Origin of the sequence: Roseibium salinum (genome assembly GCF_026240905.1) — a bacterium.
In the GTDB taxonomy this organism is placed as follows: Bacteria; Pseudomonadota; Alphaproteobacteria; order Rhizobiales; family Stappiaceae; genus Roseibium; species Roseibium salinum.
Genome location: NZ_JAPEVI010000003.1, coordinates 970,822 through 1,028,492, shown reverse-complemented (window position 1 = coordinate 1,028,492; position 57,671 = coordinate 970,822). Strand labels below are relative to the sequence as shown.

Genomic DNA, 57,671 nt, shown 5'->3' with positions numbered 1-57,671 from the left:
CGGGCGACCAGATCCACCTGATCGACCGCCGCAATCTGCCCGACGAACCGAGCGCTTTGGCGGACATCCTGACTGCTGACCTTGGCCACCGTCACGGAAGGCGGCGGCGCAACCGGCGCCGCGGCCTCGTCGGACCCGTCGGAACAACCGGCCAGAAAAACCGATGTCAGGGATGCAAGCACAAAGGAACGGGAAATAGTGGCAAGTCGCAAAAAAGGCATTCGTGAAACTCCGCAGTCTGGCCCGGCCGACCAAGGCGCATGATTGGAGTTCACTATAAGACGACTGGTTGATTCAACAAGAGAAGATTGCCCAGGCGTTGTGTTTGCGAAGGGACAATTTAATTCAACTTTGACGGCTCAAGAATTCGCAAGAAGCCGGTGCGGTGCCCCACGTTTCCTCGATCTTAGGAGACTGGGGAAAGAACCAGCGTGAGGCCGAACAAATCGCTCGCGGGAATGATTCTCGTCTCCTCAAGACCGGCACAACCGATCTCCAGGGCGGCGATTTGCGGCAGACTGCCTTGAACCGCATCCGCGGCCTCCTGCCCGACGAGCGAGCGATAGGCACGCGGGGTCAGGACCGAGATTTTCCCCCGCGGCGTTTCCAGCTCCAGCCCCAGGCTGGTGGCACGCATTTCTCTTTGGCCTGCAAAGCCTCCGAGGAACTCGTGATGATCGGAAGGGTCTCCGGCGAGCAGGTAAACGGCCTTCACACACTGCGCCCCGTTCTGGTGGGTCTGAAACGCCGGTTTCCAGAAATTCTCAGGATACCTGTTGCGACAGGTGAAATAGCCTATCTCGGGGGCAAGTGGATCGCGAACGAAGGTGAGGTCGAAGGCGACTTTCACGCTCGTTCCGTCGGCCAGGTTGGCCACCCGCTCGAAGGTAAACGGATCGAATACCTGCAGCCCGGCCTGTTCGAAGTCGGCGCGATCGCGGGCAGGGTCGCTGCTTTCCAGGACCAGCATGCTGGCCCCTTCCCTGGTTTCCAGAAAGTCCCTGTTGAAGGCCCCGAAGGAGAACGTGTTTTCCTTCGGCTCCGGAATCAGGCCGGGTTCGGCAATGCTCAGAAGTTCGATAAAGAAACCGTCGAGCTGTATCAGCCGGTTCGCGGTTCCCCAGGAGTGCCGGTTTTCCGGCGTCACGGTGAACCCGAGCCCTGCACAGGCCCGGGCCGCCGCCTCGTGATCCTTCACAGCAACGACGAGATGATCGAGACCGCGTACCATGACAGCTCCTTGAGACTGTTGAGAGATCTGCAAAACCGCCGATCATCGTGAGGATTCAATCACGGGCTTGATCAACCATCTGCTTTCCGTGATTTCACGACAGAGCAGGTTGCCTTAGACTAGGCGGCTCTGCTGCACCGCCGCGCCGATGAACGATGCGAACAGCGGATGAGGATCGAACGGCCTGGACTTCAGTTCGGGATGATATTGCACGCCGATGAACCAGGGATGGTCTGCGATCTCCACCGTTTCCGGCAGGATCCCGTCCGGTGAGGTCCCTGCAAAGATGAGACCGCACTTCTCCAGCTTCTCCCTGTAGCCGATATTCACCTCGTAACGATGGCGGTGACGCTCGGAAATGCTCGTGGCTCCATAGATCTCGGCGATCTTCGAGCCGGGCTTGAGAGTTGCAGGATAGGCCCCCAGACGCATCGTGCCGCCGAGGTCACCGCTTGCATCGCGGATCTCTTTCTCGTTGCCCTTGGTCCATTCGGTCATCAGGCCGACGACAGGTTCCTTGGCCGGGCCGAATTCGGTGGAATTGGCTTCCGCAATGCCCGCCAGGTTCCGCGCCGCCTCAAGAACCGCCATTTGCATGCCGAAGCAGATGCCGAAATACGGCGTCTCGCGTGTGCGGGCGTAATGTGCGGCGGCAATCTTGCCTTCCGCACCCCGCTCGCCGAAGCCGCCCGGAACCAGGATGCCGTGAACCCCTTCCAGGTAAGGGCCCGGATCTTCCTTTTCGAATATTTCCGATTCGATCCATTCCAGGTTGACCTTCACCCTGTTGGCGATGCCGCCATGAACGAGAGCCTCGATCAGGGATTTATAGGCGTCCTTCAGGACCGTGTATTTGCCGACGATCGCGATCTTCACTTCGCCTTCCGGATTGGCGACCGCGCTTGAAATGCCTTCCCACCGGTCGAGCACCGGTGCCGGGGCGTCCGTCAGGCCGAAGGCCGCAAGGACTTCATCATCCAGGCCTTCCGTGTGATAGGCAATCGGCACGTCATAGATCGACTTGACGTCATAGGCCGGGATGACCGCGCTTTCACGGACATTACAGAACAGCGACAGCTTGCGCTTTTCGGTTTCCGGGATCTCACGGTCGCAGCGGATCATAAGAATGTCGGGCTGGATGCCGATGGACCGCAGTTCCTTCACCGAGTGCTGTGTCGGCTTGGTTTTCATTTCGCCGGCACTGGGGATGTAGGGCATCAGGGTCAAATGGACGTAGACCGCCTCACCGCGCGGCAGATCGTTGCCAAGCTGCCGGATCGCCTCGAAGAACGGCAGGCCCTCGATGTCGCCAACGGTGCCGCCGATTTCCACCAGAACGAAATCGTAGTCTTCGTTTCCGGTCACGACGAAATTCTTGATCGCGTCGGTCACATGCGGAATCACCTGAACGGTGCCGCCGAGATAATCGCCCCGGCGTTCCTTCGCGATGATGTCCTGATAGATACGGCCGGTGGTGATGTTGTCCTGCTGGTTCGCAGGCCGGCCGGTGAAACGTTCGTAGTGGCCGAGGTCAAGGTCCGTTTCCGCCCCGTCATCGGTCACAAAACATTCGCCATGCTGATACGGGCTCATGGTGCCCGGATCCACGTTCAAATAGGGGTCAAGCTTGCGAAGACGGACCTTGTAACCCCGCGCCTGGAGCAATGCGCCCAGTGCCGCGGAAGCAAGACCTTTTCCAAGCGAGGAGACCACGCCGCCGGTGATGAAAATGTATCGCGCCATGGACCAATACCATATCCTTGCCGAGGGCCGTTTGACCACTCGGGAGTTGCGTTCTTAACACATAAAAATGCCCTGCGAGTTCAGCCGCAGGGCATATGTCGGGTGAAAGGGCCGAATGGCCGCCGCGGCCGCTTATTGAGCGGCCGGGACCTCGGGCCCTGAAGGCTGGTTCAACCTCTTGAGATCATCAAGGACACCGCCAGAACCACCTTCGGTTTCTCCATCCGCCGCGGAAGGCGCGCTTTCGCCTGCGACCGGAGATGCGTCCAGAATGGATGCCGGGCGATCCTCGTTCCTGGCGATCAGGCTGAGCGTCAGAGAGGTTGCAAAGAAGGCCACCGCCAGAACCGCAGTAGCACGTGTGAGCACGTTCGCCGTCCCGCGGCTCGACATCAGGCCGCCGCCTCCGCCGCCAATGCCGAGTGCCCCGCCTTCGGAGCGCTGCAGGAGGACAACAAGCACCAGGGCCAGTACGACCATCAGGTGGATGACGATGACTACGGTTTCCATCGAATACCATTCTGTATTGATTTCAAGATTTGCGGCCTTCTACACCAGACGCCGCCCGCTTTCCACCCTTCAATTGACCCTTTGCCAAAGAAGGTTCAAGGGCGGCCGTTCACGAATAGGCCGCAATAATCCCCAGAAAGTCGTCAGCCTTGAGGCTCGCGCCCCCGACCAGCGCGCCGTTGACATTGGCCACCGCCATCAGTTCGCCGGCATTGGCGGGCTTGACGGATCCGCCGTAGAGCAGCCGCATCGCGGAGCCCGCACCCGCGAAGCGATTCTCAAGATTGTCCCGCATGGCCTTGTGCATCTCTTCCACGTCGCCGGCGGTTGGCGTCAGCCCGGTTCCAATGGCCCAGACCGGCTCATAGGCGATCACGGTGTTTTCGGGAGTTGCGCCATCGGGAACGGAGCCGTTCAGCTGACGCTCGACGACTTCAACAGCTTGCCCGGCCTTGCGCTCGCTCTCGGTCTCACCGACACAGATAATGGCAGTGAGCCCCGCCCGCCAGGCGGCCCGGGCCTTGGCATTCACGTCCGCGTCGCTCTCGCCGTGGTCGCTTCGGCGTTCCGAGTGACCGACGATCACGGCACTTGCCCCGGCATCGCGCAGCATTTCCGCGGCGATATCCCCAGTGTGAGCTCCGGATTTTTCCGCGTGGCAGTCCTGGCCGCCCAGGGCAATCGCCCCGCCCTCGGCTTTTTCCGCAAGAACGGCGATCAGGGTGGCGGGCGCACAGATCATTACGTCCACATTGTCGGCCAGATCGTCCGAAATCCCGGCCCGCATCTTGTAGAACTCCGCCACGTTGGATTTCAGGCCGTTCATCTTCCAGTTTCCGGCCACCAGCGGTTTGATCGTCGCGCTCATGATTCTGCTTGCTCCTGCAGGCTGATTTTCTCTCGCCGTTTATAGAGCAGATGCGCCCGTGTGTTGCAATCTGTCAGCCGTGGCAAATATCCTTTTGGGCGCCGGTGTTTGTGGGGCAACTTTGTGTTCTGTCCGCCTTGCGGCAGCGACGCCACCTCATTATGATCCGCCCGCTCCGGCCAGGGCCGGTCCGCTTCAACCATCAGACAGGCTGATGGAAAACAAGAATCACGGGAGTCGTCATGCTTGACGCACTGCGCAGGGGCGCGGGCACTTGGATTGCCAAACTGTTCATCGCCCTGCTGATCTTAAGCTTCGGTATCTGGGGCATTACCGGTTTTTTCCAAGGCTATGGCCAGAACACGGCAGCGACGGTCGGCGACACCGAGGTCACGCTTCTCGATTTTGAACGGACCTACCGGCAGGACCTCAATCGGCTCTCGCAGCAATTCGGCCGCCCGCTCACGCCCGCCGAGGGCGCGGCTTTCGGTATACCGCAGCAGTCACTCGGCAAGCTGATTGCCGAAGCTGCAATGAACGATGCGGCGGAAAACCTGAAACTCGGCGTCACGGACGAGCGTCTTGCGACCATCATCCAGTCCGATCCGGCCTTCCAGGGTCCCGGCGGGCGGTATGACCGCAACCGCTTGCAACAGGTGCTGCGGGCAAACGGCTATTCCGAAGACGAGTACGTGCTCCAGCGCCGTAACATCGCGGAAAGAAGTCAGCTGGCCGAGGGCATTGCCGGCGGCATGAAGGCCCCTGTGAGCTATCTCGAAGCCCTGCATACCTATCAGCAGGAGACCCGCACAGCCGAGTACCTTCTCGTTACCCCTGAACATATCGGCGAGATCGAAGATCCGTCCGACGAAGTTCTGAGCGCCTATTTCGAAGAGAACAAGGCCGACTTCCACGCGCCCGAGTATCGCAAGATCCGGTACATCGCCCTCACCCCGGACACCCTCGCCCGTCCCGAAGAGGTCGCGGAAGAAGACGCCCGCGCCGAATATGAGCGCCGCAAGCAGGACTTCCACGAGCCGGAACGCAGGAAAGTCCGGCAACTGTCTTTCCCGTCTCAGGAAGCAGCCGAGGAAGCCGCTGCGAAACTCCAGGGCGACGCGACTTTTGAAGACCTGATGGCGGAGCGCAATCTCAGCGACAGCGACGTTACACTGGGCGTGATGGCCAAAGACGATTTCCTCGATGAGGCGCTTGGTGAGGCCGCCTTCTCGCTCGCCGAGGGCCAGAGCAGCGGCGCCGTCGAGGGCCGGTTTTCCACGGTCATTCTGAATGTCCAGGAAATCCAGCCGGAACACACGCAGCCCTTTGAAGAGGTCAAGGCCGGTATCGTTCAGGATCTTTCGAAGGAACAGGCCGAAAGGGAAATCCTGGATCTTCTGGATGAGGTCGAGGATGCCCGTGCCGGCGGTGCGCTGCTGGATGAAATCGGCGAACGCTTTTCGCTGCCCGTAGAGGCCCCGGAAGCATTTGACTCCTCCGGAAAATCCATAAGTGGCGGTGAGGCTGACCTGCCGGATGCCGAAGGCCTGATCGAGGGGGCATTTGACAGCGATATCGGCATCGAAAACGATATCCTGCAGTTCGGTGAGCGGGGCTACCTTTGGTACGACGTCGTTGAAGTGATCCCCTCGCGGGAGCGCACGCTGGACGAAGTCAGGGACGATGTGGTCGCCGCCTGGAAGCAGGATCAGCTCGCCAAGCGCCTGAATGACACGGCGGCCGAACTTCTCGCCAAGGCGGAGGGCGGAACACCGCTCGAGGACTTGGCAACCGAGGCCGGACTGGAAGTCAGAACCGCAACTGACTTGCAGCGCAACGCACCGTCCGAAGACCTCGGCCGGGAAGCGATCTCCGCTGTCTTCAGCGGCCCTGTCGGGACCGTTGCAACGGCGCCGGCCGCCGATCAGGGCCGTCTGGTCCTGAAGGTAACCGGTGCGACGGTTCCCGAATTCGACCTGTCCGCACCGGAAGTGGCGGCGATTGGCGATCAGGTGTCCCAGCAGCTCCAGGATACGCTGATAGGCCAGTTCGTCTCCGATCAGGAAGACAAGGCGGGCGTCGAAGTGAACAATGCCGCCATTGCCCGCATCGTCGGATTGGAACAGAACTGATTTTTAAACGGATGGATTGACCACATGACCACGTTCAAGGACTTCATTGCCAAGGTCGCCGATGGCCAAGCTTTGAGCTGGGAAGAAGCCCGGGAAGCCTTTGACGTGATCCTGTCCGGTTCGGCCACCCCGTCCCAGCTGGGCGGCTTTCTGATGTCCTTGCGCGTCCGCGGCGAAAGCATTGCCGAAGTGACGGGCGCCGTGACAGCCATGCGCGAGAAGATGATTCCGGTGAACGCCCCCGGCGGCGCCATCGATATCGTCGGCACCGGTGGCGACAACTCGGGCAGCTACAACATTTCGACATGTACCTCGATTGTCGTTGCTGCCTGTGGCGTGCCGGTGGCAAAGCATGGAAACCGGTCATTGTCATCCAAGTCCGGCGCCGCGGAAGCGCTGTCCGAACTTGGCGTCAATATCGACATCTCCCCGGAGAAGATTTCCGAATGCATTCACAAGGTCGGCATCGGTTTCATGTTTGCGCCGCTTCATCACGCGGCGATGAAACATGTCGGGCCGACCCGCGTGGAGCTTGGAACCAGAACGATCTTCAATCTGCTCGGCCCACTCTCCAATCCTGCCAGGGTCAAGCGCCAGATGGCGGGCGTCTTCGCCCGCAAATGGGTGGAGCCGCTTGCGCAGGCTCTGAAGGAACTCGGCTCTGAAAAGGCATGGGTGGTCCATGGCACTGACGGCATGGATGAGATCACCACCACCGGCCCGAGCTATGTAAGCGAGCTGAAGGACGGCAAGATCACATCCTTTGAAATATCTCCGGCCGAAGTCGGATTGCCGATTGTCCGTCCGGAAGACCTCAGGGGCGGCCTTCCGGCCGAAAACGCCAAGGCGCTGAGAAATGTCCTGGCCGGCGACAAGAACGCTTATCGCGACATCGTCCTGTTCAACTCCGCTGCTTCGTTGCTGGTGGCCGACAAGGTGACCAACCTGAAAGACGGGGTCGCGATGGCAGCCGATGCGATTGACAGCGGCTCGGCTTCCGACACTCTGGAAAAACTCGTCGCAGCGTCGAACGGATAGGAAAATGGCCGATATCCTCCAGAAAATTGAAGCCTATAAGCGCGATGAAATCGCTGCTGCCAAGGCCAGGGTTACGTTGCAGGATCTGAAGGCCCGGATCGAGGACGTATCGGCGCCCCGCGGGTTCCTGAAGTCCATCGAGGCCAAACATGCCGCTGGCGCATATGCCCTCATCGCCGAGATCAAGAAGGCGAGCCCGTCGAGGGGCTGATCCGGGAGGATTTCGATCCTTCGCAGCTTGCCAGGGCCTATGAGGACGGGGGTGCGGCCTGTCTGTCGGTGTTGACGGACACGCCGTCGTTCCAAGGCAAGCCGGATTTTCTGACCTCAGCCCGGGATGCCGTCTCTCTGCCGGCGCTCCGCAAGGATTTCCTTTATGACCCGTATCAGGTGTTCGAAGCACGGGCCTGGGGCGGTGACTGCATTCTAATCATCCTGGCAGCGGTCGATGATGACACGGCCAAGGCTCTGGAGGAGACCGCCTTCAGCCTCGGAATGGATGTCCTGCTGGAAGTTCATGATGCAGAAGAGCTCGAACGCGCGCTGAAGCTCTCCTCCCGGCTTCTTGGTATCAACAACCGCAATCTCAAGACCTTCGAAACCAGGCTGGAGACCAGTGAAGAGCTGTCGCCGCAGGTCCCTTCGGACCGGATCGTGGTCGGCGAATCCGGCCTGTTCACGCCGGCGGATCTCGAACGGATGAACAGGGTCGGCATCTCGACCTTTCTGATCGGCGAGAGCCTGATGCGGCAGGAGGATGTCACAGCGGCAACCAGAGCGCTCCTCGCCCGCCCCCATTCTCCGAAGCGGTTTAGACGGACATGGTCGGCAAGGACCCGAAACTCACACATCTTGATGAGACCGGCACCGCCGACATGGTGGACGTCTCGGCGAAGGACGTCACGCACCGGATAGCCGTCGCGCGCGGGTCCGTGACCATGCGGCCGGAGACCCTGGAGCTGATCCGCTCGGGCAATGCCAAGAAAGGCGACGTGATCGGGACAGCCCGCATTGCCGGCATCATGGCGGCAAAGAAGACCCACGAGTTGATCCCGCTCTGCCACCCCCTCATGCTGTCGAAAGTCTCCGTCGACATCGAGGCGGACGACGCGTTGCCGGGTCTGATTGTGACGGCCACGACAAAGGTCAGCGGCCAGACCGGTGTCGAGATGGAGGCCCTCACGGCCTGCTCCCTCGCCTGCCTGACCATCTACGACATGGCCAAGGCCGTCGACCGGGGCATGGTGATCGGAGATATCCGGCTGGTTGAAAAAGCCGGCGGCAAGTCCGGCCACTGGACGTTGGAAAAAGACGGAAGCGAAGGCGGCACCTGATGAGCCTGATGCCGGTTGCCGAAGCGCTCGAAAGACTTTTGGCAGGAATTTCTCCACTGGAAACGGAACATGTGCCGCTCGAGCGGGCGAACGGCCGCATGTTGGCCGAACCGCTCGCCTCGACCCGAACACAGCCGCCCTTCGCTGCATCGGCGATGGACGGTTACGCGATCCGGTCTACGGATCTTGGCGAAGGCCGCGCGACGCTGCAGGTGATTGGCGACGCCCCTGCGGGCCATGGCTATTCCGGCACAGTGGAACAGGGTCAGGCCGTGCGCATTTTCACCGGCGCTCCAATTCCCGATGGAACCGATACCATCCTCATCCAGGAAAACGCCGAGCGGTCCGGCGATCAGGTCACCGTTCTGGAAGCACCGGTTAAAGGTGCTCACGTCCGTCCGGCGGGCCTCGATTTTGCCAAAGGCGATGTGTTGCTCGCCCCGCCGCTCAAACTTGCCTACAGGCACCTGGCGCTGGCGGCGGCCATGAACCACGCCGACCTGCCGGTGATCCGCCGGCCGAAAGTCGCCATTCTTGCGACCGGAGATGAACTGGTGCGCCCAGGCACCGAGCCCGGCCCGGATCAGATCATCGCGTCCAACCACGCGGGCATCGCTGCTCTCGTCGAGGATTGCGGTGGCGAACCTTTGGACCTGGGAATATCGCCGGACGATTCGGTTGAACTGGCTTCCCATGTCCGCCGCGCCATCTCGGAGCACGCGGATATCCTCGTCACCCTTGGCGGCGCATCCGTCGGCGATCACGATCTGGTTCAGGAGGTCCTGGGACAGGAAGGCATGGACCTGTCCTTCTGGCGGATCGCCATGCGTCCAGGCAAGCCTTTGATGGCCGGACGCCTCGGCAATACCAAGGTTCTCGGCCTGCCGGGAAATCCCGTGTCCAGCCTGGTCTGCGGGTTGCTGTTTCTGAAGCCGCTCCTTCAGGCAATGCTCGGGCTCGAACCTCAGCAGAGCGCTCCCGCACAGGCCGTTCTGGCCGCGGATCTTCCGGCCAATGACCGCCGGCAGGACTATGTGCGTGCCACGCTCGAAGAAGACGCGGACGGCAAGCTGATCGTCACGCCATTTGCCAAACAGGACAGCTCCATGCTGGGATTGCTGGCAAGGTCCGGCGCGCTCATCGTCCGCCCGCCCCATGCACCGGCGCAACAGGCCGGAACTGCGGTGCCCGTTCTCGTTCTTTAGAGAGGGTTTTGCCCCCTGTTGGCGGAGCGACTGCAATTCTCTTTGAAATATACCTGCTTTGCAGCACCGTCGTTCGCGGCCAAACTCCTGAAAAGCAAAAAACAAACCCGGCCGGAATATCGGCCGGGTTTGTGAAACACGATTGCCGGATGATCAGCTCGCAGCCGCCACCGCACGCTTTGCCATGACCGTGACCAGATTGGCCCGATAAGCAGCGGAGCCGTGGATATCGGACAGAAGGCCGTCGGACGCCGGAGAAATTTTCGCCACCGCTTCCGGCGACCATTCCCTGGCAAGTGCCGTTTCCATTTCACCCATGCGGAAGACACCATCCTGCCCTGCCCCGGTCACGGCGACCCGGACCGATCCGTCAGCGGCCTTGGCCACGAACACGCCTGCCATGGCGTAACGGGATGCCGGGTTCGGGTATTTGGAATAGGCCGTTGCCGCCGCCCCCGGGAACTTGACGGAAACGATGATTTCGTCGTCCTCCAGCGCGGTTTCGAAAAGCCCGGTGAAGAAGTCTTCCGCCGGAAGCTCGCGATTGTTCGTCACCACCGTCGCTCCCAGGGCGACCAGCGCTGCCGGATAATCCGCCGCCGGGTCGTTGTTGGCGATCGAGCCCCCAAGTGTCCCCATGTGGCGCACCGCAGGATCTCCGATGCCGCCGGCAAGTGTGGCAAGACCGGGCAGCGTCTGCTTCACCAGATCGGATGCGGCCACTTCTGCATGGGTCGTGGCTGCACCGATCGACAGGCCGTCACCTTCTTCGCGGATACCCTTCAAGTCGCCGATCCTGGTGACATCCACCAGATCACTTGGTGCGGCCAGGCGTTGTTTCATGGTCGGCAGCAGGGTCTGCCCGCCGCCGAGAACCTTGCCGTCATCGGATTTGCCCATCAGATCGGCTGCCTCGGCAAGAGAACCGGCCCGGTGATATGTTGTTTCATACATTTCATGTCTCCCACAGGAATGGGTTTATCTTTGTCAATCTCTGGCCGGCCCGGAAACGAGCCCGGCGCCGGAACTGGCAACGTGGATCATGCCGGATCGGAGGTCCTCCCGGGGAAGTTCCCGGCATAACAGGACGCTCCAAGGCGCCATGATCCACCTCCACGTCAATCACTATTCGGCCGCCTCTCTTATCGAGGACCGGCACAGCGCCCAGACCTTTTCCGCCGATGCCGGCATGCTCAGGTCGTGGTTGCCGATCGCATCCACGATGGCATTGATCACCGCGGGCGGTGACCCGATCGCACCGGCCTCGCCGCAGCCCTTCATGCCGAGCGGATTACCCGGGCAAAGGGTTTCGTGCGTGGACAGGCTGAAGGACGGCACATCATCGGCGCGCGGCATGACATAATCCATGTAGGACGCCGTCAGAAGCTGGCCGTTCTCGTCATAGGACGCGTTTTCAAGCAGTGCCTGCCCGATACCCTGGACAAGCCCGCCATGGACCTGGCCTTCCACGATCATCGGATTGATGACCCTGCCGAAATCGTCCGCCGCAACGAACTGGACGATTTCGGTCTTGCCGGTTTCCGGGTCCACTTCCACTTCGCAGACATAGGTGCCCGCAGGGAAAGTGAAGTTGGTCGGGTCGTAAAACGCTCCCTCCTTCAGGCCCGGCTCCATGCCTTCGGGCAGGTTGTGGGCCGTATAGGCGGCAAGGGCCACTTCCGTGAAGGACAGCTTCTTGTCGGTTCCAGCGACCTTCAACTCGCCGCCCTCAATCTGGATGTCGCCTTCGGCAGCTTCCATCAGGTGGGCGGCGATCTTCTTGGCCTTTGCCTCGACCTTGTCGAGGGCCTTGACGATCGCCGACATACCGACGGCACCCGAACGGGAGCCATAGGTTCCCATTCCGAACTGAACCTTGTCCGTGTCGCCGTGAACGACGGCGACGTTGTTTGTATCAAGGCCGAAGCGTTCGCACACAAGCTGTGCAAAGGTCGTTTCATGGCCCTGGCCATGGCTGTGCGACCCGGTGAGGATTTCGACGGAGCCGACCGGATTGACGCGCACTTCGGCCGATTCCCAAAGTCCGACACCGGCGCCGAGAGAACCGACAGCCGCCGAAGGTGCGATGCCGCAGGCCTCAATGTAGCACGAGAGGCCGATGCCGCGCAGCTTGCCGCGTGAGGCGGCCTCGGCCTTGCGGGCCGCAAAGCCGTCATAGTCCGCCGCCTTGAGGGCTGCATCAAGCGTCACATCGTAGTCGCCGGCGTCGTAACACATGATGACCGGCGTCTGATGCGGGAATGACTTGATGAAGTTCTTCCGGCGGAAATCGGCCGGCGACAATCCGACCTCCCGGGCCGCCGTTTCGATGAGACGCTCCAGTAGATAGGTCGCCTCCGGGCGGCCTGCACCGCGATACGCGTCCACGGGTGTCGTGTTCGTATAGACCGTCTTCACATTGGCATGAATGGCCGGAATGTTGTACTGCCCGGAAAGCAGCGTCGCATAGAGATAGGTCGGCACGGCCGAAGAGAACAAGGACATGTAGGCGCCGAGATTGGCGACTGTCTTGACCCTCAGGCCGATGATCTTGTTTTCGGAATCAAGCGCCAGTTCGGCTTCCGAATGGTGGTCGCGGCCATGAGCGTCGGTGAGGAAGGCTTCCGTCCGGTCGCAAACCCACTTGACCGGCCGGCCAACCCGTTTCGAGGCCCACAGGCACACCATCTCTTCGGGATAGATATAGATCTTGGAGCCGAAACCGCCGCCGACATCCGGAGCAATCACCCGCAGCTTGTGCTCAGGAGCCACGTTGTAGAACGCCGACAGAACCAGCCGGGCCACATGCGGGTTCTGGGACGTAGTGTAGAGCGTATAATGCTCCTCGGCCGCGTTGTAGCTGGCCAGCGCGGCCCGGGGCTCCATCGGATTGGGCACGAGGCGGTTGTTCTGGATTTCCATGCGCGTGACATGCGCCGCCTTCTCGAATGCTGCGTTGACCGCGGCCTCGTCGCCGATTTCCCAATCGTAGATCAGATTGCCTTCGGCTTCCGGATGGATTTGCGGCGCACCGGGCTGAAGGGCAGCGACTGCATCGACCACGGCCGGAAGTTCTTCGTAATCGACAACGACCGCATCAGCCGCATCACGTGCCTGTGCCTGCGTATCGGCCACCACCACGGCAACCGCCTGGCCGACATGGCGCACGATTTCCGGTTCAAGAGCGCGCCAGCCGCCCATATTCATAGGCGAGCCGTCCTTGGAATGGATCATCCACCCGCAGATCAGGTTGCCGATGCCGTCGCCGATCAGCTGGTCGCCGGTCAGGACCGCATCGACGCCGGGCATCTCCAGAGCCGCGCTGGCATCTATTCCCTTCACCTTCGCATGCGCGTGCGGCGAACGCACAAAAGCCGCGTAGCCCATTCCCGGCATACTCACATCGTCCGTATACTGGCCCTTGCCTGTAATGAAGCGCTTGTCCTCCTTGCGCAGGGCGCGGGCGCCGATCCCCTCGATTGCCATCGTCTCTCTCCCTCATCAATTGTTCCGGCCCCGCCTTTTTCCGGAAAACCTCCTCTGACCGGACGTACCGGCTACCGCCCCCGGGCGGAATGTCTCTTCCAAGACCTGGCGGACAGCAGAGCCGCGCCCTTCTCCTCCTGGCAACGGTCACGCTGATTGGTCTTGCAGATTGTCTGCGCAGGAAGCCCCGCGCATGTCAGGAGTGCGGGCCGTTTACTCTGCGGCCTGGGCCAGACCGGCCATCTGATCGGAAGCGGCCTTTATGGCCTTTACGATGTTGTGGTAGCCGGTGCAGCGGCAGATATTTCCTTCCAGCTCGTGGCGGATGGTTTTCTCGTCGAGTTGCCCCGGACCGTGCCGCTTGATCATATCCACGGCAGTCATGATCATGCCCGGAGTGCAGAACCCGCACTGCAGGCCATGGTGCTCGCGGAATGCCGCCTGAACCGGATGCAGGCTGCCATCGGCCGCCAGACCTTCTATGGTCACGATGTCCGCGCCATCGGCCTGTGCGGCCAGCATCGAGCAGGACTTGACCGCCTTGCCGTCGACATGGACCACGCAGGCACCGCATTGCGAAGTGTCGCAACCCACATGCGTGCCGGTCAATCCGCGCACCTCGCGGATATACGCAACGAGCAGCGTCCGGTCTTCGACTTCCGCCGAAACCGTCTTGCCGTTCAAAACCATCGAGACTTTCGACATGAATTTCTCTCCCTCATAAAATTCTCTGAGCCAAGGCCCAAAAAGCATCCCGGCTTGTCGCCGTGTTTTCGGTTCTGTGGATTCTGGCGAAACGAAACGAGCGTCAGAACCTGATCATTTCAAAATTCGGCCCGGCGGGTCAACTCGCAAGAGCAAGAACGACGATCAAAGCCGCGAGAAGAGCGAGCCCCCAGACCATCGGGCCTCCGAAGGCATTTCGCCCCGCTGCCGCTTCCAGGTTTTCTTCCGCCTTGTGAAAACGTTCTTCTACCGCATGCTCGGCTTCTTCGAACGCATGCACGACGTCTTCCGAACTCTCTTCCAGGGCAATCCGCTTGGCTTCCTCTGCAACACCGGGATCAAGCTCGTCGTCGAAACCGGCTTCGGCCGTTACTTGCTCCGTGGGGCCGCCCACCTTCTCGGAAAACCTGGAGAAGAATTCCTCCGCCATTTTCTTCGCCGTGGAATCGATCAGCCGGCTCCCGAGTTGGGCAAGCTTGCCGCCCACCTGGGCCTTGGCCTCATAGGTCAGCAAGGTCTCATCGCCCTCTTCCGTCAGTTTGACGTCCGCAGTCCCTTTCGCAAATCCGGCAACGCCGCCCTTGCCTTCCCCGGAGATCGTATAGCTTTCCGGAGGATTCATGTTCAGAAGTGTCACAGCGCCTTTGAATTTCGCCTTGACCGGGCCGATTTTCGAGGTGACCTCGGCGGTCATTTCCGTGTCGGAAACCTTTTCCAGACTCTCACAGCCCGGGATGCAGTCTCTCAACACTTCCGGATCGTTCAAAGCCTCCCAGACTGTTTCCCGTTTGGCAGGTATCCGGTGGGAGCCGTTCATATCCATATAGTCTCTCCCCATGCCGCGCTTGGGCAATTATTGGCAATGTCTTAATCAGGGTCGCGCCCCACTCGGACTATGAGAGCGTGTTTTGTGCAAAATTTCAATCGCTTATCTGAGCCGGAATCCATAACCGGCCTGAGCCGGCGGTCAAATCACTTCGGCGGCAAGTCGTTCAGGTAAAGGCGGCAAATCGGCTGAGCCGGCCCCGCACTCTCCCGGGTGGTTCGCACCCGCGCCTGCACGTGCGTGCGGTGCGGGCCGCAACTCGTCCTGGCCAAGCCCCTGATCCGGTGAAACAAACGGAAATAACCGGCTAACTGAAGGCCACACCCGCTCCAGCGGCCTTTTGAATAAAGGACCCGACCTCCGAATTTGCCAGCGGCTTCGAATAAAGATAGCCCTGCAGGAAGTCGCAATGCAGTTCCTGCATGATCTTGCGCTGAGCGTCCGTTTCGACCCCCTCCGCGGTGACACTCAGATCAAGCGCCTGCGCAACCGCGATGATCGACTTGACGACTGCGAGCGCATCCCCGTCCTGGTCCATATTCATGATGAAACTCCGATCGATCTTGATGCCGTCGACCGGCAGCTTGCGCAGATAACTGAAGGACGAATACCCTGTCCCGAAATCGTCGATGACTACCTTCGCGCCCTTGTTGCGCAACCAGGTCAGCAAGGAAAGGGTCACCTGATCGTTGTTGAGGAACAAGCCCTCGGTGACTTCGAACACGAGACGGTGCAGGGGTAATTCCGCCGCGGACGAGGCATCCTCGATATCCTTGTAGATCCTGTTTGCCAGTACCTGGCGCGGTGACAGGTTTACATTCAAGCGCACCTGGTCCGACAGCGCGGACATCTTGCTGAACTCGGCAAAGGCGGATTTGAACATCCAGGCCCCGATTTCCGTAATGAGGCCGCTGGCCTCGGCGGCCTCGATCATGCGGGCCGTGTTCAGGAAATTTCCGGCAGGAGTACGAAACCGCATCAATGCCTCGAACGAGGCGATGCTCTCGTCGCGCGCCAACATGATCGGCTGGTAATGCAGGGAAAACTCTGTCTGATGGCTTCCCCCGGTGAGCAGTGAGGCAAGCCGCAACCGTTCGAAGGCGGCCTCCTGCATCAGGGGATGGAAGACGGCGTGATTGGTAAGCCCCTTTTGCCGGACGTCGTTGAGTGCAATCGATGCGAACCGCACCAATTGTTCCGCTTCGTGATTGTCATCGTCCGCGGCAGCAAAGCCAAGGCGCATCCTCAAGGTGATCTGGTTGTCGTCCTGCTCGATCGGTTCCTGAAAGGCCTGTTCGACCCGTGCGACAATGTCCTGAACCTTGTTCTCCTGACCGCCCTTCAAGAGAATGAGAAATTCATCTCTCTCCTTCCGTGCGATGGTCAACGCGTCCGGAAAGGTCTGCGACAGTCTGTGCCCGGCCTTCTTCAGAACGGCAACGGCCTTCTCGTCCCCGATGCCATCCACGATCACCCGGAAGCGCTGAATATCGCAGTGCACGACCAGCAGCGGCGTGTGTTCAGCGGCAAAGCGCTGAAAGGTCTCGATGAACCCGGAGAATGTCGACAGTCCGGTAATTCGGTCGACATAGGCAAGGTTGCGGATATGCTCCAGCAGGCCCGTCTTTTCGTAGCCGAGAGAAACGTTGGAAACGAAAAGCTGGATGACCTCAGGTCCGAGCAATTCCTCCAGCTGTTCCGCGGGCATGCCGAGATAGAGCGCTCCGGTCATGCCGTTCCGGGTCACGAGTGGAAGGGCCACCCCTTCAGCCGACGATCGCGCGGACCGGGTGTCGATGCAGTCCTGCACCAGCTTGCGGATTGCGTCCTCATCCAGAATATCGATGGGCAGGTCGATCCTGTCCGCAAATTTGCCTGTGGCCGCCAGTACCCTGCTGTTGGCCGTGTCGATTGTGCCGTACTCGGGAAGCGCATCAAGTCCGCAAAGGAGACAGTCCACGGGCTGTCCGACGAGGTCCGAAAAATGCCTGAGCACCGCCGAGGCAAAATCGCTGAGGGCGTTCTTATCGACAATCGCAGCGAAATGGGAATTCAACTGTTTGAGTTTCTGCCGGTTGAGGTCAAGCGACATGACCAGCTTGTACCCCCGCAGCGCGGTAACGAGTGCCGTGATGAGCTTTGTCCGGGACAGCTCGGCCTTTTCCGCGTAGCCGTCAATATCGAACCTCATGATCACGTCTGTCTGCGGCGCGTAACCCGGCTGCCCGGTCCGCAGGATCAGGCGCGTAAAGTGATTGCCGAGTTCGGAGCGGATCCATCTGACCAGGTCCAACCCGGCAGTGTCGCTTTCCATAACCACATCGACCAGCGCAACGGCGATGTTGTCATGATCCGAAAGTATCTGGCGCGCCTCCTGCGCGGAAAGCGCATGCAGGAGTTCGAACGGGCGACCTTCGAACTGGCATCCGGCAACGGCGATCCTGGTGACTTCATGGACATCCGGATCGTCATCAACGATCAGAATCTTCCATGGTGACTTGGTAATTTTTTTTACTTGCGGCTCGGAAGGCGCAAGAAAGTCCATCACCATTTTAGTGCACCTTTGTTCTTATTGGTGTCCTGGCCTCTTGCTCGGCGCTGACAGGTATTTCAATCGTGAATTCCGTACCCGATCCCACGGTCGAGGAAATGGAAATCGTTCCATTCAGAGCTTCTGTCACCAACTGATAACAGATCGCCATGCCGAGTCCCGAGCCTCCCTTGCCGAATTTCGTCGTAAAGAAAGGCTCAAAGACTCTTTTCAGATTCTTGTCCGGAATACCAACTCCGTAGTCCCTGCATTTCAGGACGATCGCCTTTCCCCGACCGCCGTTGCGGCCGTGCTCCTGCTGCGTCACGATCCGCGAAGATAGCTTGATCCTGCCTTCTTCGCGGCCCTCATAGCCGTGCTTGATGGCGTTTTCGATAAGATCTCGAAACAAGTTGGCTGACGGCACCGGGATAGCTGTCGACGACCTCGTCGGCATTCAGATCAAGTTCTATCGTGAATGGTGTCTTCTTGATGGTGGGCTGAAGCGTGGCCAGGGTTTCCCGGATGATATGATCGAAATTGAAGGTTCGCCTTCTCTCGCTCTGCCGGTCGACCGCGACCTGCCGGAAGTTGCCGACCAGTTCGCGGGCCCGCCCCAACGTCTTTTCGATAATGCTTGCGGTCTGGGAAATCCGCTCGACCTCGTTTTCGAGCCCCTCCTTGCTCAAGGTCTTCTGCTCGAGCTCTCGGTGGATAGATCCGGTCAGATCCTTGATGGTCGTCGCCGCCATCAGGGCATTGCCGAGCGGCGTGTTCAACTCATGCGAAACGCCGGCGACCAGTGCTCCCAGGGCCGCAAGATTGTCCGCCTGAATGAGTTCTTCCTGTACCAGCTTGAGCTGCTCCGTCCGGTGGGTCACCAATTCCTCCAGATTGGTCTGGTATTCCTGAATCTTCTGCAAATCCAGATGGCGTCGCTGGACCATCGATTGCAGGCTGCTGGCCAGAATGCCGATCTCGTCATTGCGGCCGGGCATCAATTCCGCACTTGGAGGATCCTCGATAAGCCGGGGTGTGGACAGGTAATTGACGATTGTCGACAAAGGGCGCCCAATCAGGCGGCGGAACACTGTCCTGATCACGATCGCCAGCAGTATCAGATAGAGAATGATCGCCGTTACGATGAAGCCGACCGTGGAGACGATTTCATACGAAATCGTGTTCCGGTCGATCAGAATGAATACCTTGCCGATCGCATCCTTGTGCAGGATCGTGCTCGGCGAGTTCAGCGTGTAGGTCAGCGCTTCAGCCTGGCGCGGCCCGGTCACAGGCTCGCCGAAATTTCCCGTATCCGGCGTTTCCACCCAGACGCTTTCGACCACGTCGAGACTTTCGAGCCCGCGAATGAGTTGAAGGGTTGCATCTGCATTGACGGTCCAGATCGCCCGCTCGAACGGTCGCTTGGTGGCCTGGAAAAACGCTTCCGTCACCCGAATGGCGCGCGCATGCGAGGCATCCCAGGTGATTTTTGTCAGGATGGCAATGAAGATGACGCCAAGTATCGCGAACAGGCCAAGCGTATAGAAAATGAAGGTGCGGGACAGGCTCGTGCGACCCATCTCGTCTGGGGTAAATGGCAACGACGTACTGCCACTGAGATTCAAGACGCCCACCTCAAACTGTCTGCCCGTCTCCGGCTATCGGAAACAGCGCAATTCCGCATTGCTGTGTTCGCCCCTGGGAGGGAAAATCCTCACGACAACCTCGGACAGGTCTATCAATAGTTGATTCACGGACACAACAACAATGCCCAGCAGCCTCATCAACATTTGACCTACAATTTCGCCGGGTTGATCAGGGTGTGGGATCATACGACATTTTGGGTAGGTTTTCTAAATTTTCCATAAAAATCAATTGTAAATTAGAACAGCCCTGTCGCTCAACGTGTGAAACGCATACGATTACTGCAACTCTTTCTGCCTTTACGATCACGAGCGGCTTTGCACCGCGCAATTATTTCCGGCAGCAAGTCATGCCGGTTCGCTCTCTGCGTTTAAGTATCAGGAAGTGATGTGATCAAGACGCTCGCTGTCTGCGATTTTCGTCGTGGACTCACGACAGTAACAATCTCACAAAGCATCACAACTGATGCAGAAGACGTCTCGCCTTATCCAAATCAAACGCTGCGGTACGGTTGCGCAAACCCACGCCTTCTCAAAAGAAGTAGAGAACGCTTTGCTTCTGGTACTCCGGCGAATTCCTCTGTAGAACAGAATAGAATTTCGATACCTGCCTGAAGTATTCCATCTGCGAACTTGAGGCCTACAGGGATGCCTCGATGAAAACGTCAGACCGCATTCTATTCGAACTACCGGACAGAATTCTCACGTCCCTGCCCACGGGCGCAGTGAAAGATACTGTCGAACATCTGGGCAGACGCATCGCCCGAGGCGACTACAAAGCGGGCGCAATCCTGCCAAAGGAAGACGAACTGGTGACTGCCCTCGGGGTGTCGCGAACAGTCGTACGCGAAGCGGTCAAGGTGCTCTGCGGTAAAGGGATGGTCCGCACGGCCCGGCGATACGGTTCCCGGGTCTGTCCGTTCGATGACTGGAATCTTATGGATCCCGACGTCATCCGCTGGCACGATCACGACAGTCCGCAGACGGCCCGGATCTATTCCGAAGCCACGGAACTGCGTTTCATTTTCGAACCGGAAGCCGCTGCCCTTGCGGCGCTGAATGCGAGTCAGCAGCAGCGCAGCAGGATACTGTCAGCTGCCGAAAGCATCTGCCCCGATGCCGGCGAAAGCGCCATGATCGCCGCCGACTACACCTTCCACGCGACGATCCTTCAGGCCAGCGGCAACCTTATGCTCGCCCAATTGCAGCGTCTGGTCCACGCGGTGCTGATCTTCTCCTACACCGCGCGCTGCGAAGGCGTCCCCGACCACCTCGAGTCACGCCTGGCGCATATCAGCGTCGCGGACGCCATCGTTGCGGGCGACGCCGAGCTTTCAAGGTCCCGAATGCGCGCCCTCCTCGGTCAGAACAAGATGATCGCCGATAAGATATTCGGAGCGTCGGTCGCATAGCGCAGCCGGAGGCAGATACGGGATCCGCCTCCGGAACCGTTTAGGCCAGGTCGGCAGGAAGTATCCCGTCCGGGAAATTCTGGTAGCAGACCGGCCGCAGGAAGCGGCGGATGGCCATCGTGCCGACGGAGGTTGCGCCAAAATTGGTGGAAGCCGGATAAGGTCCGCCGTGGACCATGGCATCGCTGACTTCAACGCCGGTCGGAAATCCGCTTACCAGTATCCTTCCCGCTTTCCGCTCCAGGATCGGCACGAGCGTACCGGCCTTTTGCGTGTCGTCCCGATCCATATGCAGGGTCGCGGTCAACTGCCCCTGGAAAGACTTTGCGACAGCAACCATCTCGTCGAAGTCCTTGACGGTGACGAAGATGCCCAACGGTCCGAAGACTTCCTCACCAAGTTCCTCATTGGCGAGCCACTCGGCACCGGTCGTCGCATAGAGATAGGGCGAGGCTCCGCGCGCGGAACAGCCTGATTTCAGGACCTCGCGGACGCCGCTTGTCGCCGCAATCCGCTTCTGACCACCTTCAAAGGCGTTTGCGATGCCGGGCGTCAGCATGGCCTGTTCACCAACCTCCACAAGAGCGGCGGTCGCAGCCTCCAAACAGGCATCCGCATCCGGCCCCTCGACTGCGATCGACACGCCGGGATTGGTGCAGAACTGGCCGGTTCCCATGGAGAGCGAAGCAGCCCAGCCAACGCCGATCGTTTCGCCGCGCGACTTTAACGCTTCTGGCAGCAGGAATATCGGATTGACGCTGCCGAGCTCCCCGAAGAACGGAATCGGCTCGGGACGGGATGCGCAAAGATCGAACAAGGCGCGGCCCGCTCCGAGCGACCCCGTGAAGCCGACGGCCTTGATCAGGGGATGCTGGACCAGTGCGGCGCCAACCTCCTTGGAAGACCCCTGGACCAGGCTGAAGACGCCCTTGTGCAGATTGCACGCCTCTATGGCGGCAAGGATCGCCTCGGCAACGATCTCCGCCGTGCCCGGGTGAGCGGGATGCCCCTTCACGACCACCGGGCACCCGGCCGCCAGTGCGGATGCGGTATCGCCCCCTGCGGTCGAGAAGGCCAACGGAAAGTTGGACGCGCCGAAAACACCCACCGGCCCGACTGGCCGCTGCATCAGGCGAAGATCGGGACGCGGCAGCGGCTTGCGGTCCGGCAGAGCTTCATCGTGACGCCTGTCGAGGTAGTCACCGTCTTCAATGAACTGGGCAAACAGGCGGAGCTGGCCGGTGGTCCGTCCGCGCTCACCCTGCAGGCGTGCGGCGGGGAGCCCGGTTTCCACTGTGCCGATTGCCGTGATCGCATCGCCGCGGGCTTCGATCTCGTCGGCGATCTTGTTCAGGAAGGCGGCACGGTCCGCCCTTGAGCTGGCCGAGAATGACCAGAATGCCTCTTCGGCAGTCTGAGCCGCCTGGTCGATGTCTGCCGGCGTTCCCTCCGCAAACCGTGCAGCTTCGCCTTCCATCGGAAGATTGGAAAAGGTCTCTTCGGAAGAGACCCATTCGCCTGCGATCAGGTGTTTGCCTTTCGGGGTAAAACTCATGCTTTTTGCCTTTGAAATCCGGATCTAACTATTGGCGGGATATCCGCCCCGGGATGCGGAAGCGGAAAATGTCTGGGCGCCTGTCCTGATGGAGACAAGGCCGGCATGCCGGTTGCGGCAAGGCCTGGCGCCTTCGAAGGCCTCGACGGCCGACATCCATGATCTGGTCTATGGGCAACCGGTCGTCAAGGGCAGCTAATTGGGTTCTCGAATGGCCGGCGCTATTGTTGGGCGTTTTTTTTCGCGCTAAGCAATCTGCCTGAGACGAACAAGGATCTGTCATGAGCTTCCTGGAACCTGCTGAACTCACCGGAACATTCATCGGCCGCGTCTGGCGTCCCGACGTGAACGGTCCCGCAGTGGTCACGATACGCGATGGCCACGTGGTCGACATCACCTCCAAAACGGCACCCACCGTCCGCGAGATCTGCGAAATGGACGACCCGGCAGCCTTCGTGGCGGAAGCCGCCGGCAGTTCTCTTGGCTCCCTGGAAGTGATTGCGGCGGCACAGCCGGGCGCCCGGGACACCATTCACTTCCTGGCGCCCTGCGACCTGCAGTCCGTCAAAGCCTGCGGCGTCACCTTCGCCAGTTCCATGGTCGAGCGTGTCATCGAGGAGCAGGCTGCGGGCGATCCGCACAAGGCTCAGGAAATCCGCGCGCGCGTGGGCGGCGCCATCGGCGACAGCCTGCGCAACATAAAGGCCGGGTCGGAACAGGCGGCAAAGGTCAAGCAGGCGCTGATTGCCGAAGGGCTGTGGAGCCAATACCTGGAAGTCGGCATCGGCCCGGACGCTGAAGTCTTTTCCAAGGCCCAGGTTCTGTCCTCCGTAGGACCCGGCGCGGAAGTGGGACTGCACCCGATTTCGAAGTGGAACAACCCGGAACCTGAAGTGGTCCTGGCGGTCTCCTCGAAGGGAAGAATCGTCGGCGCCGCCCTCGGCAATGACGTGAACCTCAGGGACGTCGAGGGCCGGTCGGCCCTGCTTCTTTCCAAGGCAAAGGACAACAACGCTTCCTGTGCCATCGGTCCGATGATCCGTCTGTTCGACGCAACCTTCACCCTCGAGGACGTGCGGGCCGCGGAACTCGACCTGAGGGTCGAAGGAACGGACGGGTTCGTTCTCGAAGGCCATTCCTCGATGAAGGAGATCAGCCGGGACCCGGAAGACCTCGTTCGCCAGACGCTCGGCCGGCACCATCAGTATCCGGACGGGATCGTGCTGTTTCTGGGCACCTTGTTCGCTCCGACGAAAGACCGCGACACGGATGGGGAAGGCTTCACCCACAAGCTCGGCGATGTGGTGTCCATTTCCGCCCCGGGTTTTGGGACGCTCAGGAACACGGTGCGCCTGTCCACCGAATGTCCTGAATGGACCTTCGGTATCAGCCACCTGATGCGAAATCTCGCCCAGCGCGATCTGCTTTAGCAACCGGCTGACGAATCGCTTTCCTTTCCTGTTGTTCTTCCGGCGTCCTCCCGGCCGCGCGTTGCACGCGGCCGGGATCTTGCCTTCAGAGGGAGGGGCCCAGCATCTTGGCGGGATCAACGATCCGGTCAAACTCCTCTTCGCTGACGAACCCGAGATCCAGACAGGCCTGCTTCAGGGTCAGGTCATGTTCAAAGGCATGATGCGCGGCGTGACTGGCCTTGTCGTACCCGATCACCGGACTGAGCGCGGTCACCAGCATCAGGGACTGGTCGAGATACTCCTGGATCCGCTTCTCATTCGGCTGCATTCCGTCCACCAGGTACTTGGCAAAATTCGTGCAACCGTCGCCCATGATCCGGATCGATTGCAGGATGGAATTGATCATCAGCGGCTTGTAGACGTTCATTTCCAGATACCCGCTCGCCCCGCCGATGCCCACAGCCACATCGTTGCCCATCACCTGGGCCGCGACCATGGCCAGTGCTTCACACTGGGTCGGGTTGACCTTGCCCGGCATGATCGACGACCCCGGCTCGTTTGCGGGAATGATCAGCTCATAGAAGCCGCAACGCGGTCCGCAGGACAATAGCCGGATATCGTTGGCAATCTTGAACAGGGACGTTGCCAGCGTCCGGAGTGCGCCACTGAGCATCACAAGCGCATCATGGCTGCCCTGAACCGCGAACTTGTTGGGAGCGGTGACGAAAGGCAAGCCGGTGAGCTCCGAGATCTTCGCCGCTGACCTGGCGGCGAATTCGGGATGCGTATTGATTCCCGTTCCGACGGCTGTACCTCCCAGCGCAATCTCATAGACATCCGTCAGGACGAAATCGATACGCTGAATGTCCTGCCGCAGCATTTCGACATATCCGGAAAACTCCTGCCCGAGGGTCAAGGGCGTCGCGTCCTGCATGTGGGTCCGGCCGATCTTGATGATCTCGTCCCATTCCTCTGCCTTGGCCTGCAGGCTGTCATGAAGCGCCTGAACGCCCGGAAGCAGACGGTGCGTCGCCTGAATGGCGGCGGCCATGTGCATTGCAGCCGGGAACGTGTCGTTCGACGACTGGGACATGTTGACGTGGTCGTTCGGGTGAACCGGATCCTTCGTGCCGAGAATCCCCCCGGCGATCGCGATTGCCCGGTTCGAGATCACCTCGTTGACGTTCATGTTGGTCTGAGTGCCGCTTCCGGTCATCCAGACATGCAGCGGAAAATGCTCATCGAGCCGGCCGTCCGCCACTTCATCGCAGGCTTTGACGATCAGGTCAGCCAGGTCCCGGTTCAACAGGCCGAGGTCGGCATTGGTCAGGGCGGCCGCCTTCTTCAGGATGCCGTAGGCATAGATGAGTTCGATCGGCATGAGGTCGGTCCCGATCGAGAAATATTGAATGGACCTCTGGGTCTGCGCGCCCCAGTACTTGTCCTCCGGTACGTCGATCTCACCTAGGCTGTCACTCTCTCTGCGCATTTGCATCTCCTGATGAAAAGCTTACGGGGCCAGAAGCGTCGAGGTCAGTTCGCTATCGGGGTCTTTCAAGCCGTCGATGACATCGAAATGGTGCCGCCCCTGATCCTCATGGAACCCGGCATTCGGCCACGCCTCTGCCAACAGGCGTGACTGACGGATGAATTCCGGTCTTTCGGCCCCGCCAACCCACGCCACGACCGGACAAGGCCCGGCCGGCTTTTTCAATGCAGGGCTTTCGGCAACCGCGTCTTCTTCGCTCATCTTGAAGGTGTCGTTCATGCGGGTGTTCCGGAGCGGCCGCAGATCGTGCAAGCCGCTGATCGACACAACCTTTTCGATCCGATTCAGCACCTCCGGCATAAGGGGTGTATCCTCGCTCATCATCCGCGTGACCAGATGCCCGCCGGCGGAATGGCCCGTCAGCCGTATCGGCCCGCTGATACGTTCGGCCGCCCGCGAGATGCACCTGCCGATCTGACGGGTGATATCCGCTATGCGGACGTCTGGCGCCAGATCATAGGACGGCAGACACACCGACCAGTTCCGTCCAAGGCAGCCGGACGCGAAATGCGACCAGTAGGACTTGTCGAGATCGCAGCCAGTAGCCGCCATGCACGAACACCACGAGCCCCTTTGAAACGCCTTCGGGGTGAAAAATATCCATCCGCTGACGATCAGTGTCCCCGTAAACGATTCCAAGGTCCTTCTCGATCCATGTCTTGCGGAATGTCTCGGCCTCCTGCGTCCAGCGCGGCGGATAGTCCGCTGCCCCCGGAATGTGCGCGGCATTCGCGTAAGCATCGTCCCAATCGGTGATCTCTGCAGCGTTCATGTGAATATCCTTGCTCCTGCGGCAAACCAGTTTGACGTGCATCCTTGCACAATTTAGCGCGCAAGCGGAACGGTCTCCATGGCGGTGCCGCTTGTCAAATCAGCCGCGCCCGGCCTAACGTCGCCGCAAAACACATTCTCCCGTGAGGACCTTACCCAGATGATGGAGCGATGTTCCAATCGAGTGGCCAATCTGGCGCATTTCCTGACCAGGAACGCCGCCCGCTGGCCGGACCGCCCGGCGATCGTCTGGGAGAACCGGACCTGGACGTGGGCGGAACTTGACGCCCGGGTCTCCGCCATCGCCCGCGCGCTGCACGCGCAATACGGTGTTTCAAAGGGTGACACTGTGCTGGTCCAGGCGCAGAACTCCAACCAGATGACCGAGATCATGCTTGCTGCCTTCCGCCTGGCGGCCGTGTGGGTGCCCTGCAACTTCCGCCAGGCACCGGACGAAACCGCCTATGCCGCCGCAAAGGCGAACGCCAAGGTCTTCGTCTGCGATGCAGAATTCAAACCCCAGGCCGAGGCCGTAACAAATTCCCGGCCCGACATGGCAGGCGTCATCAGCGTTGGCGAAAGTTCCTTCGGCGCCTCCTATGAAGACCTCGTCTCCGGTAACCTCGGCGAACGGTTTCCCAACGCTCCCGTCGAGTACAACGATCCCTGCTGGCTGTTCTTCACCTCCGGCTCCACCGGCCGCCCGAAGGCCGTGGTGCTTACGCATGGCCAGATCGGGTTCGTTGCCGTCAACTACATGGCCGACCTGCTGCCCGGCACGAGCGAGGTGGATGCCTCCCTGGTGATCGCGCCGCTCTCCCATGGGGCGGGCCTGCAGCTGATCGCACAACTGTCCACGGGAGCCGCGCATATCCTGATGCCGCGCGGCGGTTTCAGTCCGGCGGCCGCCTTCGAGCTGATCGAGACGCACAAGGTCAGCAATATGTTTACGGTCCCCACGATCGTAAAGCGCCTGGTCGAGGATCCGGCCGTCGACCGCTTCGATCACTCCAGCCTGCGCCATGTGATTTATGCGGGCGCTCCGATGTACCGGGAAGACCAGAAACGGGCTCTGGAAAAGCTTGGACACGTGCTGGTCCAGTACTACGGGCTCGGCGAAGTCACCGGCAACATCACCGTGCTACGGCCCCAGGACCATTTTCTGGAGGATGGACCGCAGGCGCGCATCGGCACGTGCGGGGTAGAACGCACGGGGATCGAGGTCAGCATTCAGGACGAGGACGGCACCCTGCTCGGTCCGCATGAGACGGGGGAAGTCTGCGTGGCAGGTCCTGCGGTCTGCGCCGGGTATCTGGAGGACGACGCAGCCAACGCCAAATCGTTCCGCAATGGCTGGTTCCGCACCGGCGACATCGGCAACATGGACGAACAGCGCTTTCTCTACCTAACCGGCCGCGCCTCGGACATGTACATCTCCGGCGGCTCGAACGTTTACCCGAAGGAGGTGGAGGAAGTGCTGCTCTCCCATCCGGCCATCTCCGAAGTCGCGATCCTCGGCATACCCGATCCTCACTGGGGCGAAGTCGGGCTCGCCGTTTGCGTGACGACGTCGGGAGAAGCGGCTGACCCGGGAAGCCTTGCGGAATTCCTCACCGGCAAGGTCGCACGCTACAAACTGCCCGCGCGTTATCTGTTCATCGACAAGATGCCGACCAGCGCCTATGGCAAGATCACCAAGAAGCTGGTGCGTGAATACCTGAGTGATCAAGGCCTGCTATGAGACGCCCGGCCCCCAAAACGCTCGCCGACATCCGGCATCCCGGCCCCCGGGCCACTAACCGGCGGCCGCATGCGCTGTGCCGCGCCGAAGCGGTCTCCCTTGAGATTGCGGCACGCCAGCCGCTGCTCGAAGCACTTGGCGCTTGGGCCGACCGGACCGGCCACAGCTCTGCTGTCTTCACGCTTCACGGCCTTTCGCTGGGGCCGTTCGACTATGTCATGCCGGACCGGGCGATCGATGACCGCCATGCCGCCTGGTACAGCGACACGAAATCTTCTCCAGGCGCGGTCCTGGAAGAGGCTGTCGCCATCCTCGGCCGCAGGGACGGCGCCTGGTTTGCCCATATCCATGCCTATTGGCAAGGCAATAACACGTACCACCTGGGCCACCTGCTGCCGCATACGCTGTGCGTTCATCAAACCTCCCGTGTTCACGGCTACGGACTGCGAGGCGCGCGGTTCGAGGCGCAGCCGGATCCGGAAACCGAGTTTACCCTGTTCAGGATCATGGAAGACCGGAACACGGCCGACGAAGCACCGCCCAATGCACTGATCGCAACGCTCGCCCCCTTCGAGGATCTTCACCACGGGATCTCGGAGTTGTGCCGTGAATTGGGATCGACCGCGGTCGACGTTCACGGGCTGGGAAGCCTCGCAGGCGCCGAATTCGAGTCCTCGGGTGCCATGACCGGCCTCATCTCGGAAATCCTGCTACAGCCGGGTGCCGGGCGTAAAAATCGCCCCGCCCTCGATCTGCCGATACGCTGTGTCGATCTTGACGGAAATCTACACTCGGGCCGGGTTCTCGCCGGACACGCACCGACACTTGTGACATGCGAGCTGCTGCTGACAGCCGACGACGGTTGATTGCGGCCTTTCCGCGGGCATTTTGCAGAACAGCAAGAGAACATTTACCCTTGCGGAACACAATAGGAACAGGTACTGTGTTCTTGATTTGTACCAGCCCATCACGTGGTCAGGGGAAGCCTATATGTTGACGCGCAAGCAGTATGAACTGCTCATGTTCATTCACGAAAGACTGAAGGAAACGGGAGTGCCGCCGTCTTTCGATGAAATGAAGGATGCGCTGGATCTGCGCTCCAAGTCCGGTATTCACCGGCTGATTACGGCACTGGAAGAACGCGGCTTCATCCGGCGGCTGCCGAATCGCGCAAGGGCGATGGAAGTTGTCCGCCTGCCCGACTCGATTGCACCGGGCCTTGGCGCCCCGCGCCCCCGCGGCAGTTTCTCGCCGGAAGTTATCGAAGGTTCTCTGGGCAAACGCGAAGCTCCAAAACCGGCACCTCAGCCGGTGAGCGGCGGCATGGAAATTCCCGTTATGGGCCGCATTGCCGCCGGCGTCCCGATCGAAGCCATTCAGAACCACAGCCATTCCATCACTGTGCCTCAGGAACTGCTCGGCAGCGGCGAGCACTATGCCCTGGAAGTGCGCGGTGATTCCATGATTGAAGCCGGTATTCTGGACGGTGACACGATTCTGATCCGCCGCGCGGATACCGCCGATAGCGGCGACATCGTTGTAGCGTTGGTGGATGAAGAGGAAGCGACGCTGAAGCGCCTGCGCAAGAAGGGCGCGTCGATCGCGCTTGAGGCGGCGAACCCTGCCTATGAGACCCGGATCTTCGGCCCCGGCCGTGTTCGTGTGCAGGGCCGTCTGGTTGCCCTGTTCCGCCAGTATTGATCCGAGGGCTCGTTGAGCGCTACCGGCCGGACGTATCGAGCCGCTGCCGCAAGCTTGTCCTTGTAACGGTACCCGGCCGATGCCAGGGCCGCGGCGGATCGGGAAGTGCGTATATGACCTTGCTGATTGCCGGTTTTCCGGTCCTGCCTGGCAGCTTTCCGTCATCCGGGCTTGCTTGCGCCGCACCGCGCCCTGGCGGCGGCGTTTCATTGGTTTGGATCTCCCGCGACAGCCATATCGATACCGCCCCCTTCTTCTGACGCATATCCCCTTGCAGAATGACGCTGGCGCGGCAATCCGGCGGCACGATCAGGTCGGTCACGATAATATCGGCATAAAGACAATCCGCCGGCAGGGCCTGCGCCGTTCGCGGCAGACTGATTGCCAGAGGCAACGTCGCACCACCGGTATCCTCCCCGCTCCGGTCCGCATGGGCCAGGACCACGCAGCCGTCGCGATCGCATCGCCGTTGAGGCGATTTCATCGTACGCGATCCAATCGCGCCAGCCGGAACCCCTTCCCGCTGCATCCAGATCTCTCCCACGAATGACTGACGCCCGGATGAAAGCCGCAGCAGTCCGGACCCGTCCCTGGCGGCAACGCGGCTGCCCGTGGCTGCGATCTGAATATCGGGCGGCCGCATCACCACAATGGAAATGAGCGCTGCGCCAAGAGGCGCCAGCGCATAAAGGCGCCGCCAGCCGGGAAGCAGAAGACTTGCAAACAGCGCCGAGACAAGCAGAACCGCCGAAATTCCGCTCAAGGCGCCAACCGCTCCCGCACCGTCACTGAGAGCCGCCGTAAAGGCCGCGATCTTGAGCAGCAGTGAGAGGCCGAGAGCCATGAGGGTCAGCGGAAACGCGGATAGACCCAGCGGCATCAGAACCAGGGCCAGCACACCCATCGGCATGACGAGCAGCGAGAAAATCGGCATGCCGAGCAGATTGCCCAACACGCCGTAGGGCGCGATACGGCCAAAGTGGTGCGCGCCGATAATCCCGGTGGCAAGTCCGGCCACCAGCGCAGTGACGAAGAGGCCTGCAATCCACTTGGCGAGGAATTGAAGAAATCGGCGTCCGCGTCCCGCAGCCCGGCGGTCGTTGAAATGCCACGATCTGTCTCTTCCCCGCCATATCTCGTAAACCGCCACAAGACAGATGACGGCGGCGAACGACATTTGAAAACCGGGAAAGAACAACCGCTCCGGCGCAACCAGCAGAAGGAACAGGCCCGCAAGCGCAACGCTGCGCAGCGTCAGGCCGCGGCGACCGACAAATATGCCCAGAAACACGAGGGAGATCATCAGGAACGACCGCTGGGTCGCAACAGCAGCGCCGGAGATGAGCAGATACGCAACGGCGGCCGCGAGGGCAGCAACAGCGGCCCATTTGTGTATTGGCCAGCGCAGGGCCAGCGGGGGAAACAGCGCCAGGAACAGCAGTACCGCGCCGTAGGCACCGCCGGCGAAAAGCGCCATGTGGAGACCTGAAATGGCCAGAATATGCGCGAGCCCTGCCGCGCGCAGGTCTTCTTCCTGCGCCTCGCTGATGCCGCCGCGGTCGCCGACCAGCAAGGCGATGATGAGCGCCGTTTCAGGACTGTCCGGCAGAACGGACCTTATCCGGTTGGCAAGTCCGTCCCGCAGTGCCTGAACCTGCGCGGCCGCGCGCAAGGCCAGCGAGGCATCGCCCGCCTCGATCACCTCCGCGGGGCCATAACTGAATCCCGTCGCGCCGATCTTCGAATAGTAGGCCCGATAGGAAAAATCATATCCGCCGGGGCTCACCGGTCCCGGCGGCGGGAAGATCCTGGCCCTGACGCGGATCGCCTCGCCCGTTCCGGCTCCGTCATCCGCCGGCAGACGCAGCCGCACTCGTTCGGGAAACACGACCTCGGTTTGCGGCCGTTCGTTCACCGAGACGACTTCGAGCAGGACGCGCGCACCGCTGGTCCCCGCCTCGCGTTCCAGGACGCGGCCGGTCAGGGTGACGTTCATGGGTTCAGCCAGGCGTGGTGCATCGACATATGCCGTGCGCAAGGCCGCCACCGTCAACCCGCAGGCAAGCGCGAGCGCCAGGATGGCCGGTTTGCTCCATGCCTCCTGGCGACCAGTCCAGAAAACCAGAAGAGAAGCCAGGCCGACAAGGATCGTCAGCAGCGGCCAATGGGGTTCTTCCGGCAGAAGCGTGTAAACGGCAATCCCGACTGCAAAGGCGAATGCACACCAGAGCAGGCCCTGATTATCCCAGTACCTGTCATCGGGTGGCGCGGGATTGCGGAAGGTCAGTTTCGACCAGAAGACCCAGACCGGCCGATGGACGGAAGCCCCTTTGTCCGATGCGGAAGCCCTTTGGGGCGCGCCGGAGGGGACGCCGGCGAACGTCACCGCCGGCGTGCCGCCTTCCTCTTCGCGATCCCTGTCCTGCCCCTTCGCCAACCTGTCCCATCCCGTTTGACCTGAAGAAACGGACGAAGCCCCTATTTAGCCTTGCCAAAGGCTGTGCTAAGACCGCGCAACCACCACGGGCGCGGACTGTGCCCTATTCTTACAGAGACTTTCAAAAAATCACCATGGCACAAGAAATCGTCACGCGCTTCGCACCGTCCCCCACCGGCTTCCTCCACATTGGCGGCGCCCGCACAGCGCTGTTCAACTGGCTCTTTGCCAGGCATCACGGCGGCAAGATGCTGTTGCGCATCGAGGATACGGACCGGGCACGCTCGACCCAGGAAGCGATCGATGCCATTCTGGACGGTCTCGACTGGCTCGGGCTCGACTGGGACGGCGAACCCGTTTCGCAGTCTTCGCGTGTGGAGCGTCATAGACAAGCCGTGGAACAGATGATCGCGGCCGGGGCGGCGTACCGGTGCTACTGCTCTGCCGAAGAAGTTGAAGCCATGCGCGAGAAGGCACGCGCGGAAGGCAAACCGCCACGCTATGACGGCACCTGGCGCGACCGGGACCCGTCGGAAGCTCCGGAAGGCGTTGCGCCGGTCGTGCGCATCAAGGCTCCGCTGGAAGGCGAGACGGTCGTCGACGATCTGGTCCAGGGCCGGGTGGTGATCCCGAACAAGGACCTGGACGATTTCGTCCTCATGCGCTCCGACGGCGCTCCCACATACATGCTGGCCGTCGTCGTCGATGACCACGACATGAATGTCACCCACATCATCCGCGGCGTAGACCACCTGACCAATGCCGCCAGGCAGACACTGATCTTCCAGGCGCTTGGCTGGGATGTGCCGGCGATGGCCCATGTTCCCCTCATCCATGGTCCGGACGGAGCCAAGCTGTCCAAACGCCACGGCGCAACCGGTGCGGAAACCTACCGGCAAATGGGTTATCTGCCGCAGGCCCTGCGCAACTATCTGGCGCGCCTCGGCTGGAGTCACGGCGACGACGAAATCATGTCCCTGGAGGATATGATCAAGTGGTTCGGACTGGACGCCATCGGCCAGTCTCCTGCCCGGTTCGATTTCAAGAAGCTGGAAAATCTCAATGGCCACTACATGCGCAGCACCGACGACGCCGAGCTGCTGGAGCACTGGAAGGTGTATCTGGTTCACGCCGAAGACGGCGCGGACGTGCTGACCTGGTTGTCGACGGGAGACAACGAAAACACCGCTCTGACGGCCCTTCCCGGCCTCAAGGAACGGGCCAAAACACTGGTGGAACTGACTGAAAGCGCCTCATATCTCTGGCGCCAGCGGCCGCTCGATACCGATGAAAAAGCCGAAAAGATCCTGACCGACGAAGCAAAGACGATACTGGGCGAGTTGCATGGCGTGCTCTCATCGGTCGCAGACTGGGATGCAGAGCCGCTGGAAGCGGCCGTAAAAGCCTATGCGGAAGACAAGGACCTGAAACTCGGCAAGGTTGCCCAGCCCCTGCGCGCGGCTCTTACCGGACGCGGGGTTTCGCCGGGGATCTATGATGTCCTGATCGCCCTGGGCCGGGAGGAATCCCTTGCCCGTATCAGGGATCAATCCATATAGATCCCGGATGGCGGTATTGCGCACCCTGCACCACCTGAAGTAATTCAGGCGGGAGGCGGATCGCGGACGAGCCTGTCTTTGACCAAAGCGCTATCTCGGCCTGCTTGCGGCACTGCGGTAAATGGGATACGCAAGATCCGAAAATGTCTCCAGTGCCGTCCGACAACCGAAGTCGGGGCCCTTCGGGTGAGGGCCAGTCATCAGGGCGGCGCGACAGGATAACGTAAAGGGGTTTTCTGAATGGCCGACAACAACGCCAAGCTCAACGTCGGTGGCAAAGACCACGATTTCGACGTTCTTGACGGATCCATCGGACCGTCGGTTGTGAACATTTCGTCCCTGTATGGTGACACAGGCATGTTCACATACGACCCGGGCTTTACCTCGACTGCATCTTGCGAGATCCAAGATCACCTATATCGATGGTGACGAAGGCACGCTGCTTTACCGCGGATATCCCATCGAGCAACTCGCCGATCATGGCGACTTTCTCGAATCCTGCTATCTGCTGCTCTATGGGGAATTGCCGACGAAGGTGCAAAAGGACGACTTCGTCAATCGCGTGACCTACCACACGATGATTCATGAGCAGATGTCCCGCTTCTTCACGGGCTTCCGCCGGGACGCCCATCCGATGGCCATCATGGTCGGAACCGTGGGCGCGCTGTCGGCTTTCTATCACGACTCGACCGACATCACCGATCCGCACCAGCGCATGGTCGCTTCCCTGCGGATGATCGCAAAGATGCCGACGATTGCCGCAATGGCATACAAGTACCACGTCGGCCAGCCGTTCGTGTATCCGCGCAACGACCTGAGTTATGCGGCCAACTTCCTGCATATGTGCTTCGCTGTTCCCTGTGAGGAGTACAAGGTGAACCCGGTCCTGGCGCGCGCCATGGACCGCATCTTCATCCTGCATGCGGATCACGAGCAGAACGCCTCCACATCGACGGTCCGTCTGGCCGGCTCCTCCGGGGCGAACCCGTTTGCCTGTATCGCCGCCGGCATCGCCTGCCTGTGGGGTCCGGCCCATGGCGGTGCGAACGAAGCAGCTCTCAACATGCTTTCGGAGATCGGTTCCGTTGACCGGATCCCGGAATTTGTGGAACGGGCGAAAGACAAGAACGATCCGTTCCGTCTCATGGGCTTCGGTCACCGGGTCTACAAGAACTATGATCCGCGTGCGCGCATCATGCAGAAGACCACCCACGAAGTGCTGGGCGAGCTGGGCATCAAGGACGACCCGCTCCTCGATGTTGCGATGGAACTGGAGAGAATGGCGCTCAACGACGATTATTTCGTTGAGAAGAAGCTCTATCCGAACATCGACTTCTACTCGGGCATCACGCTGCGTGCGCTCGGCTTCCCAACCACCATGTTTACCGTGCTGTTCGCGCTGGCGCGTACCGTCGGCTGGATCGCACAGTGGAAGGAAATGGTGGAAGATCCGTCTCAGCGCATCGGCCGCCCGCGTCAGCTCTATACCGGTGCGACCAAGCGCGACTACACGCCGATCGACCAGCGCCGCTAAGACAATAGGTGCAAAATCAAATCGACCCGGGCATCCCGGGTCGATTTTTTATTGGTGCGACACCGGAACCGTGAAGCCTGCTCGCAAACCGGTGCCTATCGCCGTTCCGCTTTCATGGCCCCCAGAACGACATCCGCAGCCGCGCCACGCTGGCTGTAGCCGTCCGGCAGGCTCATCACCTCGTCAAGGCGCGTCAGCTCTGAGACCTGCTCCCGCCGCTCTGTGCTGTCGGTCAGAAGTTCCTTCAGATGAGCGGCCAGAACATCTGCCTGCACCTCTTCGTCCAGGAATTCAGGAATCGCCTTCGTGCCGAGAATGATGTTCGGCAGCACGAAGGAATCCACGCTGGCGACCTTGAAAAAGCGGTTGAGTTCCTTGAGCCTGCGGAAGGCCCAGTCAACCTTGTAGGCCACGACCATCGGAACGCCCGCAAGCGCCAGTTCCAGAGACACCGTGCCGGAGGCTGCCAGCGCAGCATGCGCACGGCGGAATGCCGCCTTCTTGGCTTCCAGGCCGGTGACGATCTGCGGCATCGCAGGCCAGTCCGAGACGCCTGCACGAATCTTGTCTTCAAGATGCGCAACGGCCGGCAGAACGATCTGGATCTCCGGCAGCTCCTGTTTCACTTTGGCAACCGTGTCACCGAATACATCCAACAGCCGGTCAATCTCACTGCGCCGACTGCCGGGAAGAACCAGGAGAACCTTTTCAGCGCCGTTCAAGGGTGCCCGCTCCCCTTCCCTGGGCCGTAATTCCCCGGCATTCTCGCTCAGGGGATGACCCACATAGTGGGTGCGTGGTCCGCCGAGGCGCTCGTGCACATCCGGTTCGAAGGGAAGCAGGGCCAGAAGCTCATCCACATAGCGGCTCATTTTCCTGGCGCGCCCTGGCCGCCAGGCCCATACGGACGGAGAAACATAACCGACGATGGGTATGTGCGGCGCTCTCTTGCGCACCCGCTTTGCAACGTTGTGGGTGAAATCCGGACTGTCGATGATCACCAGAACGTCCGGGTCAGCGGTCACGACCGCATCCACGGTCTGGTAGACGCGTTTTACGATGAGGGGCAAACGGGCCAGAACGGCGGTGAGGCCCATCACCGAGACATCGGACAGGTCAAAGAAGCTGGTCATGCCGAGCGCGGTCATCCGCTCGCCGCCGACACCGCAATAGCCAACGCCGTCCCCCAGCCGCTCATTGAGGGCTTTCATCAGCTCCGAGCCGAGTTGATCGCCGGATTCCTCGCCGGCAACAAGACATATGGTCGGCCGGGTGCCGGTCATTGATCGCCGGGTCCCGCAGCATTGCCGCGGTTGATGCCGATCACGAACAGGCCTGCAGCATCGGCTTTGCTCAGGGTCTCTTCCCTTTCGGCGACCAGCGCGCCGTCAGCTTCCACGGCGATGCCGGCAAGGCCGGCAGCCTGGGCCAGATCTATGGTCCTGGGACCGACCGTTGGAAGATCGACCCGTAAATCCTGGTCCGGTTTCGCCGTCTTGACCAGAACACCCGTATGCGCCTTCGCCCGTATCCGGCCGATCCGCTTCAGCTCCGCACAGCGCTCCAGCATGGCATCGGTTCCCTCGGCGCCTTCCAGTGCGACAACGCGCCCGCCAACGGCAATCGCCGCCTGGCCGATATCCAGTTCACCGAGTTTTTCCGTGGCTCTCAAGGCCAGCTGCAAATCCCGCCAGTCGTCCTCTTTGGGCCGGATACGGCCCAGGACGCCACTGGATGCCAGCAACTGCGGTGCAACATCCTTGATCCCCACGACGCGATACCCCTCATCTTCAAACAGGCGGATCACCTTGGTCAGCAGGCTGTCGTCGCCGCCGGCCAGGGCCCTGATGATGGTTGGCAGCCGCTTGAGCGTGCCAAAGTCTCCCAGAATCGACGTGAAATCGGGCCGCTTGGACACGCCCCCGATCAACAAGACCTCGCGGCAGCCCGTCTTTTCCAGGAAACCGTAAAGCCGGCCGATTTCGCCCCAACCGATTTCCGCATTGGCGCGCTGGCGGGTCATCTCGTCGGCTTCGCCCCTGATGGCAATTACCTGGAAGTCACGCCCGGCGCTGTTCAAGGCGTCCGCGACCTGGCACGGGAGGCGGCCATTGCCGGCAATGAGGGCGATACGCGCCATGGCTGCCAGGTCCGCCCCGGACATGGTGTCAGTCTTCGCTGCGCGGTGTGCAGAACCGCCGGTCGTCCTTTTCAAGGATGAAGTCGGTGACGGTCTTCACCAGCGGCTGGTCCCTGTACTCGGCGGCCACGCCTTCCGCCCGGCTGCGAAGCGTGCCCTCGTTGCTTTCGAACAGCGCCCTGTAGGCGGAACGCAGCGCATGGATCTGTTCGCGCGGAAAACTGGCGCGCTTGAGGCCGACCAGGTTGAGGCCGCCCAGACTTGCCCTGTTGCCGGTCACCATGCCGAACGGAATAAGGTCGTTCTCAAGTCCTGCAAGACCGCCGACGAACGCGTAACTGCCAATCCGCGTGAACTGAATGACCGCCGAACCGCCGCCAAAAATGACGTTGTTTCCGACGTCGACATGGCCGGCAATCATCACGTTGTTGGACAGGATGACCCGGTCGCCCACGTGACTGTCATGGCCCACATGCGAATTCGCCAGAAAGGCGCATTGATTGCCGATCGTGGTAGACATGCCACCACCCGCCGTACCTGGGTTGATCGTCACGCCTTCGCGGATGATACATCCTTCGCCGATTTCAAGGGTCGCGGCCTCACCGCGATATTTGAGATCCTGGGCCTGGTGCCCGACGGAGGCAAAGGGAAAGATGCTGGTTCCCGCGCCAATGGTCGTTATTCCCGATACGGCAACATGTGATTTCAACTCGACATTGTCGCGCAGCTGCACCTGCGGCCCGACCACGCAATATGGCCCGATACGAACCCCGTCTCCGATCACGGCCCCGTCTTCAACAATGGCCGTTGGATGAATTTCAGTCATATTTCCTCACGCATCTATCAGCATGGCGCTGACTTCTGCTTCTGCGACCTTGGCACCGTCCACCCTGGCGACGGCATCGAACTTCCAGATGTTGGAACGTTGCTTGATCTTTTGAACGTGAAAGTGAACCTGATCGCCAGGTTCCACCGGTTTGCGGAACTTGGCCCTGTCGATGGTCATGAAATAAACAAGCTGTGGCGGCGCATCGACGCCCCGCGCATGAACGCACAGAGCGCCTGCAGTCTGTGCCATGGCTTCGATCAGAAGAACCCCCGGGAACACCGGTCTTCCCGGAAAATGGCCGGTAAAATGCGGTTCGTTGATGGTGACGTTCTTGATGCCGATGCAGCTTTCATCACCATTCATCTCGATGATCTTGTCGATCAGCAAAAAGGGATAACGGTGCGGCAGAAGTTTCATGATTTTCATGATGTCTGCGCTTGCAAGTGTATTATTTTCTGCGTCTTCCATGAAATGCCCCTTGGCGGATTTAACGCCGCAAAGTCCCAATTCGAATTATCGTTTACGATCCGCCGCCACGCTCTGCAAGTTTTCTCACGGCCGCGACCTCACGGAACCACTGTTTTACCGGTTTTGCGGGTGTCCCGCCGTAACGGCCGCCCGCCGGCAGGTCCTCGCTGACAACACTTACCGCCGCAACCTGGGCGCCCATGCCGATCGTCACATGACCGCGCACGCCTGTCTGACCGCCGATCGCGACGAAATCTTCCAACGTGCAACTGCCCGACAGGCCGACTTGTGAAACGATGACGCAATGACGGCCGACCACGACGTTGTGGCCAATCTGAACCTGGTTGTCGATCTTCGTGCCTTCGCCAATCACCGTATCCCGGTTCGCGCCCCGGTCGATGGTGGTGCAGGCACCGATCTCGACATCGTCCTGAATGATCACGCGGCCGACCTGGGGAACTTTCAGGTGGCCCTGCGGCCCCATGGCATAGCCGAAACCGTCCTGTCCGCAGCACACGCCCGGATGCAGGTAAACGCGGTTTCCAAGCACCGAGTGCTGGACCGTGCAATTCGCGCCGATGACGCAATCCCGGCCGATCTTCACGCCTCTGCCGATAACCGCATTGGCCCGGATGACCGTCCCGGCGCCGATCTCGGCACCGGCGCTTATGACCACACCCGGCTCCACGGTCACATTCTCTTCAAGAGACGCTCCGGGATCGACGCTCGCCCGCTCCGATATGGCAACTGGTGCGGGGTCCTTCGGCACCATCGCCTCGGGAAAGAGCCGCGCCAGAACCTTGGCCCAGGAGCGATAGGCGTCGGCACATACAAGGACGGCGACCCCGTCAGGCACCTTGTCCTTGTGCCGCTTGGTGACGAGACAGGCGGCCGCCGTGGTGGCCTGAAGCTGCTTCAGGTAGGCCGTATTGTCGAAAAAGACGAGAGCGCCCTGCCCGGCATCTTCAAGCGGCGCCACGCCGGTGATTTCCAGCGAGCCGTCCCCGCGCTCGATCTCCGCTTCCGCCCAGGAAGCGATGTCCTGCAGGGACACGGAGGCAGGCATTGTAAAAAACTTTGGCTCGGACATGACACTATCCTCATTGCCGCCAACAAAAACGGCCGCCGATCACTCGGCGGCCGTCTTCTATCCTATATGACCGCGATTTAGAAGCGGGTGCCGCCACTCAAGCGGAATATCTGCGTCTTGTCGGCATCGTCCTTGACGAGCGGATAGGCAAAATCCGCGCGCAGAGGTCCGAAGGGAGAGTTCCAGCGGATGCCGGCGCCGACGGACGCGCGGATGTTGAAGTCGTTCGAGTCGATCGAGCCGCCGCCGTTTTCCACGAGATTGACCAGATTGCTGTCAGCATCCCAAAGAGAGCCGGCATCGGCGAATACGGCACCGCTCAACCCGAATTCCTTCGGAAGGACCGGGAACGGGAACCGGGTTTCAGCCGTGGCGGCGAAATAGAACCGGCCGCCGATTGCATCCTCGGTCGCCGCATCGCGCGGACCGATGCCCTGGTTCTCGAAACCGCGAACGAGGGTGCCGCCGAGCATGAACTGTTCGGAGACACGCAGACGTTCGTCACCGAGGGCCATGATGTTACCGCCGCGCACCGACAGGCTGCCGACCAGGCCGTAGTCTGCAAGGATTTCCTTGTAGGCACGCGCCTGAGCTTCGGTCTTGATGTAGTAGCTGTCGCCACCAACGCCTGCGAATTCCTGACCAAAGGAGGCATAGAAGCCGTCCGAAGGATCGACGTTGCGGTCCAGCGTGTTGTAGCGCAGTTCGTAGCCCACCAGCGATGTCAGATACGTTCCGAGCGAGTCACAGATCGCAAGGGACAGATCGGCGGTGTTACAGTTGTTGATGTCGGTCGAGCGATCGTTCGGATCCGAGTTCTCTTCCTGGAAGATATTGTAGAACAGACGCAGGGTCAGCTCTTCTTCGCGGAGAGGCAGAGTGAACCCGAAACCGCCGCCGGTCTTCTTCTGGTCGAACGAGCGGTAGTCGTTGGCATCGTCCACCTTGCGGTAGAGGTCCAGATCCAGGGCAACCCGCCGGCCCATGAAGAAGGGCTCGATGAAACGGAACTCGTAGGACTGGGTGTCCGTGCCGCCGCCAACGGCGATCTTCACAAACTGACCGCGGCCAAGGAAGTTCTTTTCGGTGAGCGAGATATCACCAATGACACCGTCCACGGTCGAATAGCCGACACCGAAGGAGATTTCGCCCGTGGGCTTCTCTTCTACACGAACGTTGACCACAACACGATCGGGGGCGCTGCCCTGCTGGGTCGTGATGGCCACGCGCTCGAAGAAACCGAGATTCCGCAGGCGGCGCTCCGCCTTGTCGACAAGCGCCCGGTTGAAAGCGTCACCTTCGGCAATGTCGAACTCACGGCGAATGACATATTCGCGCGTCCGATCGTTGCCGATGATGTTGATGCGCTCAATATAGGCGCGCGGGCCTTCCTCGATGTAGTAGATCAGCGAAATCGTGTTGTTTTCGTAGTCACGTGCGCCGCGCGGACGAACCCGTGCAAACGCATACCCGTCCTCGGACACGCGCAAGGTGATGTCTTCGACGGTCTGTTCGACACGAAGCGAGTTGAAAGTCTGACCGCTGCGCGTACGCAGCAGTCCGCGCAGCTCGTCCGGATCGACATCGGGCATGGTCGAGACGATTTCCACGTCGCCGATCTCGTATTTCTCGCCCTCTTCCACGGTGAAGGTGACGTAGAAGATGTTCTGCTCGCGATCGAGGTCCGCGCTCACGGAAACGACGCGGAAATCGGCAAAGCCCTTCTTGTTATAGTACTGACGCAGCAGTTCCTCGTCAGCGGCCAGACGATCGGGATCGTAGGTGTCGGTGCTGCGCAGCCAGCTCAACAGGCCGCTTTCACGGGTGCGGATCACGTCGCGCAGCCGGCTGTCGCTGAAAGCCTCGTTGCCGATGAAGCTGATACGCTCGACACCGGTCTTCGCGCCCTCGTTGATTTCAAAAACGAGATCGACGCGGTTCTGGCCGCGATCGATGATCTGCGGCTCAACGGATGCACCGTACCGGCCGGACCGGCGATAGGCCTCCAGAATGTTCTGTACGTCCGCCTGCACCTTGGCACGGGACAGCATCGAGCGCGGCTGGGAGCGAACGGCCGTTTCCAGCGCATCATCCTTGATCTTCCGGTTTCCTTCGAAGGAAACGCGGTTGATGATCGGGTTCTCCGTCACCGTTACGACGACGGTGCTGCCACTCGGGGTGATATCGACCGTGGCAAACAGACCCGTTGCATAAAGCGCCTTCAGGGACTCATCGACATCGAACGCGGTGTAATTGCGCCCCGGAGCGATGGTCATGTAGCTGATGACGGTTTCGTCCTCTACCCGGGTATTGCCGCGCACCTGAATGCTTCTGGCGACGGCTGCCTGCGCCTCTGTCACAAATGACAGGAAGCCAAAGGGCTGAGGCAAAGCCGACCCGATCGAAAATACGGCTGCCGCCAACAGAACGGCCCGTGTAAGTTTCTGCAATCGCTGCATTATTGCGCTATGCCTTTGTTACAAATACCTCTCCCGAGAATCCGCACTCACCCCAGCAGAATCTCGGAACCGACGAGTGTTTTATAGGTTTTTACCGATAACGCAACCGCCCTCCCGGGCCGAAAGCGATTTAGTCAGAAGACGTTGCGACAATGCCACGGCCCCCTACGACATGTTGGTGATGATCCGCATGATGTCCTTCCACGTCACGAAGACCATCAGCATAAGTACCAGTCCTAAACCAATTCTGAACCCAACGTCCTGAACCCTTTCGCTCAAGGGTTTTCCGCGCAGCGCTTCAGCGGCGTAATAGACGAGGTGTCCGCCGTCGAGAATCGGAACCGGCGCCAGATTGATCAGCCCGATGCTGACCGACAGGATCGCCGTGAGACTGATCAGCGGCAGAATGCCGAGATCGGCCACCTGGCCGGATATCTGCGCCACGCGAATGGGGCCGCCGAGCTGGTCCGCGGACTGGCGCTGCGTGATCACGCCCCAGACGTAGCTGACCGTGCCTTCGATGATGCGGTAGGTTTCCTTCAGCCCCTCGTTGAACGCGCCGACCGGTCCGTACTTGATGCGCACCAGATATTGCGGATCGCTGGACCCGCGGACGCCGATATCTCCGGCCATCTGCACTTCGCCCGCGAAGAGTTCCTTTTCCCGCGCCTCCGGCGTGACCGCGAGCTCCACCCGCTTTCCGTCGCGTTCGACCTCGAAAACCAGCGGCGTGTTCGCGTTCATCAGCACGACCTGGCGCAGTTCACCGAAGGTCTGGACTTCGCGCCCGTTGATTTCCTTGATGACGTCACCGGCCTGAATGCCGCCACGTTCGGCGGCCCTTCCGGGGAGCACTTCCTCGACAACCGGCTGAATGCCCTCCTTGCCGAGTGACATGAACAGGAGGGTGAATATCACGATCGCAAGAAGGAAATTGGCCAGAGGCCCGGCCGCGACTACGGCCGCTCTCTGCCAGACCGGCTTGGCCACGAAGGCGGTCTTGCGTTCCTCGGCGCTCATGTTGGCGATCCGCTCGCGGCTCGGAACGCTTGCGGCGTTCTCGTCGCCGGCGAACTTCACATAGCCGCCCAGAGGGATCATGCAGAGTTTCCAGCGGGTTCCCTGCTTGTCGGTCCGGCCGAAGATCTCGCGTCCGAACCCGACGGAAAACGCATCCACCTTGACGTTGCACCAGCGGGCAACTCCGAAATGTCCGAGCTCATGAAAGAAAACAACCACTGTCAGAACGAACAGAAACGGAATGATCGTACCGACAATGAAGTCGTATGCGAAAAGAAAAAGTTCCATCAAGGCGTCCGATCTGCTCAGCGTGGATTGGTCAGAACCACTGTACTAAAGGTAAAATTGCGGCGTGTTAATGGGGCGACGGAAATTTCCAGAAGCTCCACCAGATTACACACACACCATAATAAGCCGTGGAAACTATAGCGACCGGGAGTTTATCCACTCTTGCGTTTTATTGCGAACTTCCAGGTCGAGCGCCAGGACATCGTCCACGCTTGCGGAGGCGGTCAGATGGCCGTCCGATGCCAGCCGGTCGAGCACGGCTTCGATTGCCGCAGGGATGTCGAGAAAACCGGCGCGACCCGACAGGAAGGCGTCAACGGCAACTTCGTCCGCCGCATTGAGGGCAGCGGGCGCCGCACCGCCGGCCTTCATGGCCTCGATGGCAAGACCGAGGGCCGGAAACCGGTCCAGGTCCGGAGCTTCGAAGGTCAGCGTTCCAAGTTCCGCCAGGTCGAGCCTTTTGACCGGCACGGGTATCCGGCGCGGAAACGCGAGGCAATGAGCGATGGGCGTGCGCATATCCGGACTGGCGAGCTGCGCGAGCAGCGATCCGTCCCTGTACTGGACCAGGCCGTGAACCGCGGATTGCGGATGCACGAGAACACCGAGCTGTTCGTGGTGCACCGGAAAAAGGAATGAAGCTTCAATGACTTCAAATCCCTTGTTCATCATTGTCGCGCTGTCGATGGTGATGCGGGCGCCCATGTCCCAATTGGGGTGCTTGAGCGCCTGTTCCGGCGTCACGTCGGCCATGGCAGCCCTGGAGAACGTCCGGAAGGGCCCTCCCGAGGCAGTCAGAAGGACTTTTTCGATCTGGTCGGCCTTGTCCGATTCAAAAACCTGAAAGATGGCATTGTGTTCGCTGTCGACCGGCAGAAGCTCGGCGCCGGTCTGCCGGATCTTTGCCATGAACAGGTCGCCGGCACAAACAAGGCACTCCTTGTTGGCAAGCGCAATCCGGCGGCCGGGTTTGATGGCGGCCATGGTCGGCGCAAGACCGGCGGCACCGACGATGGCACCGACGACCAGATCGGCGTCCCTATCGACCGCCTCCAGCACGGCAGCCTCCCCCGCGGAGACTTCGATGCCGCTGCCGTGCAATAGATCCGCGAGCTCGCCGTAGCAGGCCGTGTCGGCCAGAACCGCCGACGAGGTGTTCAGCCGCCGGGCCATGTCCGCAAGCGCACCGGCATTCCTGTTCGCCACAAGGGCGACGACATCGAACCGCTCGCGATTGCGCTCGATGAGGTCCGCCAGGCTCTGTCCGATCGAGCCTGTCGCGCCCAGGACAATGAGCCGGATCGGTGCGCTGTCGTCCCATCGTGGGGTTCCGGCCGCCATCTTGTTACTCCAATTTCAGTTCAGGCCGAGACCTGCGATCGGGTCTGCCAGAGAGCCACCGGAAATCAAGCCGATCAGAACCGCGAAAATGGCAGCGGTAACAAGTCCGTCGATACGGTCCATTATGCCGCCATGTCCGGGGATGAGGCGGCTGGAGTCCTTGACGCTGAACCGGCGCTTGACAGCCGATTCCATGAGATCGCCGCCTTGGGAGACGATCGACAGGCCGGCCGCCAGCAATGCCCACAGCCAGAGACTGTCAGCCTCCCCGGCATAAGCCACGCCCGCACCGCAAACCGTCGCCAGCAACAGCCCGCCAATCGCCCCCGACCAGGTTTTTTTCGGCGAAACGCGTGTCCAGAGCTTCGGACCGCCAATGGCCCGGCCCGTGAAGTAGGCAAAGATATCCGTTGCCCAGACGACGAGCAGCACAAAGAACGTGAACAGCAGTCCCTCTTCCCTCACGGCCAGAAGCGCAAAGGCAGAAAGCCCGCTGAACAGAACGCCTATTGCGGACCACCGCCCGGCCCGGGAAAACCCGCTGAAGGCATAAGCGGCCAGGGCGGCCAACACCACCACCGCCAGTGCGGCCTCCGGCAGTCCCGAATAATCCAGGACCACGACGGCCACCATGGCCCCGTGCCCGATGACGGATGGTGCCGAAAGCTGGGACGTTCCGGTAATCGAGAGCCATTCCCACAGGAAGAGGACCGCGGCGACCACCACCAGGAGGGCATATGGCGCGCCCCCGTAATAGGTGATCAGCAACACCAGCGGTCCCAGGATCACCGCGGAAAGCAGCCTCAGACCAAGATCGGACAGTTTTTTCGAGGTGTTTTCGGATTGTGCCATTAGCGGGAGCCGGACGTCACAACGCCTTGGCGTCGAGACCGCCATACCTGCGCTCCCGGCTGCAGAAGTTGTTCAGGGCTTTTTCGAACGCCGCTTCGTCAAAGTCCGGCCAGTGCTGCTCGCAGAAATAGAACTCCGAGTAGGCAGCCTGCCACAGGAGAAAATTGGAAAGGCGCATCTCGCCGCTCGTCCGGATGATCAGATCAGGATCCGGCAGTCCGCCCGTATCGAGTGCTTCCGAAATATCGGCTTCGGTAATGTCGTCGGGCTTCAGGTCGCCGGACAGCACCTTTTGGGCGAGGGCTCTGGTCGCGCGAAGGATCTCCGCGCGGGCGCCGTAATTGAAAGCAACGACAAGGTTCAGCCCGGTGTTGTTCCGGGTCAGGTCCTCTGCCTCCTGCAAAAGCGAGGCAATGCCCGGCTCGAGATCACTTCGGCTGCCGATGATGCGAATGCGCGTGTTGGCCTCGTGGAGTTCGCTCAGGTCGCGCTGTACGAAACGGCGCAGGAGACCCATGAGGAAGGAGACTTCCGTTTCAGGCCTGCTCCAGTTTTCGGACGAGAAGCTGTAGATCGTTATGACCTCGATGCCGATCTTGCCGGCATGCCGGATCGTGCGACGGAGCGCCTCCAGGCCCTGGCGGTGCCCTTCCGTGCGAGGAAGCCCGCGCGCGGTCGCCCAACGCCCGTTGCCATCCATGATGAAGGCAACGTGGCGCGGCAGTTTTGCGCTGGAACTCTCCGCAGCAGGCACTTGCGGGTGCCGGTCCGGGCTGACGCTCATAAGCTCCCCCAACTCGCAGGCTCCGGTCGTGTCAGACCTGAGAGATTTCCTGCTCTTTCTTTTCCAGCATGGCGTCCACTTCGCCGATCATCTGATCGGTCAGTTTCTGGACCTCGTCCGATGCCACGCGGCTGTCGTCCTGAGAGATGTCGCCATCCTTTTCCGCCTTTTTCGCGGCATCCATGCCATCGCGGCGCACATGACGGATCGCCACCCTCGCCTGCTCGGCATATTTGTGAGCGACCTTGACCATTTCCTGACGCCGCTCCTGGTTGAGCTCGGGGATCGGCAGGCGCAGCAACAGGCCATCGACAACCGGGTTGAGGCCCAGGTTCGATTCGCGGATCGCCTTGTCAACGGCGGAGACCATGGTCTTGTCCCAGACCTGGACTGCAAGCATGCGCGGCTCGGGAACGGAAATGGTGGCCACCTGATTGATGGGCATGGACTGGCCATAAGCTTCCACCGTGATCGGGTCCAGCATGGATGAGGACGCACGGCCGGTTCGAAGGCCTGCGAACTCGGTCTTCAACACTGAAAGAGCTCCCTGCATCCGGCGCTTCAAATCGTCCAGATCGACACCTTCTACCGACATTTTGTCCTCACTGTTGTCATGTGCTTGGCTTAATGGAATCCCGGCGCGCGCCAACATGGCATAAACGCGCCGAAACACAAGAGCTTGCGCCGGAATAAGGCGGCAAAATAGTTCAGCCCCCGACGACTGTATAGGTGCCTGTTTCCTGAAGCACACTGACGAGAGCGCCGGGTGTGTGGATAGAAAACACGATGACGGGGATGGAGTTGTCGCGCGCCAGTGCAATGGCCGTCGTATCCATGACCTTCAGGTTGCGTGTTATGATCTCATCATAGCCAAGCGTCAGGTAGCGTTCGGCATCCGGATTGAGCTTCGGATCTTCGGAATAAACACCGTCCACCTGCGTGCCTTTCAGAAAGGCATCGCATTTCATCTCGGCCGCACGCAGGGCGGCGCCACTGTCGGTGGTGAAAAACGGATTGCCGGTACCGCCCGCAAACACGATGACATCGCCATCTTCCATGTAGCGGTCTGCGACGCGCTGCGTGAACGTTTCGCAGATCGAAGGCACCGGAACGGCGGAAAGGACGCGTGCATTCACCTTCAGGCGACGCAGGGCGTCGGCGAGGGTCAGGCTGTTCATGATCGTCGCCAGCATGCCCATATGGTCGCCGGTGACGCGATTGCCCCCCTTGGCGGCCACGGCCACGCCGCGGAAGATATTACCGCCGCCCACGACGACGCCGACCTGTGCTCCAAGAGCGACTGCGTCGGCAATTTCCTTGGCGATCCTCTGCACGATGGCCGGATCGATCCCAAACGCCTGCGAACCCATCAAAGCCTCGCCGGAGAGTTTCAGGAGGATCCGTTTCCAACGCAAGGAATTCGTCATGGGTGCACCCTATAAAAATTATCTTTCCAAAAAAAGCGCCGGTCTTGCCGGCGCTTTTTCTTGAGCTTACTGCCCGGTGGCTGCTGCCACCTCCGCGGCAAAGTCTTGCTCTTCCTTTTCGATCCCCTCGCCCAGGGCAAAGCGGACGAATCCGGTGAGCTTGACTTCGGTGCCCAGTTCTTTCGCGAGCGCCTCAACAGCCTGCTCAACCGTCTGGTCCGGGTTGATGACGAAGGCTTGTTTCACGAGGGTAACTTCCTCGTAGAATTTGCGCAAACGGCCTTCCACCATTTTTTCAATGATGTTTTCCGGCTTGCCCGATTCCCGGGCCTGCTCGGAAAAGACTGCCTTTTCACGCTCGACAACGGCTTGGTCCAGCTCTTCGGTGTTCAGAGCCAGCGGGCTGGTTGCGGCAACATGCATGGCGATCTGACGGCCGAGAGCGTTCAGCCTGTCCTTGTCGCCTGATGATTCCAAAGCAACCAGAACGCCGATCTTTCCGAGGCCTTCCGCCACGGCGCCGTGAACATAGGTGGCGACAACCCCCGTGTCAGCCGAAAGAACGGCTGAGCGGCGCAGGGTCATGTTTTCGCCGATCGTGGCGATCGCGTCGGTAATTGCATCGGCTACCGGCTTGCCACCGAGATCAGCACCAGCAACGGCTTCGACGGAACCGTCGGTCGTCATGGCAACCTTGGCAACCTTGGACACCAGGTCCTGGAAGCCGTCGTTGCGGGCAACGAAGTCGGTTTCCGAGTTCAGTTCGATAACGGCGGCCTTGGAGCCTTCGGTCGCCACACCGATCAGGCCTTCGGCGGCCACGCGGCCGGCCTTCTTGGCCGCCTTGGCCAGGCCCTTGGTACGCAGCCAGTCAACAGCCGCTTCCATGTCACCGCCGGTTTCGTTCAGGGCGGTCTTGCAGTCCATCATGCCAGCGCCGGATTTCTCGCGGAGCTCTTTTACCATCGCAGCGGTAATGCTCATCGATTGCCTCGTGGATGGGGGTTTCGGGTGAGACACGGTTCAGCCTATAGCTTTCCGCGCCTTTATGACGGGACTGCAACACGTTGCAGCCCGTCTTGCGAATTCAACATAAAACTGCCGCGAAGGCTCGCGGCAGAAATGCCTCAGGCCTGAGGAGCAGCTTCCGTTTCCGCCGGAGTTTCTTCCTGAGCGGTTTCAACGAGAGCCTCTTCAACCGGCGCTTCTTCCGATTCGCCGATATCCATGCCGGAGGCGCCCTGCGCGCGGGAAATACCGTCGATGGCAGCACGGGAGATCAGATCGCAGTAGAGCGACAGCGCACGGCCGGCATCGTCGTTGCCCGGAACCGGATAGGTGATGCCTTCCGGATCGGAGTTGGAATCGAGGATCGCTGCGACCGGGATGCCCAGACGGCGGGCTTCCTGGATGGCGATGGCTTCACGGTTGGTATCGATCACGAAGATCAGGTCCGGGATACCGCCCATGTCCTTGATACCGCCCAGGTTCCGTTCGAGCTTTTCACGCTCGCGGTCCATGAACAGGCGCTCTTTCTTGGTCAGCGCGTTGGCTGCGTCGGAAGAAAGCGTTTCTTCCAGCTTGCGCAGACGCTGAATGGAGCCTGAAATGGTCTTCCAGTTGGTCAGCATGCCGCCGAGCCAGCGGGCATTGACGAAATACTGGGCAGAATTGCGTGCTGACGCAGCAACAGCTTCCTGAGCCTGGCGCTTGGTGCCGACGATCAGAACGCGGCCGCCACCGGCAACGGTGTCGGAAACGGCTTTCAGCGCCTGATGCAGCAGAGGAACGGTCTGGGACAGATCCATGATGTGAACATCGTTGCGTACACCATAGATGTACTGGCCCATGCGCGGGTTCCAACGGTGTTTCTGGTGACCAAAGTGCACGCCAGCTTCCAGAAGCTGACGCATAGTGAAATCGGGCAATGCCATGGCCCTAATCTCCTGAGTTTTCCGGTTTGACCTCCGCAAGAGGATGTGGGCCGTCAGATTTCTCCAGGCGGCCACCGGATGGACCCCGATAGACTCGGTTTCCGCCCCTTGCGTGTGGAATTCGGGCCTTATAGTTGGGCAGGATGTTTATTTCAAGGCCCATGCTCTGCTTTTCTTGGATACTCTCCACCAGGAACGGGCGCGGTGAGCCGGGCGAAAAGGTTCGGTGTTCGCGGCCGGTCCAAAAAGCCGGGCCGCATTGACCTCCTGCCTGGTAATTTTTAACAGGGCTTCACGTCACCAATTCAGGAAACGGACATTTTGACAACAAAAGGCATAAACCATCTGGGACTGACCGTCCGTGATCTCGATCAGACCACGACTTTTTTCACCGATATACTGGGATGGGAACTGCTTGCAAGGGACGACAGCTACCCGCGCACAACGGTCTCCGACGGCCACTGCCGTTTCACGCTGTGGCAGGCGGACCGCACGCGGCCACTGACGGACTTCGATCGCAAGACCAATATCGGCCTGCATCACGTGGCGATCGAGGTCGCCAGCAAGGAAGACCTGCTGGCAATGGCCGCAAAACTCCGTGCCTGGCCCGGCGTGCAAATTGAATTCGAACCGGAACCTGTGGGAAACGGCGCGCGCATGCACATGATGTTTTGCGAGCCGGGCGGCATCCGTATGGAAATCATCTGGCCTGCCGGTCAGTGACGCGGGCCGCTTTCCCCTTAAGAAGGGTTCCTGTCCCGCGCAAACTGCAACCCTACTGCACGTCGCCCTGAACGGTTCCGACAGACCAGCGATCCGGCCGTATCCGCACGAACTTGGGATCCCGCTGCACCTCTTCTTCCACCAACGTGTCATCGGCGGAGTCTTCGGCGCTTCGCAGGGCCAGCGCGATGGTTCCCACCTGCTGAGACTGGGCGACGATTTCCGACTGCCCTATGGTCAGTTCCAGGGTGGCCGTTCGCTGGGGCGCCAGGTTCTTGGTCTCCTGTTCGCCTGCGGTGATGCTGTCGATCGCAAGAACTCGGATGTTTCTCATGATGGTTTCGCTCGAGGCCACACCATCGCTGATCTTGCGGGTCAGGATGAGATCCACTTTGTCGCCGGGAAGAATGAACCCGCCCGCCGAGGTTTCCTGCTCGACCTTGACGGCGATCGCCCGCTTTCCCTTGGGCAGGATGGCCGCCATGTAGCCCTTGTCGGTGCTGATCAGACGCTCCGGGCGGATCGGCTCGCCGGAGAAAATCGGAGCCTTGGCGATCCGGCCAAGAAACATCTGGTTCGCCGCCGGGCTGGACTCCTTGGTCAAGGCACCTTCCGGCACCGCATTTTCGGGCCATTCCACCCAGGCAAGATCCGGACCGGCCAGCTTGTTGCCGAGCAGAATGTCCCTGGTCGCGACCAGAACCTGAGCGCCCGAGATCTTCACCTCCGGCGGGGGCGGTACCGGACTGCCGCTCTCACTCACCATACGGAACGCGACAACCCCTGCCCCCAAGGCAACAGCCAGCACCAGCAGTCGAACGAAATTCATAACCTGACCCCAAAGCTCCCAAACACTTGTCTTGCTTTTGAAGCGAAGCATGGGGCCAACTGGTCAAGACAAGCCTAACCGCACAGGGACAATTCAATTCAGCATTAATAAGTCGCAAACAGGCTCAATCGCTTTTGAACGACCGCAATTCTGTTCCCGAAAACGCGTCATGCCACCTGAACGTCGGTCACTCCGGGCACGGCCTTGAGCGCGCCAGCGATCTCCGGCGACAGGCGGAAGCGTCCGGGCAGTTTCACTTCCACTTCCCGGGTTCCGTTTTCCAGAAGCACAATCACCGTCACATCGCCCTCGCCCCTCGCCTGAAGATGTTTGGCAAGGCTCCGGATCGGGCGTTCGTCGCGGACGAAGACCCGCATGCTCTTCTGCAGCCGGGCGGCCTCCTCTTCAATCGGATCCACCTTTTCGATACGGAGCGAAGGTTCGTCATCGCGCATGTCCGCGCCCACCAACAGGACAACGGAGCGTCCCGTCTGCAAGACATCCCGGTATTGCTCCAGTTTTTCTCGGAACAACAGGGCTTCGAACTGGCCGGTCGCATCGGAGAGGCGGGCAATGCCCATACGGCTGCCGGATTTTGTCTTGCGCTCCTGCATGGAGACGACGGTACCCGCCAGCCGTCCGTGCGACGCCCCCTTTTCACCGCCTCGGCAAATTGCGCCCAGGGCTGCGCCCGCATCTTTTCCAGGATGGCCGCATAGGCATCGATCGGATGGGCGGAGAGATAGAAGCCGATGGCCGAATGTTCCCGCTGCAGCTTTTCCTCATCCTTCCAGGCGGGCACATCGTCGAGCTGCAACGGCTCTTCGCTGTCACTGCCACCGAACAGTTCGTTCTGGCCGAGCGCCCTGTTTTCTTCCGTACGCTGCGCCAGGCCCATGATCCGGTCGAGCCCCTCAAAGACGCGCGCGCGGTTCGGCTCCAGTTCATCGAAAGCCCCGGCGGTGACGAGATTTTCGAGCGTTCTTTTGTTCAACGCCTTGGGCGAAATACGCCGGGCAAAATCGCCAAGACTCTTGAACGGCCTGTCGCCCCGGACCTCGACAATGTGTTCGACCGCGTGCTCTCCCACACCTTTGATCGCCCCCATGGCGTAGAGAATCTTGCCGTCGGCGACATCGAAATAGACGTGCGACCGGTTGATCGACGGCGGGACGATTTCAATCCCCATCCGGCGGGCTTCCTGACGGAAGTCCCCCAGCTTGTCGGTATTACCGACATCGAGCGTCATGGACGCGGCCAGGAACTCCACCGGATGGTTCGCCTTGAGCCATGCGGTGTGATAGGAGACCAGGGCATAGGCGGCGGCGTGGGATTTGTTGAAGCCGTAATTGGCAAATTTCGCCACGAGATCGAAAATCGTCCCCGCCTGGGTCTTGTTGATGCCGCGCTCGACCGCGCCGTCGACGAAGCGGGCTCGCTGGACCTCCATTTCGGACGCGATCTTCTTGCCCATTGCGCGGCGCAGCAGGTCTGCTTCCCCGAGCGAATAGCCGGACAGCACCTGCGCGATCTGCATCACCTGTTCCTGATAGACGATAATGCCGTTCGTCTCCATCAGGATGGGCTCAAGCAGCGGGTGCAGGCAGTCGGGTTCCATTTCGCCATGTTTCACGGCGTTGTAGACCGGGATGTTCTCCATCGGGCCAGGCCGGTAAAGCGCGACAAGCGCAATGATGTCCTCGAACCGGTCCGGCTTCATGCCGGCAATCGCCCGGCGCATGCCCTGGCTTTCCAACTGGAACACGCCGAAGGTCTCGCCGCGCGCCAAAAGCTGGTAGGTCTTTTCGTCTTCGATCGGCAGGCCTGCCACATCGACCTTGATCCCACGCCGCTCTATGAGCTTGACGGCCGTGTCGATCACAGTGAGCGTCTTGAGACCGAGGAAGTCGAACTTCACCAGGCCGGCATCTTCGACCATCTTCATGTTGAACTGCGCCACCGGCATGTCTGAGCGCGGATCTCGATAGAGCGGCACCAGCTGTTCCAGCGGCCGGTCGCCGATCACCACGCCGGCCGCATGGGTCGACGCGTGACGGTAGAGCCCCTCCAGCTTCTGTGCGATGCGCAGCAGCCGCTCGACGATCTCCTCTTCCTTCGCCGCGTCGCGCAGACGCGGTTCGTCGCTTATGGCCTGTGCGAGGGTGACGGGATTGGCCGGATTGGCGGGCACCAGCTTGCAGAGCCGGTCGACCTGGCCGTAGGGCATCTGCAGAACACGGCCGACATCGCGCAGCACGGCCCGGGCCTGAAGGGAGCCGAACGTAATGATCTGCGCCACCTGCTTGCGGCCGTATTTTTCCTGAACATAGCGGATGACTTCTTCGCGGCGGCTCTGGCAGAAATCGATATCGAAGTCCGGCATCGACACGCGTTCCGGATTGAGGAAGCGTTCGAACAGCAGCGAGAAGCGCATCGGATCGAGGTCGGTGATGGTCAGCGCCCAGGCCACCAGCGAGCCTGCGCCCGATCCTCGCCCCGGTCCGACGGGAATGTCGTTGGTCTTCGCCCATTTGATGAAGTCGGCAACGATCAGGAAGTAGCCCGGGAACTTCATCCCTGCAATGATGCCGGTTTCGTATTCCAGCCGCTCCCAGTAGTCCTTTTCCTCAGTGCCCGGCGCCAGGCCATGTGCATCGAGACGCGCCCTCAGTCCCTCCCGGGCCTGGCGTTTCAGTTCTTCCGCCTCGGCCCGTTCCGCCTCTTCCGGATCCGAACTCGTGGCGGCGAACCGCGGCAGGATTGGCTCCCTGCGCAGCGGCCGGAAACTGCAACGCCGGGCGATTTCCACGGTCGACGCCAGCGCTTCGGGCAGGTCGGAGAACAGCGCGCGCATTTCCGCCCTGCTCTTGAAATAGTGTTCGGGCGTCAGCCGTCGGCGGTCATCCTCGATCAGCACCCGGCCTTCGGCAATGCAGATCAGAGCGTCATGGGCCTCGTAGTCCTCCCGCTTGGGAAAAAAGGCCTCGTTGGTGGCAACCAGCGGCAGGCCCAGTTCATAGGCAAGATCCAGGAAGGCATCTTCCGTCTTCTTCTCGACCTCCATGCCGTGGCGCTGGATTTCGACATAGCAGCGGCCGGGAAAACCGGCCGCCAGTTTCCGCAGCCGGTCTCCGGCAAGATCTTTCCGCCCGGCCAGCAAAGCGGCCCCAACCGGGCCAAGCGCACCGCCGGTCAGGACGATAACGTCTTCCGACTTGGACAGGAGATAATCGGCCGACACATGCGGCCGGAGACCGGTATCGGTATCGAGGAAAGCGCGGGAGGTCAGCTCCATCAGGTTGGCGTAGCCGGTTTCCGTCATGGCGATCACGACGACATCTGCGAGCGCAGGCTCGCTCCGGCGGCCACTGTCCAGGCCGTCGTTGAAAAATATCGACAGTTGACAGGCAGTGACGGGCTGGATGCCCATGCTCCAGGCCTTGCCTGAAAATTCCTGCGCACCAAACAGATTGTTGGTATCGGCGATCGCAAGGGCCGGCTGATCGTCGGCCTTGGCAAGATCCAGAAGTTTCTTGATGGGCAGCGCACCTTCCAGCAGCGAAAGTGCGGAATGGACCCGAAGATGCACGAAGCCCGGTCCGGATCCGTCCTCACCCTCGCCGTTCGGCGTCCTGAGCGGGGTCAACGTTTCAGTCTCGGAACCAGTCATCACGGCGCTCTTAGCATCTTCCAGAATCAGCACTCGAGTGAAGCGCCTCAGAAGAGCTCTGTCGAGCCGACAATCAGGTTGTCACCGCTGTTCTTTACCGCACCCGGTTCATCAGACCCGGAAGGACAGGTCGGAGACCTCCCTCGATCGCTGGAGAAACTCGCCACGCAGAACAGCTTCTACTCTCAGCTGACGGAGAACAGCACATCGCCCCAGACGATCAGCGTCGTGCAGAAACAAACCAGGGAGCTGAAAGCAGCAAAATCGCGAGCGACATGGATCATCACACTCTCCAAATCTTGGCCTATCGTATGGTTACAAGTTATGTTCTATTTTTGTTCCTTTTACAAGCCCTTTTTGTTCCTGCTGCCGTGCGGCATATCAAATTTGCCGAAAACTGTGTGTTTTTGTTTTGTTCCCAGGCAGCACATCGCCCGGGGAGAACTGCCTCAGATCCGGAGCGGATCAGGGCATTCTCGTCTGACCTGGGGTATGGCCTCTAAAGGGGCGTCACCAGACCGTCCTGCAGGGTGATCGACCGGTCCATTCGACCCGCCAGTTCAAGATTGTGAGTGGCAAACAGCGTGGAGAGGCCGGAAGCGCGCACCAGGGCCGACAGGGCGTCGAAAACGTAGTGGGCGGTTTTCGGATCGAGATTGCCGGTGGGTTCGTCGAGCAGCAGGATGCGCGGTGCATTGGCAACCGCGCGGGCGATGGCCACGCGCTGCTGCTCGCCGCCGGACAGTTCGGACGGGCGGTGCGTAACCCTTTCTTCGAGCTTCATGTACTTCAAGAGCTCATTCGCTCGCTCAGCGGCGAGTTTCTTCGACAGGCCGCGAATCATCTGCGGCATCATCACATTCTCCAGCGCAGTGAATTCCGGCAGAAGATGATGAAACTGATAGACGAATCCGATGTCGTTGCGGCGGATCGCGGTGCGCTTGTCGTCAGACAGATCCGAGCAATTGACCGGGCCGAGAAACACGTTGCCGCCATCCGGCCGCTCCAGAAGCCCGGCAATGTGCAGCAAGGTCGATTTGCCGGTGCCGGAGGGTGCCACAAGCGCCACCATCTCTCCGGCTTCGATGCGCAGGTTTGCGCCTTTCAGGATGTGCAGCTTGCGGTTTCCCTCGTCGAAGCTGCGGGTGATATCGGTCAGTTCCAGCGCCGCCGGGGTCACTCCGGAGGCCCTGCGCGGGTCGACAGCCATGTTCATCTCCGCCTCCTTACTCATACCGCAGAGCTTCTACGGGATCGAGCCGCGCCGCCCGCCAGGCCGGATAGAGCGTTGCAAGCAGCGACAGGGCCAGCGCCATGACGAGGACCGAGATGGTCTCCCCGTTGTCGATTTCCGCCGGCAGCCTGGACAGGAAATAGAGCGTCGGATCGAACAGCTCCGTTGCGGTCATCCAGGAGACGAACTGACGGATGCTCTCGATGTTGAGGCAGACGATCAGGCCGAGAATGAACCCGGCCAGCGTACCTACGCAGCCGATGCTTGCACCGGTGATCAGGAAGATCCGCATGATCGACCCGCGGGTCGCGCCCATGGTCCGCAGAATGGCGATGTCCTTGCCCTTGTCCTTCACCAGCATGATCATGCCGGAGATTATGTTCAGCGCCGCCACCAGGACGATCAGGGTGAGAATGATGAACATCACGTTCCGTTCCACCTCCAGTGCGGAAAAGAACGTGACGTTGCGCTGCCGCCAGTCGGTAACAAAGGCCGGCCGCCCCGCGGCATCCTCGATCGCGGTCTTCATGACGCCGACATTGTCGGGATCGACCACGTAGAGTTCGATACCCGTCGCCTTGTCGTCCATGTTGAAATAGGCCTGCGCCTCTTCCAGGGGCATGAACACGAATGTGCTGTCATATTCGCTCATGCCGATCTCGAAGATCGCAGTCACCGGATAGGCCTTCACGCGCGGGGTTACCCCCATGGGCGTAACGCTGCCGCGCGGCGAAATGATCGTGATGTTGTCGCCGGCGGAGATCCCGAGCTGCTGAGCCATGCGTGAGCCAATCGCAACGCCCGCGCCTTCGCCGAACCCGTCGAGCGAGCCGGAACGGACATTGTTGGCAACCAGCGGCACCCGGCGCAGATCGCTTTCATAAAGGCCGCGCACCAGGGCGCCGAGATTGCCGGCCGGCCCGGACACCAGAGCCTGGCCTTCGACAAAGGGAATGGCGCTGACGACATCCGGCACGCCTTCAAGCCGTCCCGCCACAGCATCATAGTCGGTGAGCGGCATATCGATCGGCTGGACGAGCATGTGGCCGTTGATGCCGAGTATCTTGTCGAGAAGTTCCGAGCGGAAGCCGTTCATCACCGCCATGACGATGATGAGGGTCGCCACGCCGAGCATGATGCCGGCAAACGAGAAGCCGGCAATCACGGAGATGAAGGTCTCGCGCCGCCGTGAGCGCAGGTACCGGCCCGCGATCATCCATTCAAAGGTGGAAAAGGGGCGTGTGGGTTTTGCCGCGTCCCGGTCCTGGTCAACGTCTGCCGTGTCTGCCGCTGTCATCGTCCATCCACTTCAGCAATGCCCAACCGACCGCAGCAGCCTGCGGCCGAATCCCCGCACCGAGGATCACCGGACTTCATTAATCCGTCAATGCCGCCGTAAGTTTGTTCAAGGCGGCTTCCGGCGAAAGCATTTCCTTTTCCCCAGTTGCGCGGTCCTTGACCTCCAGGAGGCCGTCTTTCAGCCCACGCGGGCCGGCAACCACCTGGTACGGCAGGCCGATCAGATCCATCGTCGCGAATTTCGAGCCCGCGCGCGTATCCGTGTCGTCATAGAGCACCTCGATGCCGGCGGCTTCCAGCCTGGCGTAGAGATCCTCCGACGTCTTGTCGGTCAACTCGTC

Annotated in this window: 44 protein-coding genes and 4 pseudogenes (2 of these 48 only partly in view); 13 read left to right on the top strand and 35 right to left on the bottom strand. The window is 60.7% G+C overall.

Annotated elements, in window-relative coordinates:
* The 5 genes from ON753_RS09325 to tpiA form a co-directional block, all read right to left on the bottom strand.
* Nucleotides 1-221, bottom strand: the start of a protein-coding gene (locus tag ON753_RS09325; RefSeq protein WP_265962251.1) for an efflux RND transporter periplasmic adaptor subunit. Its footprint begins 940 nt before the window's first position; the window shows 221 of its 1,161 coding nt (coding positions 1-221); it begins with the start codon at nucleotides 219-221; its stop codon lies beyond the left edge, outside the window.
* A 185-nt stretch (nucleotides 222-406) separates the two neighbouring features.
* On the bottom strand, nucleotides 407-1,231 hold the full coding sequence (locus ON753_RS09320; RefSeq protein WP_265962249.1) for a VOC family protein: 825 nt from the start codon (nucleotides 1,229-1,231) through the stop codon (nucleotides 407-409).
* A 114-nt stretch (nucleotides 1,232-1,345) separates the two neighbouring features.
* Nucleotides 1,346-2,974, bottom strand: coding sequence for a CTP synthase (locus tag ON753_RS09315; RefSeq protein ID WP_265962248.1), 1,629 nt, complete (start codon nucleotides 2,972-2,974; stop codon nucleotides 1,346-1,348).
* A gap of 132 nt (nucleotides 2,975-3,106) precedes the next feature.
* Entirely contained in the window at nucleotides 3,107-3,484 is a 378-nt protein-coding gene (gene secG, locus ON753_RS09310; RefSeq protein ID WP_265962247.1) for a preprotein translocase subunit SecG, read from the bottom strand.
* Between the two features lie 109 nt (nucleotides 3,485-3,593).
* The gene (gene tpiA / locus ON753_RS09305) at nucleotides 3,594-4,352 is read right to left on the bottom strand and encodes a triose-phosphate isomerase (RefSeq protein WP_265962246.1); all 759 of its coding nucleotides are present in this window, start codon (nucleotides 4,350-4,352) and stop codon (nucleotides 3,594-3,596) included.
* A gap of 242 nt (nucleotides 4,353-4,594) precedes the next feature.
* On the opposite strand from tpiA, the gene ON753_RS09300 reads away from it, so the two are divergent.
* The 5 genes and pseudogenes from ON753_RS09300 to ON753_RS09280 all read left to right on the top strand — a co-directional run bounded on the left by ON753_RS09300 (nucleotide 4,595) and on the right by ON753_RS09280 (nucleotide 10,061).
* Complete coding sequence (locus tag ON753_RS09300; protein ID WP_265962245.1) at nucleotides 4,595-6,484, top strand: SurA N-terminal domain-containing protein; 1,890 nt, start codon at nucleotides 4,595-4,597, stop codon at nucleotides 6,482-6,484.
* A 24-nt stretch (nucleotides 6,485-6,508) separates the two neighbouring features.
* The gene (gene trpD, locus ON753_RS09295; protein WP_265962244.1) at nucleotides 6,509-7,522 is read left to right on the top strand and encodes an anthranilate phosphoribosyltransferase; all 1,014 of its coding nucleotides are present in this window, start codon (nucleotides 6,509-6,511) and stop codon (nucleotides 7,520-7,522) included.
* Between the two features lie 4 nt (nucleotides 7,523-7,526).
* Nucleotides 7,527-8,308 (top strand): annotated as a pseudogene (gene trpC / locus ON753_RS09290) (indole-3-glycerol phosphate synthase TrpC); the annotation flags it as partial.
* A gap of 35 nt (nucleotides 8,309-8,343) precedes the next feature.
* Nucleotides 8,344-8,856 carry a cyclic pyranopterin monophosphate synthase MoaC gene (gene moaC, locus ON753_RS09285; protein ID WP_265962243.1) on the top strand — a complete coding sequence of 171 codons (513 nt, stop codon included), beginning with the start codon at nucleotides 8,344-8,346 and terminating at the stop codon, nucleotides 8,854-8,856.
* The gene (locus ON753_RS09280) at nucleotides 8,856-10,061 is read left to right on the top strand and encodes a molybdopterin molybdotransferase MoeA (protein WP_265962242.1); all 1,206 of its coding nucleotides are present in this window, start codon (nucleotides 8,856-8,858) and stop codon (nucleotides 10,059-10,061) included. The genes moaC and ON753_RS09280 overlap by 1 nt, the downstream gene beginning before the upstream one ends.
* 153 nt (nucleotides 10,062-10,214) lie before the next feature.
* On the opposite strand, the gene ON753_RS09275 is transcribed toward ON753_RS09280, so the two are convergent.
* The 7 genes from ON753_RS09275 to ON753_RS09245 form a co-directional block, all read right to left on the bottom strand.
* A complete protein-coding gene (locus tag ON753_RS09275) occupies nucleotides 10,215-11,015 on the bottom strand; it encodes an FAD binding domain-containing protein (RefSeq protein WP_265962241.1) in 801 nt (266 codons plus the stop codon).
* 171 nt (nucleotides 11,016-11,186) lie between these two features.
* Nucleotides 11,187-13,547, bottom strand: a complete 2,361-nt coding sequence (locus ON753_RS09270; RefSeq protein WP_265962240.1) for a xanthine dehydrogenase family protein molybdopterin-binding subunit — start codon at nucleotides 13,545-13,547, stop codon at nucleotides 11,187-11,189.
* Between the two features lie 213 nt (nucleotides 13,548-13,760).
* Nucleotides 13,761-14,252, bottom strand: a complete 492-nt coding sequence (locus ON753_RS09265) for a (2Fe-2S)-binding protein (protein WP_265962239.1) — start codon at nucleotides 14,250-14,252, stop codon at nucleotides 13,761-13,763.
* A gap of 139 nt (nucleotides 14,253-14,391) precedes the next feature.
* The gene (locus ON753_RS09260; protein ID WP_265962238.1) at nucleotides 14,392-15,096 is read right to left on the bottom strand and encodes an SRPBCC family protein; all 705 of its coding nucleotides are present in this window, start codon (nucleotides 15,094-15,096) and stop codon (nucleotides 14,392-14,394) included.
* A 310-nt stretch (nucleotides 15,097-15,406) separates the two neighbouring features.
* Nucleotides 15,407-17,650: an EAL domain-containing response regulator gene (locus tag ON753_RS09255; protein ID WP_265962237.1), complete on the bottom strand. Its 2,244-nt coding sequence runs from the start codon at nucleotides 17,648-17,650 to the stop codon at nucleotides 15,407-15,409.
* A 1-nt stretch (nucleotide 17,651) separates the two neighbouring features.
* A complete protein-coding gene (locus tag ON753_RS09250) occupies nucleotides 17,652-18,056 on the bottom strand; it encodes a sensor histidine kinase (RefSeq protein ID WP_265962236.1) in 405 nt (134 codons plus the stop codon).
* Nucleotides 17,998-19,230, bottom strand: a complete 1,233-nt coding sequence (locus ON753_RS09245; RefSeq protein WP_265962235.1) for a sensor histidine kinase — start codon at nucleotides 19,228-19,230, stop codon at nucleotides 17,998-18,000. The genes ON753_RS09250 and ON753_RS09245 overlap by 59 nt, the downstream gene beginning before the upstream one ends.
* Before the next feature lie 698 nt (nucleotides 19,231-19,928).
* On the opposite strand from ON753_RS09245, the gene ON753_RS09240 reads away from it, so the two are divergent.
* Nucleotides 19,929-20,684, top strand: a complete 756-nt coding sequence (locus tag ON753_RS09240) for a FadR/GntR family transcriptional regulator (protein WP_265962234.1) — start codon at nucleotides 19,929-19,931, stop codon at nucleotides 20,682-20,684.
* Nucleotides 20,685-20,724: 40 nt separating this feature from the next.
* On the opposite strand, the gene ON753_RS09235 is transcribed toward ON753_RS09240, so the two are convergent.
* The gene (locus tag ON753_RS09235) at nucleotides 20,725-22,239 is read right to left on the bottom strand and encodes an aldehyde dehydrogenase (NADP(+)) (protein WP_265962233.1); all 1,515 of its coding nucleotides are present in this window, start codon (nucleotides 22,237-22,239) and stop codon (nucleotides 20,725-20,727) included.
* A gap of 281 nt (nucleotides 22,240-22,520) precedes the next feature.
* On the opposite strand from ON753_RS09235, the gene ON753_RS09230 reads away from it, so the two are divergent.
* Nucleotides 22,521-23,669 (top strand): fumarylacetoacetate hydrolase family protein, encoded by a 1,149-nt coding sequence (locus ON753_RS09230; RefSeq protein WP_265962232.1) that lies wholly within the window; start codon nucleotides 22,521-22,523, stop codon nucleotides 23,667-23,669.
* A gap of 85 nt (nucleotides 23,670-23,754) precedes the next feature.
* On the opposite strand, the gene fumC is transcribed toward ON753_RS09230, so the two are convergent.
* Both fumC and ON753_RS09220 read right to left on the bottom strand, forming a co-directional pair.
* The gene (fumC, locus tag ON753_RS09225) at nucleotides 23,755-25,140 is read right to left on the bottom strand and encodes a class II fumarate hydratase (protein ID WP_265962231.1); all 1,386 of its coding nucleotides are present in this window, start codon (nucleotides 25,138-25,140) and stop codon (nucleotides 23,755-23,757) included.
* A gap of 21 nt (nucleotides 25,141-25,161) precedes the next feature.
* Nucleotides 25,162-25,972 (bottom strand): annotated as a pseudogene (locus ON753_RS09220) (alpha/beta hydrolase).
* Between the two features lie 159 nt (nucleotides 25,973-26,131).
* Between ON753_RS09220 and ON753_RS09215 the strand changes: the two are divergent.
* The 3 genes from ON753_RS09215 to lexA all read left to right on the top strand — a co-directional run bounded on the left by ON753_RS09215 (nucleotide 26,132) and on the right by lexA (nucleotide 29,413).
* Entirely contained in the window at nucleotides 26,132-27,712 is a 1,581-nt protein-coding gene (locus tag ON753_RS09215) for an acyl-CoA synthetase (RefSeq protein ID WP_265967107.1), read from the top strand.
* Nucleotides 27,709-28,578, top strand: a complete 870-nt coding sequence (locus ON753_RS09210) for a hypothetical protein (protein WP_265962230.1) — start codon at nucleotides 27,709-27,711, stop codon at nucleotides 28,576-28,578. The genes ON753_RS09215 and ON753_RS09210 overlap by 4 nt, the downstream gene beginning before the upstream one ends.
* Before the next feature lie 124 nt (nucleotides 28,579-28,702).
* A complete protein-coding gene (lexA, locus tag ON753_RS09205) occupies nucleotides 28,703-29,413 on the top strand; it encodes a transcriptional repressor LexA (RefSeq protein WP_265962229.1) in 711 nt (236 codons plus the stop codon).
* Between the two features lie 19 nt (nucleotides 29,414-29,432).
* Here the strand turns inward: lexA and ON753_RS09200 are convergent, their stop codons facing one another.
* A complete protein-coding gene (locus tag ON753_RS09200) occupies nucleotides 29,433-31,850 on the bottom strand; it encodes a ComEC/Rec2 family competence protein (RefSeq protein WP_265962228.1) in 2,418 nt (805 codons plus the stop codon).
* A gap of 134 nt (nucleotides 31,851-31,984) precedes the next feature.
* Here ON753_RS09200 and gltX point away from each other — a divergent pair, with 134 nt between their 5' ends.
* Nucleotides 31,985-33,409 carry a glutamate--tRNA ligase gene (gene gltX / locus ON753_RS09195; protein WP_265962227.1) on the top strand — a complete coding sequence of 475 codons (1,425 nt, stop codon included), beginning with the start codon at nucleotides 31,985-31,987 and terminating at the stop codon, nucleotides 33,407-33,409.
* A 240-nt stretch (nucleotides 33,410-33,649) separates the two neighbouring features.
* Nucleotides 33,650-34,943: pseudogene (gene gltA / locus ON753_RS09190) on the top strand (citrate synthase).
* 95 nt (nucleotides 34,944-35,038) lie between these two features.
* Here gltA and lpxB read toward each other — a convergent pair.
* The 14 genes from lpxB to rpsB all read right to left on the bottom strand — a co-directional run bounded on the left by lpxB (nucleotide 35,039) and on the right by rpsB (nucleotide 49,575).
* The gene (lpxB, locus tag ON753_RS09185; RefSeq protein WP_265962226.1) at nucleotides 35,039-36,226 is read right to left on the bottom strand and encodes a lipid-A-disaccharide synthase; all 1,188 of its coding nucleotides are present in this window, start codon (nucleotides 36,224-36,226) and stop codon (nucleotides 35,039-35,041) included.
* The gene (locus ON753_RS09180) at nucleotides 36,223-37,107 is read right to left on the bottom strand and encodes an LpxI family protein (RefSeq protein WP_265962225.1); all 885 of its coding nucleotides are present in this window, start codon (nucleotides 37,105-37,107) and stop codon (nucleotides 36,223-36,225) included. Before ON753_RS09180 ends, lpxB begins: the two co-directional genes overlap by 4 nt.
* 4 nt (nucleotides 37,108-37,111) lie before the next feature.
* Entirely contained in the window at nucleotides 37,112-37,909 is a 798-nt protein-coding gene (gene lpxA / locus ON753_RS09175) for an acyl-ACP--UDP-N-acetylglucosamine O-acyltransferase (RefSeq protein ID WP_265962224.1), read from the bottom strand.
* Between the two features lie 6 nt (nucleotides 37,910-37,915).
* Nucleotides 37,916-38,380: a 3-hydroxyacyl-ACP dehydratase FabZ gene (gene fabZ, locus ON753_RS09170; RefSeq protein WP_265962223.1), complete on the bottom strand. Its 465-nt coding sequence runs from the start codon at nucleotides 38,378-38,380 to the stop codon at nucleotides 37,916-37,918.
* A 52-nt stretch (nucleotides 38,381-38,432) separates the two neighbouring features.
* A complete protein-coding gene (lpxD, locus tag ON753_RS09165; protein ID WP_265962222.1) occupies nucleotides 38,433-39,470 on the bottom strand; it encodes a UDP-3-O-(3-hydroxymyristoyl)glucosamine N-acyltransferase in 1,038 nt (345 codons plus the stop codon).
* Nucleotides 39,471-39,547: 77 nt separating this feature from the next.
* Nucleotides 39,548-41,929: an outer membrane protein assembly factor BamA gene (bamA, locus tag ON753_RS09160; RefSeq protein WP_265962221.1), complete on the bottom strand. Its 2,382-nt coding sequence runs from the start codon at nucleotides 41,927-41,929 to the stop codon at nucleotides 39,548-39,550.
* A 165-nt stretch (nucleotides 41,930-42,094) separates the two neighbouring features.
* On the bottom strand, nucleotides 42,095-43,237 hold the full coding sequence (gene rseP, locus ON753_RS09155) for an RIP metalloprotease RseP (protein WP_265962220.1): 1,143 nt from the start codon (nucleotides 43,235-43,237) through the stop codon (nucleotides 42,095-42,097).
* 135 nt (nucleotides 43,238-43,372) lie between these two features.
* The gene (locus ON753_RS09150; RefSeq protein ID WP_265962219.1) at nucleotides 43,373-44,578 is read right to left on the bottom strand and encodes a 1-deoxy-D-xylulose-5-phosphate reductoisomerase; all 1,206 of its coding nucleotides are present in this window, start codon (nucleotides 44,576-44,578) and stop codon (nucleotides 43,373-43,375) included.
* Between the two features lie 15 nt (nucleotides 44,579-44,593).
* Entirely contained in the window at nucleotides 44,594-45,430 is an 837-nt protein-coding gene (locus ON753_RS09145) for a phosphatidate cytidylyltransferase (protein ID WP_265962218.1), read from the bottom strand.
* A gap of 16 nt (nucleotides 45,431-45,446) precedes the next feature.
* Nucleotides 45,447-46,214, bottom strand: coding sequence for an isoprenyl transferase (locus tag ON753_RS09140; protein WP_265962217.1), 768 nt, complete (start codon nucleotides 46,212-46,214; stop codon nucleotides 45,447-45,449).
* A 31-nt stretch (nucleotides 46,215-46,245) separates the two neighbouring features.
* Nucleotides 46,246-46,809 (bottom strand): ribosome recycling factor, encoded by a 564-nt coding sequence (gene frr, locus ON753_RS09135; protein WP_265962216.1) that lies wholly within the window; start codon nucleotides 46,807-46,809, stop codon nucleotides 46,246-46,248.
* Nucleotides 46,810-46,921: 112 nt separating this feature from the next.
* Complete coding sequence (pyrH, locus tag ON753_RS09130; protein WP_265962215.1) at nucleotides 46,922-47,641, bottom strand: UMP kinase; 720 nt, start codon at nucleotides 47,639-47,641, stop codon at nucleotides 46,922-46,924.
* A 66-nt stretch (nucleotides 47,642-47,707) separates the two neighbouring features.
* On the bottom strand, nucleotides 47,708-48,625 hold the full coding sequence (tsf, locus tag ON753_RS09125; protein ID WP_265962214.1) for a translation elongation factor Ts: 918 nt from the start codon (nucleotides 48,623-48,625) through the stop codon (nucleotides 47,708-47,710).
* A 143-nt stretch (nucleotides 48,626-48,768) separates the two neighbouring features.
* Entirely contained in the window at nucleotides 48,769-49,575 is an 807-nt protein-coding gene (gene rpsB, locus ON753_RS09120; RefSeq protein WP_265962213.1) for a 30S ribosomal protein S2, read from the bottom strand.
* 321 nt (nucleotides 49,576-49,896) lie between these two features.
* On the opposite strand from rpsB, the gene ON753_RS09115 reads away from it, so the two are divergent.
* A complete protein-coding gene (locus tag ON753_RS09115; protein WP_265962212.1) occupies nucleotides 49,897-50,298 on the top strand; it encodes a VOC family protein in 402 nt (133 codons plus the stop codon).
* 52 nt (nucleotides 50,299-50,350) lie between these two features.
* Here the strand turns inward: ON753_RS09115 and cpaB are convergent, their stop codons facing one another.
* From cpaB to proS, 5 genes and pseudogenes are all read right to left on the bottom strand, one after another.
* The gene (gene cpaB, locus ON753_RS09110; RefSeq protein ID WP_265962211.1) at nucleotides 50,351-51,127 is read right to left on the bottom strand and encodes a Flp pilus assembly protein CpaB; all 777 of its coding nucleotides are present in this window, start codon (nucleotides 51,125-51,127) and stop codon (nucleotides 50,351-50,353) included.
* A 167-nt stretch (nucleotides 51,128-51,294) separates the two neighbouring features.
* Nucleotides 51,295-54,797, bottom strand: a pseudogene (gene dnaE / locus ON753_RS09105) (DNA polymerase III subunit alpha).
* A 499-nt stretch (nucleotides 54,798-55,296) separates the two neighbouring features.
* Nucleotides 55,297-56,013, bottom strand: coding sequence for an ABC transporter ATP-binding protein (locus tag ON753_RS09100; protein ID WP_265962210.1), 717 nt, complete (start codon nucleotides 56,011-56,013; stop codon nucleotides 55,297-55,299).
* A 10-nt stretch (nucleotides 56,014-56,023) separates the two neighbouring features.
* Entirely contained in the window at nucleotides 56,024-57,328 is a 1,305-nt protein-coding gene (locus ON753_RS09095; RefSeq protein WP_265962209.1) for a lipoprotein-releasing ABC transporter permease subunit, read from the bottom strand.
* 79 nt (nucleotides 57,329-57,407) lie between these two features.
* Nucleotides 57,408-57,671, bottom strand: partial view of a proline--tRNA ligase gene (proS, locus tag ON753_RS09090; protein ID WP_265962208.1) — the 3' portion only. The gene runs 1,068 nt beyond the window's last position; only the last 264 of its 1,332 coding nucleotides appear in the window; the start codon falls outside the window, past its right edge; its stop codon occupies nucleotides 57,408-57,410.

What these genes read in the sequence shown, in the direction of transcription:
- ON753_RS09320 (WP_265962249.1), bottom strand. Translation starts at nt 1,231, where the DNA reads ATGGTACGCGGTCTCGATCATCTCGTCGTTGCTGTGAAGGATCACGAG.
- ON753_RS09315 (WP_265962248.1), bottom strand. Translation starts at nt 2,974, where the DNA reads ATGGCGCGATACATTTTCATCACCGGCGGCGTGGTCTCCTCGCTTGGA.
- secG (WP_265962247.1), bottom strand. Translation starts at nt 3,484, where the DNA reads ATGGAAACCGTAGTCATCGTCATCCACCTGATGGTCGTACTGGCCCTG.
- tpiA (WP_265962246.1), bottom strand. Translation starts at nt 4,352, where the DNA reads ATGAGCGCGACGATCAAACCGCTGGTGGCCGGAAACTGGAAGATGAAC.
- ON753_RS09300 (WP_265962245.1), top strand. Translation starts at nt 4,595, where the DNA reads ATGCTTGACGCACTGCGCAGGGGCGCGGGCACTTGGATTGCCAAACTG.
- trpD (WP_265962244.1), top strand. Translation starts at nt 6,509, where the DNA reads ATGACCACGTTCAAGGACTTCATTGCCAAGGTCGCCGATGGCCAAGCT.
- moaC (WP_265962243.1), top strand. Translation starts at nt 8,344, where the DNA reads ATGGTCGGCAAGGACCCGAAACTCACACATCTTGATGAGACCGGCACC.
- ON753_RS09280 (WP_265962242.1), top strand. Translation starts at nt 8,856, where the DNA reads ATGAGCCTGATGCCGGTTGCCGAAGCGCTCGAAAGACTTTTGGCAGGA.
- ON753_RS09275 (WP_265962241.1), bottom strand. Translation starts at nt 11,015, where the DNA reads ATGTATGAAACAACATATCACCGGGCCGGTTCTCTTGCCGAGGCAGCC.
- ON753_RS09270 (WP_265962240.1), bottom strand. Translation starts at nt 13,547, where the DNA reads ATGGCAATCGAGGGGATCGGCGCCCGCGCCCTGCGCAAGGAGGACAAG.
- ON753_RS09265 (WP_265962239.1), bottom strand. Translation starts at nt 14,252, where the DNA reads ATGTCGAAAGTCTCGATGGTTTTGAACGGCAAGACGGTTTCGGCGGAA.
- ON753_RS09260 (WP_265962238.1), bottom strand. Translation starts at nt 15,096, where the DNA reads ATGGATATGAACGGCTCCCACCGGATACCTGCCAAACGGGAAACAGTC.
- ON753_RS09255 (WP_265962237.1), bottom strand. Translation starts at nt 17,650, where the DNA reads ATGGTGATGGACTTTCTTGCGCCTTCCGAGCCGCAAGTAAAAAAAATT.
- ON753_RS09240 (WP_265962234.1), top strand. Translation starts at nt 19,929, where the DNA reads ATGAAAACGTCAGACCGCATTCTATTCGAACTACCGGACAGAATTCTC.
- ON753_RS09235 (WP_265962233.1), bottom strand. Translation starts at nt 22,239, where the DNA reads ATGAGTTTTACCCCGAAAGGCAAACACCTGATCGCAGGCGAATGGGTC.
- ON753_RS09230 (WP_265962232.1), top strand. Translation starts at nt 22,521, where the DNA reads ATGAGCTTCCTGGAACCTGCTGAACTCACCGGAACATTCATCGGCCGC.
- fumC (WP_265962231.1), bottom strand. Translation starts at nt 25,140, where the DNA reads ATGCGCAGAGAGAGTGACAGCCTAGGTGAGATCGACGTACCGGAGGAC.
- ON753_RS09215 (WP_265967107.1), top strand. Translation starts at nt 26,132, where the DNA reads ATGATGGAGCGATGTTCCAATCGAGTGGCCAATCTGGCGCATTTCCTG.
- ON753_RS09210 (WP_265962230.1), top strand. Translation starts at nt 27,709, where the DNA reads ATGAGACGCCCGGCCCCCAAAACGCTCGCCGACATCCGGCATCCCGGC.
- lexA (WP_265962229.1), top strand. Translation starts at nt 28,703, where the DNA reads ATGTTGACGCGCAAGCAGTATGAACTGCTCATGTTCATTCACGAAAGA.
- gltX (WP_265962227.1), top strand. Translation starts at nt 31,985, where the DNA reads ATGGCACAAGAAATCGTCACGCGCTTCGCACCGTCCCCCACCGGCTTC.
- lpxB (WP_265962226.1), bottom strand. Translation starts at nt 36,226, where the DNA reads ATGACCGGCACCCGGCCGACCATATGTCTTGTTGCCGGCGAGGAATCC.
- ON753_RS09180 (WP_265962225.1), bottom strand. Translation starts at nt 37,107, where the DNA reads ATGTCCGGGGCGGACCTGGCAGCCATGGCGCGTATCGCCCTCATTGCC.
- lpxA (WP_265962224.1), bottom strand. Translation starts at nt 37,909, where the DNA reads ATGACTGAAATTCATCCAACGGCCATTGTTGAAGACGGGGCCGTGATC.
- fabZ (WP_265962223.1), bottom strand. Translation starts at nt 38,380, where the DNA reads ATGGAAGACGCAGAAAATAATACACTTGCAAGCGCAGACATCATGAAA.
- lpxD (WP_265962222.1), bottom strand. Translation starts at nt 39,470, where the DNA reads ATGTCCGAGCCAAAGTTTTTTACAATGCCTGCCTCCGTGTCCCTGCAG.
- bamA (WP_265962221.1), bottom strand. Translation starts at nt 41,929, where the DNA reads ATGCAGCGATTGCAGAAACTTACACGGGCCGTTCTGTTGGCGGCAGCC.
- rseP (WP_265962220.1), bottom strand. Translation starts at nt 43,237, where the DNA reads ATGGAACTTTTTCTTTTCGCATACGACTTCATTGTCGGTACGATCATT.
- ON753_RS09150 (WP_265962219.1), bottom strand. Translation starts at nt 44,578, where the DNA reads ATGGCGGCCGGAACCCCACGATGGGACGACAGCGCACCGATCCGGCTC.
- ON753_RS09145 (WP_265962218.1), bottom strand. Translation starts at nt 45,430, where the DNA reads ATGGCACAATCCGAAAACACCTCGAAAAAACTGTCCGATCTTGGTCTG.
- ON753_RS09140 (WP_265962217.1), bottom strand. Translation starts at nt 46,214, where the DNA reads ATGAGCGTCAGCCCGGACCGGCACCCGCAAGTGCCTGCTGCGGAGAGT.
- frr (WP_265962216.1), bottom strand. Translation starts at nt 46,809, where the DNA reads ATGTCGGTAGAAGGTGTCGATCTGGACGATTTGAAGCGCCGGATGCAG.
- pyrH (WP_265962215.1), bottom strand. Translation starts at nt 47,641, where the DNA reads ATGACGAATTCCTTGCGTTGGAAACGGATCCTCCTGAAACTCTCCGGC.
- tsf (WP_265962214.1), bottom strand. Translation starts at nt 48,625, where the DNA reads ATGAGCATTACCGCTGCGATGGTAAAAGAGCTCCGCGAGAAATCCGGC.
- rpsB (WP_265962213.1), bottom strand. Translation starts at nt 49,575, where the DNA reads ATGGCATTGCCCGATTTCACTATGCGTCAGCTTCTGGAAGCTGGCGTG.
- cpaB (WP_265962211.1), bottom strand. Translation starts at nt 51,127, where the DNA reads ATGAATTTCGTTCGACTGCTGGTGCTGGCTGTTGCCTTGGGGGCAGGG.
- ON753_RS09100 (WP_265962210.1), bottom strand. Translation starts at nt 56,013, where the DNA reads ATGAACATGGCTGTCGACCCGCGCAGGGCCTCCGGAGTGACCCCGGCG.
- ON753_RS09095 (WP_265962209.1), bottom strand. Translation starts at nt 57,328, where the DNA reads ATGACAGCGGCAGACACGGCAGACGTTGACCAGGACCGGGACGCGGCA.